General features: G+C 68.1%; 54 protein-coding genes (1 of these 54 only partly in view). 41 read left to right on the top strand and 13 right to left on the bottom strand.

What is annotated here, in order from left to right:
* The first annotated feature begins 7 nt into the window (after positions 1–7).
* From ACTJKK_RS14155 to ACTJKK_RS14145, 3 genes are all read left to right on the top strand, one after another.
* Positions 8–493, top strand: a complete 486-nt coding sequence (locus ACTJKK_RS14155) for an FHA domain-containing protein (protein ID WP_247622064.1) — start codon at positions 8–10, stop codon at positions 491–493.
* The gene (gene ftsR / locus ACTJKK_RS14150; RefSeq protein WP_440748455.1) at positions 493–1173 is read left to right on the top strand and encodes a transcriptional regulator FtsR; all 681 of its coding nucleotides are present in this window, start codon (positions 493–495) and stop codon (positions 1171–1173) included. Before ACTJKK_RS14155 ends, ftsR begins: the two co-directional genes overlap by 1 nt.
* A gap of 99 nt (positions 1174–1272) precedes the next feature.
* Positions 1273–1818 carry a MerR family transcriptional regulator gene (locus tag ACTJKK_RS14145; protein WP_247622066.1) on the top strand — a complete coding sequence of 182 codons (546 nt, stop codon included), beginning with the start codon at positions 1273–1275 and terminating at the stop codon, positions 1816–1818.
* 69 nt (positions 1819–1887) lie between these two features.
* Here the strand turns inward: ACTJKK_RS14145 and ACTJKK_RS14140 are convergent, their stop codons facing one another.
* Positions 1888–2700: a ParA family protein gene (locus ACTJKK_RS14140; protein WP_247622067.1), complete on the bottom strand. Its 813-nt coding sequence runs from the start codon at positions 2698–2700 to the stop codon at positions 1888–1890.
* A 93-nt stretch (positions 2701–2793) separates the two neighbouring features.
* Between ACTJKK_RS14140 and ACTJKK_RS14135 the strand changes: the two genes are divergently transcribed.
* From ACTJKK_RS14135 to def, 3 genes are all read left to right on the top strand, one after another.
* Entirely contained in the window at positions 2794–6201 is a 3408-nt protein-coding gene (locus ACTJKK_RS14135; protein ID WP_440748454.1) for a pyruvate carboxylase, read from the top strand.
* Positions 6202–6266: 65 nt separating this feature from the next.
* The gene (locus ACTJKK_RS14130) at positions 6267–7670 is read left to right on the top strand and encodes a MinD/ParA family ATP-binding protein (RefSeq protein WP_440748453.1); all 1404 of its coding nucleotides are present in this window, start codon (positions 6267–6269) and stop codon (positions 7668–7670) included.
* Positions 7667–8158 carry a peptide deformylase gene (gene def / locus ACTJKK_RS14125; RefSeq protein ID WP_247956422.1) on the top strand — a complete coding sequence of 164 codons (492 nt, stop codon included), beginning with the start codon at positions 7667–7669 and terminating at the stop codon, positions 8156–8158. Before ACTJKK_RS14130 ends, def begins: the two co-directional genes overlap by 4 nt.
* 90 nt (positions 8159–8248) lie before the next feature.
* Here def and ACTJKK_RS14120 read toward each other — a convergent pair whose 3' ends face one another.
* Entirely contained in the window at positions 8249–10081 is a 1833-nt protein-coding gene (locus tag ACTJKK_RS14120) for an AMP-dependent synthetase/ligase (RefSeq protein WP_440748452.1), read from the bottom strand.
* A gap of 150 nt (positions 10082–10231) precedes the next feature.
* Between ACTJKK_RS14120 and ACTJKK_RS14115 the strand changes: the two genes are divergently transcribed.
* Positions 10232–10930 (top strand): lysophospholipid acyltransferase family protein, encoded by a 699-nt coding sequence (locus ACTJKK_RS14115; protein ID WP_247622072.1) that lies wholly within the window; start codon positions 10232–10234, stop codon positions 10928–10930.
* Between the two features lie 37 nt (positions 10931–10967).
* Positions 10968–12308 (top strand): class II 3-deoxy-7-phosphoheptulonate synthase, encoded by a 1341-nt coding sequence (locus ACTJKK_RS14110; RefSeq protein ID WP_247622073.1) that lies wholly within the window; start codon positions 10968–10970, stop codon positions 12306–12308.
* A 104-nt stretch (positions 12309–12412) separates the two neighbouring features.
* Here ACTJKK_RS14110 and pknB read toward each other — a convergent pair whose 3' ends face one another.
* Entirely contained in the window at positions 12413–14356 is a 1944-nt protein-coding gene (gene pknB, locus ACTJKK_RS14105) for a Stk1 family PASTA domain-containing Ser/Thr kinase (RefSeq protein WP_440748451.1), read from the bottom strand.
* 79 nt (positions 14357–14435) lie between these two features.
* Positions 14436–15647, bottom strand: a complete 1212-nt coding sequence (locus tag ACTJKK_RS14100) for a LysM peptidoglycan-binding domain-containing protein (protein WP_440748450.1) — start codon at positions 15645–15647, stop codon at positions 14436–14438.
* A 133-nt stretch (positions 15648–15780) separates the two neighbouring features.
* Between ACTJKK_RS14100 and ACTJKK_RS14095 the strand changes: the two genes are divergently transcribed.
* A complete protein-coding gene (locus ACTJKK_RS14095) occupies positions 15781–16131 on the top strand; it encodes an Rv2175c family DNA-binding protein (RefSeq protein ID WP_247622076.1) in 351 nt (116 codons plus the stop codon).
* A 17-nt stretch (positions 16132–16148) separates the two neighbouring features.
* Here ACTJKK_RS14095 and ACTJKK_RS14090 read toward each other — a convergent pair whose 3' ends face one another.
* Positions 16149–17249 (bottom strand): polyprenyl synthetase family protein, encoded by a 1101-nt coding sequence (locus ACTJKK_RS14090; protein WP_440748449.1) that lies wholly within the window; start codon positions 17247–17249, stop codon positions 16149–16151.
* A gap of 85 nt (positions 17250–17334) precedes the next feature.
* On the opposite strand from ACTJKK_RS14090, the gene ACTJKK_RS14085 reads away from it, so the two are divergent.
* From ACTJKK_RS14085 to ACTJKK_RS13965, 25 genes are all read left to right on the top strand, one after another.
* On the top strand, positions 17335–17712 hold the full coding sequence (locus tag ACTJKK_RS14085) for a DUF3040 domain-containing protein (protein WP_247631943.1): 378 nt from the start codon (positions 17335–17337) through the stop codon (positions 17710–17712).
* Positions 17713–17971: 259 nt separating this feature from the next.
* Entirely contained in the window at positions 17972–18403 is a 432-nt protein-coding gene (gene mraZ, locus ACTJKK_RS14080; protein ID WP_247622079.1) for a division/cell wall cluster transcriptional repressor MraZ, read from the top strand.
* A 101-nt stretch (positions 18404–18504) separates the two neighbouring features.
* Positions 18505–19443 carry a 16S rRNA (cytosine(1402)-N(4))-methyltransferase RsmH gene (gene rsmH, locus ACTJKK_RS14075; RefSeq protein ID WP_440748448.1) on the top strand — a complete coding sequence of 313 codons (939 nt, stop codon included), beginning with the start codon at positions 18505–18507 and terminating at the stop codon, positions 19441–19443.
* Entirely contained in the window at positions 19440–20006 is a 567-nt protein-coding gene (locus ACTJKK_RS14070; RefSeq protein WP_247622081.1) for a hypothetical protein, read from the top strand. The genes rsmH and ACTJKK_RS14070 overlap by 4 nt, the downstream gene beginning before the upstream one ends.
* A 23-nt stretch (positions 20007–20029) precedes the next feature.
* A complete protein-coding gene (locus ACTJKK_RS14065; protein ID WP_247631945.1) occupies positions 20030–21796 on the top strand; it encodes a peptidoglycan D,D-transpeptidase FtsI family protein in 1767 nt (588 codons plus the stop codon).
* 27 nt (positions 21797–21823) lie between these two features.
* Positions 21824–23236 carry a UDP-N-acetylmuramoyl-tripeptide--D-alanyl-D-alanine ligase gene (locus tag ACTJKK_RS14060; protein ID WP_440748447.1) on the top strand — a complete coding sequence of 471 codons (1413 nt, stop codon included), beginning with the start codon at positions 21824–21826 and terminating at the stop codon, positions 23234–23236.
* Positions 23233–24345 carry a phospho-N-acetylmuramoyl-pentapeptide-transferase gene (mraY, locus tag ACTJKK_RS14055; protein WP_247956414.1) on the top strand — a complete coding sequence of 371 codons (1113 nt, stop codon included), beginning with the start codon at positions 23233–23235 and terminating at the stop codon, positions 24343–24345. Before ACTJKK_RS14060 ends, mraY begins: the two co-directional genes overlap by 4 nt.
* Positions 24335–25873 (top strand): UDP-N-acetylmuramoyl-L-alanine--D-glutamate ligase, encoded by a 1539-nt coding sequence (gene murD, locus ACTJKK_RS14050; protein ID WP_440748446.1) that lies wholly within the window; start codon positions 24335–24337, stop codon positions 25871–25873. The genes mraY and murD overlap by 11 nt, the downstream gene beginning before the upstream one ends.
* Positions 25842–27083 (top strand): putative lipid II flippase FtsW, encoded by a 1242-nt coding sequence (gene ftsW / locus ACTJKK_RS14045; RefSeq protein ID WP_247956412.1) that lies wholly within the window; start codon positions 25842–25844, stop codon positions 27081–27083. The genes murD and ftsW overlap by 32 nt, the downstream gene beginning before the upstream one ends.
* Entirely contained in the window at positions 27080–28159 is a 1080-nt protein-coding gene (locus ACTJKK_RS14040; protein ID WP_440748445.1) for a UDP-N-acetylglucosamine--N-acetylmuramyl-(pentapeptide) pyrophosphoryl-undecaprenol N-acetylglucosamine transferase, read from the top strand. Before ftsW ends, ACTJKK_RS14040 begins: the two co-directional genes overlap by 4 nt.
* A gap of 12 nt (positions 28160–28171) precedes the next feature.
* Positions 28172–29572: a UDP-N-acetylmuramate--L-alanine ligase gene (gene murC, locus ACTJKK_RS14035; protein WP_440748444.1), complete on the top strand. Its 1401-nt coding sequence runs from the start codon at positions 28172–28174 to the stop codon at positions 29570–29572.
* A 105-nt stretch (positions 29573–29677) separates the two neighbouring features.
* On the top strand, positions 29678–30529 hold the full coding sequence (locus ACTJKK_RS14030) for an FtsQ-type POTRA domain-containing protein (RefSeq protein WP_308209784.1): 852 nt from the start codon (positions 29678–29680) through the stop codon (positions 30527–30529).
* A gap of 164 nt (positions 30530–30693) precedes the next feature.
* On the top strand, positions 30694–31848 hold the full coding sequence (gene ftsZ, locus ACTJKK_RS14025; protein ID WP_247622089.1) for a cell division protein FtsZ: 1155 nt from the start codon (positions 30694–30696) through the stop codon (positions 31846–31848).
* Positions 31845–32525 carry a YggS family pyridoxal phosphate-dependent enzyme gene (locus ACTJKK_RS14020; protein ID WP_440748443.1) on the top strand — a complete coding sequence of 227 codons (681 nt, stop codon included), beginning with the start codon at positions 31845–31847 and terminating at the stop codon, positions 32523–32525. Before ftsZ ends, ACTJKK_RS14020 begins: the two co-directional genes overlap by 4 nt.
* A 43-nt stretch (positions 32526–32568) precedes the next feature.
* A complete protein-coding gene (locus tag ACTJKK_RS14015; protein ID WP_247956408.1) occupies positions 32569–33045 on the top strand; it encodes a cell division protein SepF in 477 nt (158 codons plus the stop codon).
* A 6-nt stretch (positions 33046–33051) separates the two neighbouring features.
* Positions 33052–33348: a YggT family protein gene (locus tag ACTJKK_RS14010; RefSeq protein WP_247622092.1), complete on the top strand. Its 297-nt coding sequence runs from the start codon at positions 33052–33054 to the stop codon at positions 33346–33348.
* Positions 33349–33500: 152 nt separating this feature from the next.
* Complete coding sequence (locus ACTJKK_RS14005; protein ID WP_247631954.1) at positions 33501–34112, top strand: DivIVA domain-containing protein; 612 nt, start codon at positions 33501–33503, stop codon at positions 34110–34112.
* A 97-nt stretch (positions 34113–34209) separates the two neighbouring features.
* Positions 34210–34746 (top strand): signal peptidase II, encoded by a 537-nt coding sequence (gene lspA, locus ACTJKK_RS14000; protein ID WP_247622094.1) that lies wholly within the window; start codon positions 34210–34212, stop codon positions 34744–34746.
* A 2-nt stretch (positions 34747–34748) separates the two neighbouring features.
* Positions 34749–35669 carry an RluA family pseudouridine synthase gene (locus ACTJKK_RS13995; protein ID WP_440748442.1) on the top strand — a complete coding sequence of 307 codons (921 nt, stop codon included), beginning with the start codon at positions 34749–34751 and terminating at the stop codon, positions 35667–35669.
* Positions 35670–35717: 48 nt separating this feature from the next.
* Positions 35718–36293, top strand: a complete 576-nt coding sequence (locus ACTJKK_RS13990; RefSeq protein WP_440748441.1) for a GNAT family N-acetyltransferase — start codon at positions 35718–35720, stop codon at positions 36291–36293.
* A gap of 56 nt (positions 36294–36349) precedes the next feature.
* Positions 36350–39868 (top strand): DNA polymerase III subunit alpha, encoded by a 3519-nt coding sequence (dnaE, locus tag ACTJKK_RS13985; protein ID WP_247622097.1) that lies wholly within the window; start codon positions 36350–36352, stop codon positions 39866–39868.
* A gap of 66 nt (positions 39869–39934) precedes the next feature.
* A complete protein-coding gene (locus tag ACTJKK_RS13980; protein ID WP_440748440.1) occupies positions 39935–41233 on the top strand; it encodes a hypothetical protein in 1299 nt (432 codons plus the stop codon).
* A 1-nt stretch (position 41234) separates the two neighbouring features.
* A complete protein-coding gene (gene hisD, locus ACTJKK_RS13975) occupies positions 41235–42539 on the top strand; it encodes a histidinol dehydrogenase (protein ID WP_440748439.1) in 1305 nt (434 codons plus the stop codon).
* A 9-nt stretch (positions 42540–42548) separates the two neighbouring features.
* The gene (nrdR, locus tag ACTJKK_RS13970; RefSeq protein WP_247622100.1) at positions 42549–43019 is read left to right on the top strand and encodes a transcriptional regulator NrdR; all 471 of its coding nucleotides are present in this window, start codon (positions 42549–42551) and stop codon (positions 43017–43019) included.
* A 10-nt stretch (positions 43020–43029) separates the two neighbouring features.
* Positions 43030–44070 carry a quinone-dependent dihydroorotate dehydrogenase gene (locus tag ACTJKK_RS13965; RefSeq protein WP_440748438.1) on the top strand — a complete coding sequence of 347 codons (1041 nt, stop codon included), beginning with the start codon at positions 43030–43032 and terminating at the stop codon, positions 44068–44070.
* Between the two features lie 65 nt (positions 44071–44135).
* Here the strand turns inward: ACTJKK_RS13965 and ACTJKK_RS13960 are convergent, their stop codons facing one another.
* Positions 44136–44708 (bottom strand): DUF3043 domain-containing protein, encoded by a 573-nt coding sequence (locus ACTJKK_RS13960; protein ID WP_247622102.1) that lies wholly within the window; start codon positions 44706–44708, stop codon positions 44136–44138.
* 46 nt (positions 44709–44754) lie between these two features.
* Between ACTJKK_RS13960 and ACTJKK_RS13955 the strand changes: the two genes are divergently transcribed.
* The 5 genes from ACTJKK_RS13955 to ACTJKK_RS13935 all read left to right on the top strand — a co-directional run bounded on the left by ACTJKK_RS13955 (position 44755) and on the right by ACTJKK_RS13935 (position 49800).
* Complete coding sequence (locus tag ACTJKK_RS13955) at positions 44755–46164, top strand: dipeptidase (RefSeq protein ID WP_440748437.1); 1410 nt, start codon at positions 44755–44757, stop codon at positions 46162–46164.
* A 102-nt stretch (positions 46165–46266) separates the two neighbouring features.
* Complete coding sequence (erpA, locus tag ACTJKK_RS13950) at positions 46267–46629, top strand: iron-sulfur cluster insertion protein ErpA (RefSeq protein ID WP_247622104.1); 363 nt, start codon at positions 46267–46269, stop codon at positions 46627–46629.
* Between the two features lie 96 nt (positions 46630–46725).
* On the top strand, positions 46726–47625 hold the full coding sequence (gene ctaC, locus ACTJKK_RS13945; protein ID WP_247622105.1) for an aa3-type cytochrome oxidase subunit II: 900 nt from the start codon (positions 46726–46728) through the stop codon (positions 47623–47625).
* A 3-nt stretch (positions 47626–47628) separates the two neighbouring features.
* Positions 47629–49362, top strand: coding sequence for an aa3-type cytochrome oxidase subunit I (gene ctaD / locus ACTJKK_RS13940; RefSeq protein WP_247622106.1), 1734 nt, complete (start codon positions 47629–47631; stop codon positions 49360–49362).
* Positions 49363–49365: 3 nt separating this feature from the next.
* A complete protein-coding gene (locus tag ACTJKK_RS13935) occupies positions 49366–49800 on the top strand; it encodes a cytochrome c oxidase subunit 4 (RefSeq protein ID WP_247622107.1) in 435 nt (144 codons plus the stop codon).
* A 51-nt stretch (positions 49801–49851) separates the two neighbouring features.
* Here the strand turns inward: ACTJKK_RS13935 and ACTJKK_RS13930 are convergent, their stop codons facing one another.
* The 7 genes from ACTJKK_RS13930 to ctaE form a co-directional block, all read right to left on the bottom strand.
* Positions 49852–50271, bottom strand: a complete 420-nt coding sequence (locus tag ACTJKK_RS13930; RefSeq protein ID WP_440748436.1) for a rhodanese-like domain-containing protein — start codon at positions 50269–50271, stop codon at positions 49852–49854.
* Between the two features lie 40 nt (positions 50272–50311).
* Positions 50312–50860 (bottom strand): GNAT family N-acetyltransferase, encoded by a 549-nt coding sequence (locus tag ACTJKK_RS13925; protein WP_440748435.1) that lies wholly within the window; start codon positions 50858–50860, stop codon positions 50312–50314.
* Positions 50861–50862: 2 nt separating this feature from the next.
* Positions 50863–51270, bottom strand: a complete 408-nt coding sequence (locus tag ACTJKK_RS13920) for a RidA family protein (protein ID WP_440748434.1) — start codon at positions 51268–51270, stop codon at positions 50863–50865.
* Positions 51271–51347: 77 nt separating this feature from the next.
* On the bottom strand, positions 51348–53162 hold the full coding sequence (qcrB, locus tag ACTJKK_RS13915) for a cytochrome bc1 complex cytochrome b subunit (protein ID WP_440748433.1): 1815 nt from the start codon (positions 53160–53162) through the stop codon (positions 51348–51350).
* Positions 53159–54235, bottom strand: a complete 1077-nt coding sequence (qcrA, locus tag ACTJKK_RS13910) for a cytochrome bc1 complex Rieske iron-sulfur subunit (RefSeq protein ID WP_247631967.1) — start codon at positions 54233–54235, stop codon at positions 53159–53161. The genes qcrB and qcrA overlap by 4 nt, the downstream gene beginning before the upstream one ends.
* Positions 54236–54271: 36 nt before the next feature.
* Positions 54272–55072 (bottom strand): cytochrome bc1 complex diheme cytochrome c subunit, encoded by an 801-nt coding sequence (gene qcrC, locus ACTJKK_RS13905; RefSeq protein ID WP_247622113.1) that lies wholly within the window; start codon positions 55070–55072, stop codon positions 54272–54274.
* Positions 55073–55092: 20 nt separating this feature from the next.
* Positions 55093–55746 (bottom strand): aa3-type cytochrome oxidase subunit III, encoded by a 654-nt coding sequence (ctaE, locus tag ACTJKK_RS13900; protein WP_440748432.1) that lies wholly within the window; start codon positions 55744–55746, stop codon positions 55093–55095.
* Between the two features lie 192 nt (positions 55747–55938).
* Between ctaE and trpD the strand changes: the two genes are divergently transcribed.
* Entirely contained in the window at positions 55939–57003 is a 1065-nt protein-coding gene (gene trpD, locus ACTJKK_RS13895; protein ID WP_440748431.1) for an anthranilate phosphoribosyltransferase, read from the top strand.
* 8 nt (positions 57004–57011) lie between these two features.
* Positions 57012–57671 carry the 5' portion of a PHP domain-containing protein gene (locus ACTJKK_RS13890; RefSeq protein WP_440748430.1) on the top strand. The gene runs 327 nt beyond the window's last position, so 660 of the gene's 987 nt are visible here — the first part of the coding sequence; its start codon is at positions 57012–57014; the stop codon falls past the right edge of the window.

Raw genomic sequence — 57671 nt, 5'->3', positions numbered from 1 at the left:
GGGCAAAGTGACAGACAGCGAGAGCCGACCGGCCGCAGAAGCGGCGATTCACCGATCCGGCGAGCAGAAGCACGACGTGACGCAGACGTTCGGGCACGATTCCGACCTGTCGTTCGTTCCCTTCGGCGTGGAACTGACCGAGGTCGAGCAGTCGGCGATCGCCGCGCTTCCCTCCGGATCCGCGTTGCTGCTGGTGCGCTCCGGAGCGCTGGCGGGTGCACGCTACCTCCTCGACACCGACGTGACCACGATCGGGCGGCACCCCGAGGCCGACATCTTCTTCGACGACGTGACGGTCTCACGTCGGCACGCCGAGGTCACTCGGAACGGCGCGGCGTTCGAGATCATCGATCAGCGGTCGCTGAACGGCACGTACGTCAACGGCGAGCGGTTCGACCGCAGCCCCCTGGTCGACGGAGCAGAGGTGCGCGTCGGCAAGTTCCGGCTGAACTTCTTCGCCTCCCCGGTCGACCGCGCAGCGGCCAACGCCTGATGGCGGCTTCCCCGGCCCGCGAACGATCTGCGTCCGCGGGTCTTCTGAGCATCGGTCAGGTGCTCGCACGTCTGACGCCCGACTTCCCCGATCTCACCTCCAGCAAGCTGCGGTTCCTCGAGGTGCAGGGGATCGTCACCCCCTCGCGCACGGAGTCGGGATACCGCAAGTTCTCGCAGGCCGACATCGAGCGCCTGCGTCTCGGTCTCACGCTCCAGCGCGATCACTACCTTCCGCTGAGCGTGATCCGCGAGCAGCTGGACGAGGCGAGCACGGAGTCTGCAGCCCTCACGCCTCCGCTGTCGATCACCCCGACGCCGCGCCGCTACCGCCGTACCGAACTGCTCTCCGCGGCGGGCGCGGGCCCTCAGCTGCTCAACGACGCGATCAGCACCGGCGTCATCACCGCGCAGGAGACGTACCCCGAAGCCACGGTCGCTCTGCTGCGCGGATTGGTCGCCCTCGACCGCCATGGCATCGAGCCGCGGCATCTGCGCGCACTGCGTCAGGGAGCGGATCGCGAGGTCGCCCTCATCGAATCCGCGCTCTCCGCGCTGCTGCGGCGCACCGACGCCGCATCGCGCGCCAAGGCGAGCGAATTGGCGCCGGAACTGGCGTCGAAGATCGACGAGGTCCGCGGGCTCTTCGTCAAGGAAGCGCTCACGCGCGTCCTTTCGTAACGAACTGATTGCGACACACCTTCGCGGTGTCGCGGATGTCGTTGCCGCCCCGGGGGTGCTGCTCTAGCGTGGAGGTAACCGTTCCAGGGAGGATTTGAAATGAATGCGGATGAGCTCACAGGCGACCCGCGGTTCGTGCCCGAACTCCTCTTCACCGACGGTCTCCCGGCGATGGACGACGAGGTCGGATACCGCGGAGCGGTCGCCGCTCGTGCCGCCGGCATCACCTACCGCCAGCTCGACTACTGGGCGCGCACGGAACTGGTCGTTCCGACCGTCCGCGGCGCCAGCGGCTCGGGCTCGCAGCGTCTCTACGGTTTCCGCGACATCCTCGTGCTCAAGCTCGTGAAGAGCCTTCTCGACACCGGTATCTCGCTGCAGCAGATCCGCACCGCGGTCGAAGAGCTGCGTCGCGCCGGCATCCGCGATCTCGCCGGCACCACGCTCATGAGCGACGGTGCCTCGGTGTACCTCTGCACGTCGAACGACGAGGTCATCGACCTCGTCAGCCGCGGCCAGGGAGTTTTCGGCATCGCCGTGGGCAAGGTGCTCCGCGAGGTCGAGTCCACCCTGGTCGAGTTCGACCCCACGGCTCCGGACCCCGTCGACGAGCTGGCCAGCCGCCGCTCGAAGCGCTCCGCCTGACCACCGTCCGACCGGACACAAGAACGGCCACCCTCGTCGAGGATGGCCGTTTCTCATGTCTGCGAGGCGTTACGCCTGCTGTCCGGTCTCGGGGACCGGGATGCGCCCCGTGCGGATGATGCGATCGAGGAGCTGATCGAAGTCGGCGGCGAGTTCCTGCGCCGAGTCGCCCGGCCAGATGTGCAGCGGCTTGGCGGCGCCCTGCGCCTGCTGGAGCGACGTGCGCTCGGGGAGCTGGGGGGAGAGGACGAGCGGTCCGAACATGTCCCGCAGTTCCTTGATGCGGAACTGGTGCTCGATCGACTGCGGGCGCACGCGGTTCACGACGATGCCCAGCGGCTGCAGGCGGGGGGAGAGTCCGCGGCGGATCTCCTCGATCGCGCGCAGGGCGCGGTCGGCCGCGGCCACCGAGAACAGGCCGGGCTCGGTGACGACCATCACGCGGTCGCTCGCGGCCCAGGCCGTGCGCGTGAGGGCGTTGAGCGACGGCGCGCAGTCGATGAGAACGAGGTCGTAGTCGGCTTCGACCGCCGCGAGGGCCTCTTCGAGCTTCCACACGTCGCGCACGCTGGGGTGCGGGCCGTCGAAGTTGATCGCGGACGGGCTGCCGATGAGCACGTCGATCGTGCCGGGGTGCACCTTGGCCCAGCCGCTGGAGGTGATCGCCTGGCGGACGACCTTCTCCTTCGGGTTCGCCAGGACATCGGCGATGTTGAGTCGTCCTGCCACCTGGATGTCCATGCCGGTGGACACATCGGACTGCGGGTCGAGGTCGACGACGAGAGTACGGACGCCCCGGGCGAAGGCCGCTGAGGCCAGGCCGAGGGTCACGGTCGTCTTGCCGACGCCTCCCTTGAGAGAGCTGACGCTGAGTACGTGCACGGACTCCACGTTACCTTGCCCTAGTCTGGGGGGACACTCAGCCCCGCCCCATGTGCGCGCATCCACGCGCACATCGAGCTCCCAGAGGTGTGCATGTTCCAGAAGATCCTTGTGGCCAACCGCGGCGAGATCGCGATCCGCGCCTTCCGCGCGGCCTACGAAGTCGGAGCCAGGACCGTCGCGGTCTTCCCGCATGAGGATCGGGGCTCCGTGCACCGCCTCAAGGCGGACGAGGCCTACGAGATCGGCGAGCGCGGGCATCCGGTGCGCGCGTACCTGAACGTCGACGAGATCATCCGCGTCGCGCTCGAGTCCGGCGCCGACGCGATCTACCCCGGCTACGGCTTCCTGTCCGAGAACCCGGAGCTGGCCGAGAAAGCCGCCGCCAACGGCATCGTGTTCATCGGTCCGCCCGCCGCCGTGCTCGAGATGGCGGGCAATAAGGTCGAGGCCAAGCGGCACGCCGTCGAGGCCGGCGTGCCCGTGCTGCGCTCGACCGAGGCATCCGCCGACGTCGAGGCGCTGGTGTCGCAGGCCGCCGACATCGGTTTCCCCCTCTTCGCGAAGGCCGTGGCCGGCGGTGGTGGGCGCGGAATGCGACGCGTCGAGACCGCCGCCGAGCTCGCCCCCGCACTCGCCGAGGCGATGCGCGAAGCGGACAGCGCCTTCGGTGACCCGCGGATGTTCCTCGAGCAGGCCGTGGTGCGTCCCCGTCACATCGAGGTGCAGATCCTCGCCGACAAGACCGGTGAGACGGTGCACCTCTTCGAGCGCGACTGCTCGGTGCAGCGCCGTCATCAGAAGGTCGTCGAGATCGCCCCGGCGCCGAACCTCGACGACGGCATCCGCACCGCCCTGCACGGATACGCCGTCGCCTTCGCACGGTCGATCGGGTACGAGAACGCCGGCACGGTCGAGTTCCTGCTCGAGACCGCGGGGGAGCGGGCGGGTGAGGTCGTCTTCATCGAGATGAACCCGCGGATCCAGGTCGAGCACACGGTCACCGAAGAGGTCACCGATGTCGACCTCGTCCAGAGCCAGATGCGCATCGCCGCCGGTCAGACGCTGGCGGAGCTCGGCCTGCAGCAGCGGAACCTGCAGCTGCGGGGTGCGGCCCTCCAGTGCCGGATCACGACCGAGGATCCCACGCAGGGCTTCCGCCCGGACACGGGGAAGATCACGACGTACCGGTCGCCCGGCGGCGCCGGCATCCGTCTCGACGGCGGAACCGTGCACCAGGGGGCGCAGATCAGCCCCCACTTCGATTCGATGCTGACGAAGCTGACCTGCCGCGGACGCGATTTCCCCGCGGCGGTCGCCCGTGCGCGTCGTGCGCTGGCGGAGTTCCGCATCCGCGGCGTCTCGACGAACATCCCGTTCCTGCAGGCGCTGCTCGACGACGACGCCTTCGTGGCCGGAGACCTCAGCACCTCGTTCATCGACGAGCGTCCCGAACTGCTGCGCGGACGGGTGTCGAAGGACCGCGGCACCAAGATCCTCAACTGGCTGGTCGACGTCACCGTCAACAAGCCGAACGGTGCGCACCCGGGGGCCGTCGATCCCCGCACGAAGCTGCCGGCGGTCGACCTCGCCGCCGAGCCGGTGCCCGGCTCGCGTCAGCGCCTTCTCGAACTCGGACCGGAAGGGTTCGCGGCCGAACTGCGCGCGCAGAGCGCGCTGGCGATCACCGAGACCACCTTCCGCGATGCGCATCAGTCCCTGCTCGCCACGCGCGTGCGCACGAAGGACCTCGTCGCGGCCGCTCCCTACGTCGCTCGACTGACGCCGGGCCTGCTCTCGGTCGAGGCATGGGGCGGGGCGACCTACGACGTCGCGCTCCGGTTCCTGGGCGAGGACCCCTGGGAGCGCCTCGACAAGCTGCGGGCGGAGCTCCCGAACGTGGCGATCCAGATGCTTCTCCGCGGGCGGAACACGGTCGGCTACACGCCGTACCCGACGGCCGTCACAGATGCCTTCGTGGCCGAGGCCGCCGCGAGCGGTGTCGACATCTTCCGCATCTTCGACGCCCTCAACGATGTCGAGCAGATGCGTCCGGCGATCGCGGCGGTCCGGCGCACCGGGACGGCGGTCGCGGAGGTCGCGCTCTGCTACACCGGCGACCTGTTGAATCCGGCCGAGGACCTCTACACGCTCGACTACTACCTCGGCCTCGCCGAGAAGATCGTCGATGCCGGGGCGCACATCATCGCCATCAAGGACATGGCGGGCCTGCTGCGTCCGGCGGCCGCCGCGAAACTCGTCTCCGCGCTGCGCGAGCGCTTCGATCTCCCGGTGCACCTGCACACGCACGACACCCCGGGCGGGCAACTCGCCACGCTCCTGGCCGCCAGCGCCGCCGGTGTCGACGCGGTGGATGCCGCATCCGCGCCGCTGTCGGGCACGACGAGCCAGCCCTCGCTGTCGGCGCTGGTCGCCGCGCTCGCGCACACCGACCGCGACAGCGGCATCGATCTCGCGGGCGTCTCGGATCTCGAGCCGTACTGGGAAGCCGTACGGCACCAGTACGCGCCGTTCGAGTCGGGTCTCCCGGGGCCCACGGGGCGCGTGTACCACCACGAGATCCCGGGTGGCCAGCTCTCGAATCTGCGTCAACAGGCCAAAGCGCTCGGCCTCGCCGACGACTTCGAGCTGATCGAGGACATGTACGCCGCCGCTGACCGGATCCTCGGTCGCGTGCCGAAGGTCACGCCCTCGTCGAAGGTGGTCGGCGATCTCGCCCTGCACCTCGCCGCGGTGAAGGCCGACCCGGCCGATTTCGAGGCGAACCCCGAGAAGTACCACGTGCCGGACTCGGTGGTCGGCTTCATGGCCGGAGAGCTCGGCGACCTGCCGGGCGGATGGCCGGAGCCGTTCCGCTCGAAGGTGCTCGCGGGGCGCACGGTCCGCGTCGGGTTGACCGATCTCACGGCCGACGACGAGTCGGCTCTCGCGGGCGACAGCGCGACACGACGTGCGCGTCTGAACACCCTGTTGTTCCCGGCGCCGATGCAGGAGTTCAGCCAGATGCGCGAGCTCTTCGGCGATCTGTCGGTGCTCGACACCGGCGATTACCTGTACGGCCTCGTGGCGGGACAGGAGCATCTGGTCGAGATCGACCGCGGCGTGCAACTGTACGTCGGGCTCGAGGCGATCGGCGACGCCGATGACCGCGGCATCCGCACCGTGATGACGACCCTCAACGGCCAGCTCCGACCGGTGTTCGTGCGAGATCGCGCGATCACCGTCGACGCCCACGATGTCGAGAAGGCCGACACCTCCGTTCCCGGTCAGGTCGCCGCTCCGTTCTCGGGGGTCGTCACCCTGAAAGCCGAGATCGGGGCCACTGTCCGAGCCGGTGAGCCCGTCGCGTCGATCGAGGCGATGAAGATGGAGGCCGCGATCACGGCGCCCGTCGACGGTGTCGTCGAGCGCCACGCGATCTCGTCGACGCAGCAGGTCGACGCCGGCGATCTTTTGGTCGTCATCCGTCCCGCGCACTAACCTTGTCCGGCGGGGGCAGCGCACGATGCGGCGCGCCCTCGCCTGCGCATGCTTGGAGCGAGACAGTGACCCCGAAGAATACCCCTGATCACCGCGAGGACGACGCGATGGGGGTGCTCGACGACGCCGCGTCCGTCGCGACGACCGGCATCGGCATCCTCGGTGGAACCGCCCAGGTGAGCGTCGTCATGCCGCAGGAGCACGATGACGGTCTCGCCGACGAAGAGGTCATCGACGGCGAGGTCGACGAGGCCGTCATCGCCGACATCGTGCTGGAAGATGCCGTCATCGCGGTGTCCTCCGCACCGATCGCCGCCGCCGTCGAGGAGGTCGTCGCCGAGCCCGAGCCCGCCCGCGTTCCCGAGCCCGCTCCCGAGCCCGAGCCCGTCGTGGTGCCTGCGCCCACCCCCGTGAAGGAGACCGCTCCCGTGGAGAGCCCGAAGAAGTCCGTCGCACCGCGCACCGCTCCACCGGAGGTGACGCTGACGTCCAAGCGTCTCGGCGATCTGAGCGGCGCCAATCGCGAATCCGCCGATCTGCTCACGACCGACCGGTTGCTCGATCCGCATCGCGTGGCGAAGCCCGAACCCGAAGGCGCCTGGAGCCACCTGCTGTACTCGATCTCCGGCCGACGGATCAACATCGGCGACGGGCGTCGCGCGCGCGAGCGCAAGGCGCTCTCCGCTCGGATCGCCGCTCCGCTGCCCGGCGGAGCCCGGTTCGTCCCGGTGCTCTCCCGCAAGGGCGGGGTGGGGAAGACCGCGATCACGGCTCTGCTGGGCATGGCGCTGGCGGATGCTCGTGACGACCGTGTCATCGCGATCGACGCGAATCCCGACCGGGGAACGCTCGCCGATCGGATCGTGCGTCCGCAGCACACGAAGTCGGTGCGCGATCTCGTGCGCATCCACGATCAGGTGACCGGGTACCACGACATCTCGGCGGTCGTCGCACGCGATGCGACGCGGCTCGACGTGCTCGCCTCGGACACCGATCCGCGCATCGCCGAAGCGTTCAGCGACACCGACTACCGCGACGTGGCGGATCTGGCCGCGCACTACTATTCGTTGGTTCTCACCGATACCGGTACGGGCATCGTGCACTCGGTGATGGCGGCCACGCTCGATCTCGCCGACCGCATCGTCATCGTCTCGGGCCTCAGCGTCGACGAGGCGCGTTTGGCGTCCGAGACCCTGACCTGGTTGGAGACGAACGGGTTCGAGGATCGCGCGCACGAGGCGATCGTCGTGCTCAACCACTCCACGCCCGGCACGCCGCTCGTGCGGGTGAACGAGCTGGAGGCGCACTTCGCCTCCCGCGTCCGCAGCGTTGTGCAGATGCCCTACGACGCGCAGCTCGCCGCCGGCGGCGCCATCGTGTTCGCGAACCTGCAGCCCGAGACGCGTCTCGCAGCGCGTCAGCTCGCCGCGCTGCTGGTCGAAGGACTGCGGACGGAGGCATCCGCATGACCGTCCGTGAGATCCGGATCTTCGGCGATCCCGTGCTGCGCACCGTGTGCGCACCGATCGACGAGATCGACGACGGTGTCCGCGCTCTCGTGACCGACCTCGTCGAGACCGTGGAACTGCCCGGGCGCGCGGGCGTCGCCGCGCCGCAGATCGGTGTCGCGTTGCGGGCGTTCAGCTACAACATCGACGGCGACATCGGCTACGTGATCAACCCCGTCCTCACCGAGGTGCGCGGAGAGCCCGTGCCCACGGGGGAGGGGTGCCTGTCGGTGCCGGGCCTCTGGCACGACGCGCTGCGGTACCCCTGGGCTCGCGTCGAGGGCATCGATCTCGACGGCGCGCCGGTCGTGCTCGAAGGAGAGGGGCTGCTCGCGCAGGCTCTGCAGCACGAGACCGACCACCTCGACGGCAAGCTCTACCTCTCGCGTCTGGATCCCGAGACGCGGCGCACGGCGATGCGCCAGGTGCGCGAGAGCGACTGGTTCTGACGCCGGTACCTCCTTCTCCGAACGAGAGAGCCCTCTGCGCGACGTGCGCAGAGGGCTCTCCTGTTCCGGAGGGGCGATCTCGGGGAGAGCTCAGCCGCCGATCGCGACGTTCGTCGTCGACACCGGCTCGTCGTAGATCGCCGAGATCTCGTCCGCGAAGTCGTTCATGATCACGTTCCGCTTGATCGAGAGCTTCGGGGTGAGGTGGCCGGATGCCTCGGTCCACTCCGACTCCAGCACGGTGAACTTGCGGATCGACTCCGCGCGGGAGACACGGGCGTTGGCGGCATCGACCGCTCGCTGGATCTCGGCACGCACGGCATCGTTCTTCGCGGCATCCGCGAGCGTCATGTCGGCGGCGAGGCCGTTGTTGGCGAGCCACGCCGGCAGCATCTCGGAGTCGAGTGTGACGAGCGCCGAGATGAACGGCTTCTGGTCGCCGACGACGACGACCTGACCGATGATCGGGTTCGCGCGGATCGGGTCCTCGAGGGCCGCCGGGGCGACGTTCTTGCCGCCGGCGGTGACGATGATCTCCTTCTTGCGACCGGTGATGGTGAGGAAGCCCTCGGAGTCGAAGCTGCCGATGTCGCCGGTACGGAACCAGCCGCCCTCGCTGAACGCCTCGGCCGTCGCCTCCGGGTTGTTCCAGTACTCCTTGAACACGTTGATCCCGCGGACCTCGATCTCGCCGTCGTCGGCCAGGCGCACGCCCACCCCGGGGAGCGCCGGGCCGACCGTGCCGATCTTCGACTTGTCCGCGAGGTTCACGGTCGCGGGGGCGGTCGTCTCGGTGAGGCCGTAGCCCTCGAGGATGACGACGCCGAGGCTGTGGAAGAAGTGCCCGAGGCGCGGCCCGAGCGGGGCGGAGCCCGAGACGGCGTAGGCGACGTTGCCACCCATCGCCTCGCGCAGCTTGCTGTAGACGAGCTTGTTGAACAGGGCGAACTTGAGCTTCGTGCCGAAGGGGATCTTCTTGCCCTCTTCGACGAGCTTGGAGTGCTCGATCGCCACATCGGCGGCCGCGCGGAAGATCTTGCCCTTGCCGCCGGCCTCAGCCTTCTGCTCGGCAGAGTTGTAGACCTTCTCGAACACGCGGGGGACCGCGAGCAGGAAGGTCGGCTTGAACGACCCGAGCGCCGGAAGGAGCTGGCGGGTGTCGGGCTGGTGACCGGTGCGGACGCCGGCGTGGATGTCGAGGATCGAGATGAATCGCGCGAACACGTGAGCGGTGGTGATGAAGAGGAGGGTCGAGGCGCCCGGCACCTGCACGACCTCGTCCAGCGCCTTGGCGGAGTTGCGCGAGAGCTCGACGAAGTTGGAGTGGGTGAGGACGCAACCCTTGGGGCGACCCGTCGAGCCCGAGGTGTAGATGAGGGTCGCGATGTCCGAACCCACGGCGAGCGACCGGCGACGTTCGATCTCGGCATCCTCGACCGACGCGCCCTGGGCGGTGAGGGTGTCGATGGCGCCGAGGTGCAGCTGCCAGATCTCGCGGATGAGCGGGAGGTCGCCGCGCACCTCGTCGACGCGGGCGAAGTGCTCGGGCGACTCGACGATCAGGGCGATCGCTCCGGAGTCCTCGAGGATCCACTGGATCTGCGACGGCGAGCTCGTCTCGTAGATCGGCACCATCACGGCGCCGGCGTAGAAGAGGGCGAAGTCGACGAGCGTCCACTCGTACGTGGTGCGGGCGAGGAAGCCGACCTTCTCGCCGGGCTGGATGCCGGCGGCGGCGAAGCCCTTCGCCAGCGCGATCACGGCGGTCTGGAAATCGGCGGCGGAGATGTCGCGCCATCCGTCCCGGTCGGGGACGGCGAACAGAGCGCGGTCGGGAGTGGCGCGGACGCGTTCGACCAGGAGGTCGGCGACGTTCGCGTCGGGGTCGGCGGGGACGACGGCGGGAACTTCAAACTGGACCACGGCAGCTCCTTCGGTACCGGTCGGGTACGGGTTCCTCCCGAGTCTAGGGCATGACACCGGGTCGCACACCTGGTGGAACTGGGTCGCTTCCCGAGGCTTGTTCGTGTGAAGTTTCCGGCGGAGAGCGATCACGGCGCTAGACTCACGACGGTGTTCTACTGGCTGATGAAGTACGTCGTGATCGGCCCCGTGGTCAAGGCGATCTTCCGTCCCTGGATCGTGGGCCGCAAGAACGTGCCCGCGAGCGGTGCGGCGATCCTCGCCAGCAACCACCTCTCCTTCGCCGACTCGATCTTTTTGCCCCTGGTCATCGACCGGAAGATGTCGTTCCTCGCGAAGAGCGACTACTTCACCGGGCGCGGTCTCAAGGGATGGGCAACCAAGTTCTTCATGAGCGCCACCGGACAGATCCCGATCGACCGGTCGGGTGGCAAGGCGTCCGAGGCGTCGCTGAACACGGGGCTGCAGGTGCTCGGCGGGGGAGACCTGCTCGGCATCTATCCCGAGGGCACGCGCAGCCCCGACGGAACGCTCTACCGCGGACGCACCGGCATCGCGCGGATGGCGCTGGAGGCGAAGGTTCCCGTCGTGCCCGTGATCATGGTCGACACCGATACCGCGATGCCGATCGGGCAGAGGCTGCCACGGATCGTGCGCGTCGGAATCGTGATCGGCGAGCCGCTCGATTTCTCGCGCTACGCGGGTATGGAGAACGACCGGTACATCCTGCGTTCCGTCACCGACGAGATCATGGTCGCGCTGCAGCGGCTCGGGGAGCAGAAGTACGAGGACGTCTACGCGTCGACCGTGAAGGACCGTCTTCCGGTCCGCGTCACACGACGTTCCTGACGCCGACGACGCGCCGCGCGACCACTAGGCTGGGAGGATGCTCCCGCACGATATCGACGCCCTGGACGCGTGGCGCTCGCTCCCGATCAAGCAGCAGCCGCAGTGGCCCGACGCCGAGCGCGTCGCCGAGGTCTCTCGACAGATCGCGGCCCTGCCGCCGCTGGTTTTCGCCGGCGAGGTCGACAACCTCCGCGACCGTCTCGCCCGCGCGGCTTCCGGCCGCGCCTTCCTGCTCCAGGGCGGTGACTGCGCCGAGACGTTCGCCGGTGCGACCGCCGAGCAGATCCGCAACCGCATCAAGACGGTGCTGCAGATGGCCGTCGTGCTCACGTATGGCGCCTCGATGCCCATCGTCAAGATGGGCCGTATGGCCGGGCAGTTCGCCAAGCCCCGCTCGAGCGACTCCGAGACCCGGGGCGACGTCACGCTGCCGGCGTACCGGGGCGACATCGTCAACGGCTACGACTTCACCGAGGGCTCGCGCCAGGCCGACCCGGGACGCCTGTTGCAGGGGTACCACACGGCGGCATCGACGCTGAACCTCATCCGCGCGTTCACGCAGGGCGGGTTCGCCGACCTGCGTGAGGTGCACTCGTGGAACAAGGGCTTCGCGCAGAACCCGGCGAACCAGCGTTACGAGCGCATGGCGGCCGAGATCGATCGCGCGATCAAGTTCATGGAGGCGGCCGGCGCCGACTTCGACGAGCTCAAGCGCGTGGAGTTCTTCACGGGCCACGAGGGTCTGCTCATGGACTACGAGCGCCCGATGACGCGCATCGACTCGCGAACCGACACGCCGTACAACACGTCGGCGCACTTCCTCTGGATCGGGGAGCGCACGCGTGACCTCGACGGTGCGCACGTCGATTACTTCTCGAAGATCCGCAACCCCATCGGGGTGAAGCTGGGGCCGACGACGACGCCCGAGACGGCTCTCGAGCTCATCGACAAGCTCGACCCGAACCGCGAGCCGGGACGCCTCACCTTCATCACGCGCATGGGTGCCGGAAAGATCCGTGACGCGCTTCCGCCTCTCCTCGAGGCCGTGCGCGACTCGGGCGCGACCCCGCTGTGGGTCACGGACCCGATGCACGGAAACGGCATCACGACGCCGACCGGATACAAGACGCGTCGTTTCGACGACGTGGTCGACGAGGTGCGCGGGTTCTTCGAGGCGCACCGCGCCGTCGGCACGTTCCCGGGCGGCATCCACGTCGAGCTCACGGGCGACGACGTGACCGAGTGCCTCGGCGGATCCGAGCACATCGACGAGGCCGCACTGGCGACCCGGTACGAGAGCCTCTGCGACCCGCGCCTGAACCACATGCAGTCCCTCGAGCTGGCGTTCCTCGTCGCCGAGGAGCTCGAGAAGCGCTGACGCCGCATCTTCGACCGACGAAGGCCGCACCCCGGATTCCGGTGGTGCGGCCTTCGTCGTCGTGTGCCTTCGTCCAGGGAACGGCGGATGCCGAGGCCGGGGATCTAGAAACCGCTGCTCTTGATCTGCAGAGTGACCTGAGCGCCCTTCCGGCGTTCGGACTCGGGTGCGGGGTCCGTCCCCGACACCTCCGTGAAGTCATTCGGGAACGCATTCCAGATGACGTTCCATGTGGGTTCGAACCCAGCATTCCGAAGGGTCTGCGCGGCCTCATCACGGGTCATCCCCGTCACATCGGGAACCGGGAACAGCTCCGGCCCCTTCGAGACGATCAGCTGGACGGTGTCACCGGGGCGCCAGTTGCCCTCTTCGGCGCGGTCGGAGACGCCGATCACGATGTCCTTGTCGACGTCCGAGCTGAAAACGTACGACGACTCGCCCACGATCAGGCCGCGGGCGGTGAGGGTCGAACTCGCTTCGCTGACGGACATCCCCGAGACATCGGGGAAGGCGCCCGCCGAGATGTAGAGCTCGATCGTGTCGGCCTCGAAGAGGTCGCAGCCCTCAGCGCAGGCGTAGGCCTCGCCGCCGGCACGCGGGGTTGCGAAGGCGTTGATGACGATGCCCTCGGCGGCATCGGAGAAGAGCACGACGGTCGTCTCCGCGACGTTCACGTTGATGCTCGCGAGATAATCGCGCGCATCCTCCTCCGCCCGCCCGTTGAGAGTCTCGACCGTGTGCGGAGTCGGTCCGGCGGACACGATCACCGACACGACTGCTCCCTTGTCGAGGCGCTGGCCCTCACCGGGATCTGTCTCGATCACCGTGCCCGGCTCGACGTCGAGCGAGAAGCGGTCCTCCTGTCGAGGGGAGAAGCCGTCGGCGGTGAGTGCGTCCGCCGCCTCGTCGTAGGTCATGCCCGCGACCCCGGGAACCGCTACGAGCGAGCCGGGTCCGGAGCCGAACCACCAGCCGACGCCGCCGGCGAGCACCGCGAGCAGCAGGACGAGAGTGAGGAGGAACGCGCCGCGTGCGCGCCGTCGCGACGCGCGCCGCCGCAGGAGCGTGGCGTTGTCGACGGTCTGCGGCACGGGGGCGACGGGATCGGTGACGGCCACCGTCGCGGGCATGACCTTGGTGAGATCCCCGGAGTCGCTCGCTGTTCGCACCGGTGGCGAGGTGGTCGCCGCGGCGGGGGAGACGCCGAGCTCGCGCTCGATCTCGCGCAGGCGGTCGAGCATCTGCTTCGCGTCGTCGGGGCGTTCGTCGGGGGACTTCTCGGTCGCCCACAGCACCAGTTCGTCGAGTTGCTCGGGCACGCCGGGGTTGCGGGCGCTGGGGCGCGGAACCGACTCGGTCGCATGCTGGAAGGCGATCTGCATCGGCTGCTCGCCCTTGTACGGCTGCTCGCCGACCAGCATCTCGTACAGCATGATGCCGAGGGCGTAGATGTCGCTGCGCGCGTCGGCGGTGCCCCGGGTGACGAGTTCGGGAGCGAGATACGCGATCGTGCCCAGCAGTTGCTGACCCGTCGCCGTGTTGGCAGTGGTCGCACGGGCGAGCCCGAAGTCGCCGATCTTGATTCGACCGTCCTCGGCGAGGAGCACGTTCTCGGGCTTCACGTCGCGGTGAACGATGTTCGCCCGGTGCGCGGCGGACAGCCCGGACAGCACGGCATCCATGATCGTGATCGTCTGCGTGATCGTCAGACGCTTCTGCTCGCGGAGGAGTTCGCGCAGGGTGATGCCCGGAAGGTACTCCATCACCAGGTAGGCGAGTTCGCCGTCCTGCCCCTGATCGAACACGTTCACGACGTGCGGATCGGCCAGCCGAGCGGCGGACCGGGCTTCCTGGATGAACCGGCTCTGGAACGCCGAGTCGTCGCTGAGGTGCGCGTGCATCACCTTGAGAGCGATGCGGCGCTCGAGGCGCAGATCGGTCGCGACGTAGACGGTGGCCATGCCGCCGCGGGCGATGCGCGCACGCACGCGGTATCGGCCGTCGACAAGCCGCCCGATGAGGGGGTCGGCTTGCTGGTTGGACGTCACGTCAGAATTCTATGGAGAACTGCCTGAAAGGCCGGGGAGCGCCTCACCCCTGAGGGCAACCCGATTTCAGAACGCGCGTTCACTGATACAGGGCGAGCCAACGGTGGGCCGCTGTCTCCCACTGTCCGTAGCGGAGGGGGAACGCCGAGATCTGCACGGCCTGGGCGGCGTCCGTGAACGCCATCGACTCCCAGCCGGGAACGTCGAGAAGCCCTCGGGTCGTCCGACCGTTCGGATCGTTCGGGCCGCCGTAGAAGACGCGCGTGCTGCGCTCCGCATCCCGGATCTGCTCGGGCGTGCCCCAGCCGGTGCTCGGTCGCTGTTGGAAGATCCCGAGCGAATCGCGGTCGCCCCAGTCGAGGTTGCGCAGGTCGGACTCGACCATCGCCGTCGCCAGTGCGATCGCGATGCCGTGATCGGAGACGCCGAGTTCGCGTCCGATGCGGATGATCAGTGCGGCGTTCGCCGCCTGCTCGGGGGAGAGGTCGGCGGACCTCTGCGCGGGCGCGGCGTCGACGGTCGCGGGAGCCGCAGCAGGTGCGGGCGCCGCTGCCGGGGCCGCGGCGCTCACGGAGAGGCTCTGGCCGGGGTAGATGATCGAGGATCTGTCGAGCCCGTTCGCGGAGAGGAGGGCGTCGAGCGAGGTGCCGTGGCGCTGGGCGATGGCGAAGAGGGTGTCTCCGGCGGCGACGGTATAGGTGGCGGGCGCGGCGGCGGGAGCCGGCGCGGGGGCCGGTGCCGGCGCGGCAGCGGGTGCGGCCGGGGCGGATGCGGAGACGGTGAGGCTCTGGCCGGGGTAGATGATCGAGGATCTGTCGAGCCCGTTCGCGGAGAGAAGAGCGTCGAGCGGGATGCCGTGGCGCTGGGCGATGGCGAAGAGGGTGTCTCCGGCGGCGACCGTGTACGTCGCGGGAGCGGATGCGGGAGGAGCAGCGGGCGCGGGTGTGCTCGCAGCTGCCTGTGGGGCATCGAGCCGCAACTCCTGTCCGGGGAGGATCACGGAGCTCGCGTCGAGCCCGTTCCACGCGAGCACGTCCGCGGTGCGCAGGCCGAAGCGCTGAGCGATGGCGAAGATCGTATCGCCGGGGGCGACGACGTAGTCGGTCGGCGGGGCTTCCGCCGGTGCGATGCGGTGCGGAACACCGTTGAGGCGAGCGGTGGACGAGGCGTCGGCGGCCACATCGGCTCCGGCGGGAGCGGCGACCAGCACGCCGGCGAGTGCACCCAGGACGGCGGCCGGGAGGCCGAGCGTCGCGTACCGCTGGCGACGGGAAGAGGTGTTCGGTGTCACGAGGGGCCCCCTTTTCGAACCCTGCCACGCTGACACGGAAGTAAACGGAAGTCAACAGGAGTGAAAGAAGTGATGCCTGTGAAAGAAGGCATCTCGGAATGCACGTGCGGCTTCGAGATGAGATAGTTGCTGGGTGTCTGAGAACGTTGATGGAACCCCCGCCCTGGAGTGGCTGACGCTGCCCGATCTCGTCGAGGTGCTCGACGAGCCGCTCGGCAAGGTGCGTCGCCTCATCGACGAACACCACCTGGTCGGTTCGCGTCGCACGGGCGTGTTCGCCGTTCCGTCGCTCTTCATCGTCGACGGGCGTCCGCTCAGTTCACTGCGTGGAACGATCATCGTGCTGCAGGATGCCGGGTTCACCGATGACGAGCTGATCGACTGGCTCCTCGCCGAGGAGGAATCGATGGGGCGCTCGCCGATCGCGGCGCTGCTCGCCGGCCACAAGAGCGAGGTCCGCCGAATCGCCCGCACCCTCGCCTGAGGGCGCTGCGCAACCGCTCAGGCGGTACGAACGGTGGCTGCCCGAGCGAGATCGCGGAGGCCGCTGACGGCGGCGTTGTCGAGGCGCGCCCCGACCAGGGCGCGGTCGGCCTCGCGGGCGTAGTCCGCGATCATGGCTTCGACACGAGCGAGCGCGCCGGTGTCTCGGATAGTCGCCTGGAGGTACTCGACCTGCCGAGGCTCGAGCTCCGGGTCGCCGAGCATCTCGTCGACGACCCCGCGAGCGGGGCGGTCGAGGGCTTCGCGAGTGAGGGCGATCAGCACGGTGCGCTTGCCCTCGCGCAGATCGTCTCCTGCGGGCTTGCCGGTGACCGATTCGTCGCCGAAGACGCCGAGCACGTCGTCGCGCAGCTGGAAGGCCATGCCGACGGGGTGGCCGAAGCTCCGCAGGGCCGTCAGCTGTGATGCATCCGCTCCGGCGAGCGATGCGCCCAGGACGAGCGGCTGCTCGATGCTGTATCTGGCCGATTTCAGCGAGGCCACGCGGAGTGCGCGGTGCGCGTGCTCCGCGTCGTCGTTCACCCTCCACGCGGATTCCTCGGCGATGTCGAGATACTGCCCGACCGTCACGTCCCTGCGCATGCGGGCGTACTCGCGCCGCACGTCTGCGGCGTGAGCGTGATCGGTGATGGCGGACTCGACGAGATCGTCGCTCCACGCCACGAGCAGGTCGCCGAGCAGCACCGCGCTCGCGCGCCCGAACGCCGCGGCGTCTCCGCTCCACCCGGCCGAGCGATGCGCGCTCTCCAGGGCGCGATGCGCGGCCGGTCGGCCCCGACGCGTGTCGGAGTTGTCGATGATGTCGTCGTGCACGAGCGCTGCAGACTGGAAGATCTCGAGCGCCGCGCACGTGTTCCAGAGGGCTTCGCCTTCGGTCGCCTGACGATCGGCCGCACGCGCGACCGCCTGCCATCCCGCATAGCAGAACCGCGCGCGCAACCGCTTTCCGCCCACGAGCGTGTCGGCCGCAGCGTCGATGAGAGCGACGGCGTCGGGGCCGTACTCGGTCGACTCAGTGCGCATCCTCTCGACGAACTGCTCCAGGCGGGAGGCGACGGCTTCGACGATCGGGGCGGGGGAGGACACGACTCCCAGCATACGTAAAGCAATGAGGGGGCGAACGGCTAGCCTCCGAGCGTCGGGCGCGCGTAGAATGGAACGCACGATACCCGAGGGGGACGAAATGCCACTCTCCGAACAGGAGCAGCGTCTGCTCGACGAGATGGAACGCCATCTCCTCCACAACGACGCCGACGTCGTGAGCGCGCCTTCGGGCGATCGCGCACTGAGCTATCGGAACCTCGTCTACGGGGCTCTTCTGGTGCTCGCGGGCGTCGGCGGTCTGGTCGCCGGCGTGATCGTGGGCGACGTCTGGGGAATCGTCATCGGTGTGGTCGGATTCGCCGCCATGCTCGCCGGCGTCATGCTGGCCGTCACCCCCGTGCGTCGCTCCGCACCCGCCGCGACTCCCTCCGAGAAGCCGGCCGCCAAGCGGCAGGACTCCGCGTCCTTCATGGACCGCATGAACGATCGATGGGATCGCCGCCACGAGGGGAACTGACCCCACTCACTTCTGAAGGCCCGGATGCTCTGAGCATCCGGGCCTTTTTCGTGCTCTGCGCGTTTCTCGGCGTCCCCTCTTCCCTCCACCTGCCCTCCACTGGCCCTCCACCCTCCTCCACCGCGGAATCATGCGGAACTTCGGCCCTCCGCGCCGACTTCGGTGGGAGAATGCTCGGAATAATCGTAGGAATGTGGAGGGAAGTGGAGTAAAGTGGGGCGCACCTCGAGTTGGCCGGACGGAGAGGGGGTGATGGCTGATGTTGTTGGGGACGCATTCTCCGAAGCTGGACGACAAGGGAAGGGTCATCCTTCCCGCGAAGTTCCGCGAAGATCTGGGTGGCGGCATCGTCGTCACCCGTGGTCAGGAGCGCTGCCTCTACGTCTTCAGCACGGCCGAGTTCGAGGCGATGCACGAGCGGATCCGCCAGGCGCCACTCGCGAACAAGCAGGCGCGTGACTTCATGCGCCTGTTCCTCTCCGGTGCCAGTGCGGAGATGCCCGACAGCCAGAACCGCATCACCATCCCGCCCCACCTGCGTCAGTACGCGGGCCTGCAGAAGGAGCTCATCGTCACCGGAGTCGGCGCACACGCCGAGATCTGGGATGCCGAGAGCTGGAACGCCTACCTCGCCGCCGGCGAGGAGACCTACGCCGATCTGGAGCAGGAGGTGATTCCGGGCCTGTTCTGACCACGGCTGTGATGCCCCGCCGCTCCCGCCCCGACACACTTCCCCGGTGCCGGGTCGCGAAGCGGAGGGGGATCAGAGCCGAAGGTCACCCGAGAGAGATCATGAACCTCCGAGACATCCACACCCCTGTCCTGCTCGAGCGCTGCGTCGAGCTGCTGGCTCCCGCCCTCCAGGCCGACGGAGCCGTGCTCGTCGACGCCACGCTGGGAATGGGAGGGCACGCCGAGGCGTTCCTCGAGCGCTTCGACAACATCCGTCTCATCGGCCTGGACCGCGACACCGATGCGCTGCGGATCGCCGGCCAGCGGCTGGAGCGCTTCGCCGACCGCATCTCCCTCGTCCACACGGTCTACGACGAGATCGGTCTGCACGCGCAGGGCGCCTCGGGCATCCTGTTCGACCTGGGGGTGTCGTCGTTGCAGCTCGACGAGGCCGACCGCGGCTTCGCGTACTCCAAGGACGCGCCGCTCGACATGCGCATGGACCAGACCAAGGGCGTCACGGCCGCCGACGTCATCGCGACCTACAGCGAGGGCAACCTCCGCCGCATCTTCGAGCGCTACGGCGAGGAGAAGCTCGCCGGCCGCTACGCCCGGTTCATCATCGACGCACGGCAGAGGAAGCCGATCACGCGTTCGGCCGAACTCGTCGACATCCTGCAGGCGGCGACGCCGGCGGCTGCCCAGCGAGCCGGTCACCCCGCCAAGCGGGTCTTCCAGGCGCTGCGCATCGAGGTCAACGCCGAGCTGACGGTGCTCGCGGACGCCATTCCGCCGGCCATGGACGCACTCGGCGTCGGTGGGCGCATCGTCGTCATGTCGTACCAGTCGCTCGAGGATCGTCTGGTCAAGCAGGCGTTCGCCGCGGCATCCGCATCGACGGCTCCGCAGGGGCTCCCCGTGGAACTGCCCGAGCACGCCCCGCGATTCCGCGTGCTCACCAAGGGCGCTGAACTCGCCGACGAGGCGGAACGCGCCCGCAATCCGAGAGCCATCCCGGTGCGTCTGCGGGCCGCCGAGAAACTTCGGGAGACCGCATGAGCGCGCCCGCCGTCGTCCGTCGTCCGGCGCAGCCGGTCGCTCCCAAGACCGCGTCCCCGCGCCGGCTCCAGCCCGTCACCGCTCCCGCGACCCGCCGCAAGCCGAAGCTCGCCTACGCCCTCGTCGCGTTCGCCGGTGCGCTGCTCATCGGCGGTGTGCAGATCGCGCTCTCCCTGGCGATCACGCAGGACTCCTTCACGCTCGCCGGGCTCAGCTCGCAGCAGCGGGAACTCGACCTCCAGGCGAGCGCCCTCCAGGAGGAGCTCCTCGGTCTCAGCTCTCCGCAGGAACTGGCGACCGACGCCGCGGCGCTCGGGATGGTCGTCGCGGGCTCCCCGTCGTACCTCCGTCTGAGCGACGGCGCGGTGTTCGGCACGGGAGCCGGAGCCGACTGGACCTCGACCGTCGATCCGAACGGGGCAGGTGCCGTGAGCAACGCACTGATCACACCGCCGCCCGCCGCGGAGGAGGCGGCTGCGGATGGAGATGCGGACGCCCCCACCTCGGGCCAGGATCTCCCGCCCGCCATCACCGACGGCCTCCCCAGCCCCACGACGCACTGACCACGAACTGACGGAGAGATCCCATGACGACACGCGCCACACGCGGACCGCGGCGACGCACTGTCGTCGCCCTTGCGGTGATCCTCTCGGTGCTGGCGGCGTTCGTCGTGCGGCTCGTCGACATCCAGGTGGTCAGCGCCGACGCGCACGTCGCCGACTCGCAGAGCTACATCGGCGGCAGCAACACGATCACCGGTCAGCGAGGCACGATCGTCGACTCCGCGGGCATCCCGCTCGCCGAGAGCGTGCTGGTCTACGACACCGAGCTCAGCCCACTCGTGATCACGCAGCTCGAGGAGAAGGATCCCGAGCTGCCGTGGGCCGAGGCATCCGAGAAGATCGCCGCGATCACCGGCCAGACCGGCGATGAGGTGCGAAAGCTCGTCGCCGACGCACTGGCCGTGAATCCCAAGAGCCAGTACGTCGAGCTCAAGAAGTCCCTCACCACCGAGCAGCACATCGAGCTGCGCGATCTCAAGCTCGCGTACCTCCACCAGACCGCGCGCGAGACGCGCGTGTATCCGAACGGCGCGGTGGCGGGAAACATCGTCGGCTTCCTCAACGGCAGCGGCGAGGCGCAGGCGGGTATCGAGAAGATGGACCAGTCGTGCCTCGCGCCGACCGACGGCGCGAAGACCTACCGCCAGGGCAAGGACGGCGTCGTCATCCCCGGCAGCGAGAAGATCACGGATGCCGTCGACGGCGGGACGGTGCAGCTCACGATCAACAGCGACCTCAACTGGTACCTGCAGCAGATGATCGCCGAGGAGGCGCAGGCGCAGGGCGCGAAGGGCGGCACCGTCACGGTCGTCGAGGTCAAGACGGGCAAGATCCGCGCCGCAGCGGAGTGGCCCTCGCTCGACCCCAACGACCTCGACGGCGCGAGCCCGTCGTCGTGGGGGAGCCAGATCTTCCACCGCGACTTCGAGCCCGGCTCGACGTTCAAGGCCATCACCGCCGCAGCCGTGATGGAGGGCGCGGGCGTCACGCCGCTGAGCACCGTCAGCGCCGCATCGAAGGAGACCTTCCCGAACGGCGCCGTGATCAACGACGCCTTCACCCACCCCGCGTACAACTACACGCTCGCCGGTGGCCTCATCGACTCCTCCAACGTCGCGCTGTCGAAGTTCGGAACCATGGTCAGCCCCGAGGTGCGCTACGACTACCTGCAGCGCTTCGGCGTCGGGGAGGACACCGTCGGATTCCCCACCGAGGTCTCCGGCATCCTCCATCCCGTCAGCGAGTGGGACAGCCAGTCGCTGTACACGACGACCTTCGGTCAGTACTTCACGGTCACGGCTGCGCAGGTGGCGGGCGCCTACCAGGCGATCGCGAACGGAGGCGAGAAGATCGACCTCTCGCTGGTGGAGTCGTGCACCCAGCCCGACGGCACGGTCGTCGCGGCCGACGAGCCGCAGCACGACCGGATCATCACCGAGCAGACCGCATCCGACCTCACCCGGATGCTCGAGAACGTGGCGGTGCAGGGCGGCAACGCCGATCGCATCCAGGTTCCGGGGTATCGCGTGACGAGCAAGACCGGCACCGCGCAGGTTCCCGACGGCAACGGCGGCTACAAGGCCGGCGTCTACTTCACCAGCATGGTCGGGTTCGCCCCGGTCGACGACCCGCAGTACGTCGTCGTGGTCACCCTCGACGAGCCGACTAAGGTTGTATCGTCCGCGGCAACCGCATCCGCCTTCCAAAAGGCGATGACGCAGGTGATGAAGACCTATCGCGTGATGCCGTCCTCGACTCCCATGGACGAGTTGCTGCCCAAGTTCGAATAGCCGGCGAGAGCCGCGCCTGGAGATGTCATGATCGCCCTGTCGCTCGCTGAGATCGCCGAAGCCATCGGCGGTGAGCTGCGCATTGCCGGAACCGATACGGCCGGCACCGTCGTCGACGGCACCGTCGACACCGATTCCCGCACCATGGGTCCGCGTTCGATCTTCGTCGCGAAGCCCGGTGCCGAGACCGACGGCCATCGCTTCGTCGGTGCCGCCGTCGACGCGGGGGCCGCGCTCGCGATCGTCGAGCACGCGGTCGACGTCGAGGTGAGCCAGATCGTGGTGGCGGATGCCGTCGTCGCGCTCGGCGCGCTCGCACGGGAGGTCGTGCGCCGTGTGCGCGAGAAGGGCGACCTCAAGATCATCGGGATCACGGGCTCGAACGGCAAGACGACCACCAAGAACTTCCTCGCGCGCATCCTGTCGGACGAGGGCGAGACCGTCGCCCCCGTCAAGTCGTTCAACAACGAGGTGGGTGCCCCCGTCACGATGCTGCGCGTGACCGAGACCACGCGTTTCCTCGTCAGCGAGTTCGGCGCAGCCGCGCCCGGCAGCATCGCGCATCTGGCAGGCCTCGTCGAGCCGGACGTCGCGGTCGTGCTGATGGTCGGGATGGCGCATGCCGGCGGCTTCGGCGGCATCGAGGAGACGGCGAAGGCCAAGTCCGAGCTCGTCGCCGCCGCCAGGACGAGCGGCACCGCCGTCCTCAACGTCGACGATGCGCGCGTCGCGGCGATGCGCGACCTCGCCGAATCCCGCGGCATGCGCGTGGTCGGCTTCGGACAGAGCCCGGTGGCCGAGGTGCGTGCGCACGACATCGAGGTGTCCGCCTCGGGAACCCGGTGCGTCATCGAGAGCGCGGGACGGAGCATCCCTCTCGATCTCCGGGTGCTCGGCGCGCACCACATCACCAACGCCCTCGCTGCGATCGCCGCCGCGGGGGTCCTCGGCGTGTCCGCAGAGGACGCCGTCGCTCGCCTCGAGACCGTCGAGATCGCGGAGCGCTGGCGCATGCAGCCCCTCGGCAGCGAGCGCGTGCGCATCATCAACGACGCCTACAACGCGAGCCCCGACTCGATGGCGGCCGCCCTGCGCACCCTCGCGCAGATCACCGGTCCCGACGAGCGCACCGTCGCCGTCCTCGGAGCCATGAGCGAGCTCGGTGAGAGCGCAGGGGAGGAGCACGACCGTATCGGTCTGCTCGCCGTGCGCCTCAACATCCGCCGCATCGTGGTCGTCGGCCCCGAGGCTCGCCGCCTCTACCTCTCCGCCGTGGGCGAGGGGTCGTGGGACAGCGAAGCCGTGCACCTGCCCGATCAGGATGCCGCCTTCGAATACCTGCGTTCCGAGCTGCGCGACGGCGATCGCGTGCTCGTCAAGTCATCAAACTCCGTGGGCCTCCGGCATCTCGGCGATCGTCTGGGAGAATTGTTCTCGTGAGGTCACTCATCATGGCGGCGGCGATCTCGCTCGCCTTCACCCTTTTCCTGACTCCCGTCTTCCTGCGGCTCTTCCGCAAGTGGGGCTGGGGGCAGGTCATCCGCACCCCGGAAGCGCTCGAGAACCCGAGCCACGAGGCGAAACGCGGCACACCGACGATGGGCGGTGTGATCTTCATCATCGGCACCATCGTCGGTTATTTCACCGGCGTGTACGTCGGCGGCGCGGTGCCCGCGCTCTCGGCCCTCCTCGTGATCTGGCTCATGATCGGCTTCGGAGCGGTCGGCTTCATCGACGACTACATGAAGGTGCGCAGCCAGCGCAGCCTGGGTCTCTCGGGCTGGCGCAAGGTGATCGGCCAGCTCCTCGTGATCATCCCCTTCGGGATCGTGGCGCTGAACTTCCCCAATAAGTTCGGGCAGACGCCCGCGAGCGAGTCGATCTCGCTGTTCCGCGACATCACCTGGCTCAACCTCTTCGCCTTCGGCGTGATCGTCGGCTGGGCCCTCTACCTCATCTGGATCGCCGTGATCGGGGTCGCGACCTCGAACAGCGTGAACCTCACGGACGGGCTCGACGGCCTCGCGGCAGGCGCCGGAGTCATCGTCGTCGGTGCGTACAGCCTCATGGCGTTCTGGCAGTACAAGCAGCCCTGCGTCGGCGAAGGCGTCGACATGGGGGCTCTCGCCGGCTGCTACGAGGTGCGCGACCCGTTCAATCTCGCCATCATCGCCGCATCCTTCGCCGGTGCCCTCATCGGGTTCCTCTGGTGGAACGCGCCCAAGGCCAAGGTGTTCATGGGCGACGTGGGTTCCATGGCGATCGGTGGTGTGATCACCGCCCTCGCGATCCTGACCCGCACCGAGCTGCTGCTCTTCGTGATCGCGGGTGTGTTCGTGCTCTCCTCCGGATCGGTGATCCTGCAGCGCGCGTACTTCAAGCTCACGCGCGGCAAGCGTCTGTTCCTCATGAGTCCCTTCCATCACCACCTCGAGATGCGCGGCTGGGCCGAGGTGACCATCGTCGTCCGACTCTGGATCATCGCGGGTCTCCTGGCGGTCTCGGCCGTGGGGCTCTTCTACGTCGAATGGCTCACCCGTGTCGGTTGACGAGCGCCTGCGCACCCTCACCAGCTGGAACGCCGACTGGAAGGGTCTGAGGGTCGCGGTCCTCGGACTCTCGATGACCGGGTTCTCGGTCGCCGATACCCTCACCGAGCTCGGTGCCGACGTCCTCGTGCTCAGCGAGTCCGCCGACGAGGAGTACGAGCGCCTGGTCCCCGTGATCGGTGCGCGTCTTGAGATCGGATCGCTCGCGACGGTGCCGGCGGCCCTCACCGACTTCGACCCCGAGGTGGTGATCGCGTCGCCCGGCTTCGCGCCCGCGCATCCGATCATCCGGTGGACGCAGGATGCCGGGATCGCGCTGTGGGGCGACATTGAACTCGCCTGGCGAGTGCGCGACAAGGTCGTGCGCGACGACGGCACTCCGGCCGAGTGGGTGCTCATCACAGGAACCAACGGCAAGACGACCACGACCCAGCTCACCGCAGCACTCCTCGTCGAGGGGGGGCTGCGCGCCGCGCCCTGCGGCAACATCGGCGTGCCGGTGCTCGATGCCGTGCGTGACCCCGCCGGATTCGATGTCTTCGTGGTCGAGCTCTCCAGCCATCAGCTCTGGTACCTCGGGCTCTCGCAGCCGGAGGGGGAACTCTTCCCGCACGCCTCCGTCTGCCTCAACCTCGCCGATGACCACCTCGTGTGGCACGGCAGCGCCGAGGCGTACCGCGACGCGAAGGCCCTGGTCTATCGCAACACCCGCGTCGCGTGCGTTTACAACAAGGCCGATGAGGCCACCCGGCGCATGGTCGAGGAAGCAGAGGTCGTCGAGGGTGCCCGCGCGATCGGGTTCGACCTGGGAACGCCCGGACCCAGCGATCTGGGAGTCGTCGAGGGTCTGCTCGTCGACCGCGCCTTCCTCGACGACCGGGCCCGCAGCGCACTCGAGATCACCACGGTCGCCGACCTGCAGCGGGTCGGCCTCGCGGCTCCGCACATCGTGCAGAACATCCTCGCCGCCAGCGCGCTCGCGCGCTCGCTCGGCGTCGAACCCGAAGCGATCCACTCGGCACTCGAATCGTTCCGGCTCGACGCCCACCGCATCCAGGTCATCGCCACGCACGCGGGCATCACCTGGATCGACGACTCGAAGGCGACGAACCCGCACGCCGCGGCATCCTCGCTGCGCGCGTACCCCGGTTCGGTGTGGGTCGTGGGGGGAGATCTGAAGGGCGTCGACATCGCCGATCTCGTCGCGAGCTCCGGCGGGACGGCACGCGCCGCGGTCGTGATCGGAGTCGAGCGAGCCTCCGTCGTCGCGGCATTCGAACGACACGCGCCGACGGTGCCGGTGTTCGAGGTGGATGCTGGCGACACTGGAGATGTCATGAATCGTGTCGTGGAGATCGCGGCGGGGATCGTCGACGACGAGGGCACGGTTCTGCTGGCCCCGGCGGCGGCATCCTTCGACCAGTTCACCAGTTACGCGGATCGTGGCCATCGCTTCGCCGAGGCGGTGCGCACGTGGATCGACCGGGGGAGTGCCGATGACGCAGGTGGCTCGCCCTCCGCGTTCTGAGTCCGGCGGTCTCGCCGCTCGGGTCTCGCTCGGGCGCCGGTTCACGCCGGTGTCGACCGAGTTCCTGCTGATCGCCTCGACCGCGCTGCTCCTCACCCTCTTCGGGCTCGTCATGGTGCTCTCGGCGACGAGCGCGACCGCCGTCGCGAACGGCTCCAACCCGATGAGCGGCGCACTGCGCCAGGGGATCTTCGCGATCCTCGGCATCCCGCTCATGTTCCTGATCAGTCGATTGCCGGTGCGCTTCCTCAAGAAGCTGGCCTGGCCGGCTCTGTTCGGAGCGGTCGCGCTCCAGCTCTTGGTCTTCACCCCGCTCGGCGTCGCCGACGGCGGAAACCGCAACTGGATCCAGGTCGCCGGCTTCCAGATGCAGCCCTCCGAGTTCCTCAAGCTCGCGCTGTCGCTCTGGATCGCGTACGTGCTGCTGCGCAAGCACGCGATGCTCGGAACCTGGCACCACGTCTTCATCCCGGTGGTGCCGGTCGGCGCGCTCGCGATCGGCACGGTGCTCGCGGGTAAGGACCTCGGCACCGCGATGGTGCTGGTCCTCATCCTCCTGGGGTGCCTGTTCTTCTCCGGGGTCAAGCTGCGACTGTTCATCATCCCGGTGCTCCTGGGCGTCGCCGCAGTGCTCGCGTACGCGCTCTCGAGCACCGACCGCATGCGGCGCATCACCGCCAACTGCGATGACATGGCCCTCTACAACACGGACTGCTATCAGTCGATCCACGGCATCTGGGGGATGGCCAACGGCGGCATCTTCGGCCTCGGGCTCGGCAACTCCCAGGAGAAGTACGGGTGGCTCCCCGCTCCCGGCAACGACTTCATCTTCGCGATCGTCGGGGAGGAGCTCGGCCTGATCGGATGCATCGTCGTGCTCGCCCTCTTCACGTTCTTCACCGTCGGCGCGTTCCACATCATCCGCAAGACCGACGATCCGTTCATCCGCGTCGCCGCGGGCGGGATCACGGTCTGGATCGCCGGACAGGCCGTCCTCAACGTCGGCGTCGTCGTCGGGCTGTTCCCCGTGATGGGCGTTCCGCTCCCGTTCATGTCGCAGGGTGGCACCGCTCTCCTCGCCGTGCTCCTGGCATGCGGGGTGCTCCTCGCCTTCGCCCGCACGCTCCCGAGCGGCGAGAAGCAGGAGACCGCGTCACGCACCCGAGCTCGCGGGGTGCGCGCAGCGCGGCGGGGTAGGGTCTCGGAGTGACCTCGTACCTTCTCGCTGGCGGTGGTACCGCCGGCCATGTGAACCCCCTGCTCGCCGTCGCCGATGGACTGGTCGCGCGTGACGCCGACGCCACCGTCCTCGTTCTCGGAACGGCCGAAGGGCTCGAGGCGCGTCTGGTGCCCGAACGCGGCTACGAGCTGCTCATCGTCGACAAGGTGCCCTTCCCGCGCCGCCCGAACCGCCAGGCGCTGGGGTTCCCGCAGCGCTTCCGCCGCGCGATCGCGCAGGTGCGGCAGCACATCCGCACGCACGCCGTCGACGTGGTCGTCGGCTTCGGCGGGTACGCCTCGGCGCCGGCCTATGTGGCCGCGCGCCGCGAGGGCATCCCGTTCGTGGTTCACGAGGCGAACGCCAAGCCGGGCCTCGCGAACGTGCTCGGAGCGCGCGGGGCGGCCGCGGTCGGCGTCGTTTTCACGGGAACACCGCTTCGCCGGAGCGAGGTCGTCGGCATGCCGCTGCGCCGCGAGATCATCGAACTCGACCGTGCGGCGACCCGTGCCGAGGCGGCACGGCACTTCGCCCTCGATTCCGATGCGCCCGTGCTGCTCGTGTTCGGCGGCTCGCTCGGAGCCCAGCGTCTCAACGAGGCGTTCGCGGACTCGTGGGGTGACGTGCTCGCGGCCGGGTGGCAGCTGCTCCACGTCACGGGCGAGCGCAGCGACCTCGCCGATCCGGGGGTTCCCGGCTACGCGATGCGACGCTACGTCGATCGCATGGACCTCGCCTTCGCCCTCGCCGATCTCATCGTCTCGCGCTCGGGAGCCGCGACGGTCAGCGAGATCAGTGCGCTGGGGATCCCGGCACTGTACGTCCCCTACTCCGTCGGCAACGGCGAGCAGCGGTTGAATGCGGCGTCCGCCGTCGCCGCGGGGGCCGCCCGGCTGCTCGACGATGGGACCTTCGACGGTGACGCCGTGCGCCGGGAGGTCGTGCCCCTGCTGACGGATCGCGCGCGCCTGGCGCAGATGGCCGATGCCGCCGAGAAGGCGGGAACCCGCAGCGGTACCGAGAACGTCATCGCACTGGTCGATCGCTCGCTGAGCGCCCGGAAGTAGACTGAGAACGACATGATCAGACCTGACCTCTCCCTGCCGATTCCCGACTCGATCACCGCCGCGCACTTCATCGGCATCGGCGGTTCGGGGATGAGCGGCCTCGCTCGGATGTTCCTCGACGCGGGTATCCGCGTCTCGGGATCCGACCGGGCCGACAGCGACAACCTGCGGGCCCTGGCTGCGGCCGGTGCGACGGTGCACGTCGGGCACGACGCGGCTCACCTCGGAGACGCCGACACCGTCGTGCACACCGGAGCGATCTGGCCCGAGAACCCCGAGTTCGTCACCGCGAAGGAGCGGGGACTCCACGTGATCCATCGATCCCAGGCGTTGCACTGGCTGATCGGCGACCGTCGACTGGTCTCGGTCGCGGGGGCCCACGGCAAGACGAGCTCCACCGGGATGATCGTCACGGCGCTGCGCGATCTCGGCGCGGACCCGCACTTCGTCAACGGCGGAGTGATCGAGCAGCTCGGCGCGTCGAGCGCCACCGGATCCGGCGACCTCTTCGTGATCGAGGCAGACGAGTCCGACGGCACGTTCCTGCTCTATGACACGGCGGTCGCGCTCATCACGAACGTCGACCCCGACCACCTCGACCACTTCGGCTCGGAGGAGGCGTTCCACGAGGCGTTCGTCCGGTTCGCGGACGGCGCGTCCGAGGCGGTCGTGATCTCCAGCGACGACGCGGGAGCGCTCCGCGTCGGTGCGGACCTCTCGCACCCCCGGGTGATCACCTTCGGCCAGGCCGAGGATGCCGACCTGCGTGTGACCGAGATCGAGACCGCCGGCGGGGTCGCCGCCACGCTGACGCGCGATGGTGAGAGCGTGCGCATGCAGCTCGCCGTCCCCGGCGTGCACAACGCGATCAACGCGGCCGGCGCGGTCGCCGTGCTCGGCGCGCTCGGCTACCCGCTCGCGGACGCGGTGCGTGCGGTGGAGGGTTTCGCCGGTACCGTTCGGCGCCTCGAGCTGCACGGCATCGCCCGGGGCGTGAGCGTCTACGACGACTACGCGCATCACCCGACGGAGGTCCGAGCGGCGCTCGAGGCGATGCGCGGCATCGCCGGATCCGGCCGCCTGATCGCGATCCAGCAGCCCCACACGTACTCGCGCACCCAGCACATGTACCAGGAGTTCGCCGACGTCCTCGAGACGTACGCCGACCACACGGTGATGCTCGATGTCTACGGCGCGCGGGAGGATCCGGTTCCCGGAGTCACGGGCGAACTCGTGAGCGGCGCGTTCCGTGATCCCTCGCACGTGCACTTCGTCGCCGATTGGCAGCAGGCCTCGGATTACACCGCGACGGTCGCGCGCGACGGCGACGTCGTGGTGACCCTCGGCTGCGGGAACGTCTACCAGATGATCCCGCAGGTGCTGGAGGCGCTGAGCCGGACCGACGGGGCGTAACAGGTGCGACGTCCAGCTCCGCTTCCGACCGATCGGCCGAAGGAACCGCGCGCGGGTCCGTCGACGTCCCGGTCACGGCCCCGCGCGCCGCGCGAGGTCGAACCGGTGGGTGCGGAGACGACGCCGGAGAGCGCCGACCTCGGTATCGAAGCGGGAGCGGATGCGCCGATCGATGCGCCCACCGACGCGTCGGGCGATGCGCCGACGTCCACGCGCGACGTCTGGCGCGCGGCCCGCGCTCGTCGCAAGGCGCTGCGGGCGGAGATCCGCCGCTTCACTCAGCGCTCCCGTCGGCGACGCATCGTCGGCTGGAGCATCGTCGGAGCCCTCCTCCTGCTGGTGGGGGGCAGTGTCGCCGCCGCATACAGCCCGCTCTTCGCCGTCGAGAAGATCACGATCGTCGGTGCCACCACCCTGGACCCCGCCGCCATCGAGGCGGCGCTCGGCGATCAGATCGGCACGCCGCTCGCGCTCGTCGACAGCAGTGAGATCAAAGCGGCGCTCATCGGCTTCCCCCTCATCGAGACCTACGCGCTCGAGGCTCGCCCGCCGCACGACCTGACGGTGCGCATCGTCGAGCGCACCCCTGTGGGCGTGCTCCGCTCCGATGCCGGGTACACGCTCGTCGACGCGGCGGGCGTGGCACTCGCGACCACGACGGACCAGCCGGCAGGGCAGCCCCTCCTCGACATCGCAGGCGGTACCGACTCGAGCGCTTTCGAGAGTGCCGGCCTCGTCGTGCGCTCGCTCCCGGCGGACGTCCGCGCGCAGTTGACGGGTGTGCGTGCGACCACCGCCGATGACGTGACGTTGACGCTGAGCAGCGGCCTGACCGTGGTGTGGGGAAGCGAAGACGAGTCGGCGACCAAGGGCATCGTGCTCGCGCGGGCCCTCGCCGCGAACCCCGGCGCCGGGACGATCGACGTCTCGTCCCCGAACGCGGCCGTCGTCGGCTGACGACTTTCGCGAGGAAACGCGCGACACGCCCATCCCGTTGCGCGCGCATGCCGGTGCGGCGCATACCTTCGATCAAGAGAACGCAATACCGGGAAATACTTTACACCTCTACTTGAGGTTTAAGGTTTGGCCCGATCCAGGCTCGAAAAACTCGGAGGCCGGCCATGAGCCAGAACCAGAACTACCTCGCCGTGATCAAGGTCGTCGGCGTCGGCGGTGGCGGCGTCAACGCCGTCAACCGCATGATCGACCTCGGTCTCCGCGGAGTCGAGTTCATCGCGGTGAACACCGACGCGCAGGCGCTGCTCATGAGCGACGCCGACGTCAAGCTCGACGTCGGACGCGAGCTCACCCGCGGGCTCGGCGCCGGAGCCGACCCGGAGGTCGGCCGTCGTGCCGCCGAGGATCACGCGGAGGAGATCGAGCAGGCCCTCACCGGCGCCGACATGGTCTTCGTCACCGCGGGCGAGGGAGGCGGTACCGGAACGGGTGGTGCCCCTGTCGTCGCACGCATCGCCAAGTCGATCGGCGCTCTCACCATCGGTGTCGTCACCAAGCCGTTCTCGTTCGAGGGCCGCCGCCGCCAGAGCCAGGCCGAGGCCGGTGTCGCGAAGCTCAAGGAAGAGGTCGACACCCTCATCGTGGTGCCGAACGACCGTCTCCTCGAGATCAGCGACCGCGGGATCTCGATGATCGAGGCGTTCGCGACGGCCGATCAGGTGCTCCTCGCCGGTGTGCAGGGCATCACCGACCTCATCACCACGCCGGGTCTGATCAACCTCGATTTCGCCGACGTGAAGTCCGTCATGCAGGGCGCGGGCTCCGCGCTCATGGGCATCGGCTCCGCTCGAGGCGCCGATCGCGCGATCAAGGCTGCCGAACTCGCCGTCGAGTCGCCGCTGCTGGAGGCATCCATCGAGGGCGCCCACGGTGTGCTGCTGTCGATCCAGGGTGGCTCCAACCTGGGCATCTTCGAGATCCACGATGCCGCGGATCTCGTCAAGGAAGCGGCGCACCCCGAGGCGAACATCATCTTCGGTACCGTCATCGACGACACCCTCGGCGACGAGGTGCGTGTGACGGTCATCGCCGCCGGCTTCGACGGCGGCGAACCGTCCCTGCGCCTCGACCCGATGGTCGTGTCGCGTCCGGCGACCGCGACGTTGCCGGAGGTCGCGCTCTCGGACGAGAAGGATGCCGTGGCGGAGGACGAGACCACCGAGACCGAGCCCTCCGCGGCTCCTCAGCGCACGCACACGACCAGCATCGAGCCGGCGTTCGCCGACGACGACATCGACATCCCCGAATTCCTGAAGTGACCGACCTGGGAGCGCGGCTGTCGGCGATCGACGAGCAGATCGCCGACGCCGCGCGCCGGGCCGGACGAGATGCGACCGAGATCACTCGCATCGTCGTGACGAAGTTCCATCCCGCAGAGCTCGTGCGCGAGCTCGCTTCTCTCGGGGTGCGGGAGGTCGGGGAGAACCGGCAGCAGGAGCTGTCCGCGAAGCGCAACGAGCTCGAGGCGCTGGACCTCACCTGGCATTTCATCGGTCAGGCGCAGACGAACAAGGCGGCGGCGATCCGTCGCAGCGCTGACATCGTCCACTCCGTGGATCGGGTGCGCCTCGCCGACGCGCTGCATCGTGCTGGCGAGGACGACAGCGTCCTCGACGTGCTCGTCCAGATCAATCTCACGCCCGACGCCGGGCGGGGCGGCGTCCAGCCCGCCGAGGCCGCAGCTCTCGCCGAGCACGTCCTCGCGCTCCCGTCGCTTCGACTGCGCGGGGTCATGGCCGTCGCCCCTCTCGACGAGGAACCGGCATCCGCTTTCGCGCGTCTGCACCGCGTCGCCGAGGAGGTGCGCGGCGTCGCTCCCGATGCCATGTGGATCTCCGCGGGGATGACCGGCGACTTCGCCGAAGCCATCGCCGCAGGCGCGACACACCTTCGGATCGGGTCGGCAATCACCGGCCCCCGCCCCGACCGGGGTTAACCTCTACAAAGACCAACCCGTATCGTTCGAACCGGAGGACACGATGGGTAACCCGCTGAAGAAGACCATGGTGTACCTGGGCCTCGCCGATGAGGAAGAAGCCTATGAAGAAGAGCAGCAGGCACCCGCTCGCGCTCACCGCGAGCGCGACCGCGACCGTGACCGTGAAGAGCCGGCACCGGCTCCCGTCACCCCGTTGCGCCGCCCCGTCGCCGTCCGTCAGCCTTCGGTGGGTGCCGTGAACGAGATCCTGACGGTCCACCCCAAGCAGTACCGTGACGCTCAGCTGATCGCCGAGAGCTTCCGCGAGGGCGTTCCGGTCATCATCAACCTGTCCCAGATGAGCGATGCAGACGCCCGCCGTCTCATCGACTTCGCCAGCGGTCTCTCCCTCGGCCTCTACGGTCGTATCGAGCGCGTGACCTCGAAGGTCTTCCTGCTCTCGCCGGAGAACATCGCTGTCTCGGGCCAGGGGGGTATCGCGCACGCGGACGCGGAGTCCGCGGGCTTCGATCAGTAGTAAGCCGTGCAGCTGGTCTCGATCGCCGCGAGCATCATCCATCTGGTGCTGCTGCTGTACATCTTCGTCCTCTTCGCGAGGCTGATCCTCGACTACATCCCGCTGTTCAACAGGGAGTGGCGACCGAAGGGCTTCGGCCTGGTCGTCGCCGAAGCCGCTTACACGGTGACCGATCCGCCCATCCGGTTCTTCCGGCGGATCATCCCGCCCCTGCGGATCGGCACGCTGTCGTTGGACTTCGGTTTCGCCCTGACGATGCTCATCGTGCTGATCCTGATGAACATCGTCCGGCTCTTCATCTGACCCCTGCCAGTTCTCACTCCTGGGTGTCGTGACATCGCGGCGCCAAGGTGCGGGGGCTATGCTGGCTCCCAGGTGCGCGCCCCGGGTTCGCGCCACATCACGACCACGCCATATCGACACTGGCAACCGAACTCACCGAAAGAGGAGCCATCATGGCACTTACCCCGGATGACGTCGTCACCAAGCAGTTCCAGCACGTTCGCTTCAAGGACGGCTTCGACCCGGACGAGGTGGACGACTTCCTCGACGAGATCGTCATCGAGTGGCGCAAGGCCCTCGAGGAGAACGTCGAGCTCAAGGCCAAGCTGGCCGCTTACGAGTCGGGCGCCACGCCCGCCGCAGAGTCGGCCGAGGCCGCTCCGGTCGCCGAGGCCCCCGCGCCTGCGGCTCCGGCACCCGTCGCCGAGGCTCCTGCGGAGTCCGCTCCCTCCGGCTCCGCCACGGCGACCGCCGGGATCATCGAGCTCGCGCAGCGTCTGCACGACGAGCACGTCGCCGAGGGTGAGGCGAAGCGCAACCAGCTCATCGCCGACGCCGAGACCGAGGTGGCCCGTATCCGCACCGAGGCGGAGGCGAAGCAGCGCGAGGAGTCGGCTCGACTCGAGCGCGAGCGCAACACGCTCGAGGCCCGGATCACCGAGCTCCGCAACTTCGAGCGCGACTACCGTTCGCAGCTGCGCGGCTACATCGAGGGTCAGCTCCGCGACCTCGACGAGAAGTCGGCTTCCACGGACTCGACGCCCGTCTCCGCGATCGGACTGTAGGTCGTAGGTCTTGAGCCCACGCCTTCCCCTTCGTCGGTCGGCGGCCGGTGCGATCGTTGCGATTCTCGCAGCGCTTGTGCTGGCCGCCGATCAGTTTGTGAAGTACCTCACCACCGAGAACCTTCCCTACCAGGAGCCGGTTCCCGTCCTCGGTGAGTTCCTTCAGCTGTACTACGTCCGCAATCCCGGAGCGGCGTTCTCGCTCGGGTCGGACGTCACCTGGATCTTCACGATCGCCCTCGCGGTCGTCGCCGGCGTCATCGTCTGGAAGGCGTTCGGTCTGCGCTCGCGGCTCTGGGCAGTCGTGCTCGGCGCGCTGCTCGGCGGTGTGCTCGGCAACCTCGGAGATCGCCTCTTCCGCGACCCCGGCTTCCCGGTGGGACACGTGGTCGACATGATCTCGATGCCCTGGATGATGCCCGCGATCTTCAACATCGCCGACATCTTCATCGTGTGCGGCATGATCTCGGTCGCACTGCTCGTCGTCTTCGGGCTGCGCTTCGATGGCTCCCGCGAGCGCGACCACGCGCCCGTCGAGACGGAGGAAGAGGCCGAGGCCGCGGCAGCGGAGCAGGAACTCGCGGCACGCGACGTCGTCGAACGACCGGCGGCGCCGGTCGAAGACGAGCGCTGATCGTGGAGTCGCGTTCACTGCCGGTGCCCGACGGCCTCGAGGGCGCGCGCGTCGACGCCGCTCTCGCGAAGATGCTCGGTTTCTCGCGAACCTTCGCTGCGGAGGTCGCGGCGTCGGGCGGCGTGCGCCTCGACGGCGTGACCCTCGACAAGTCCGACAGGCTGCGCGGTGGGGGATGGCTCGAGGTCGAATGGCAGCCCAAGGAAGGTCCGAAGATCGTTCCGATCGCGGTGCCCGAACTCGGGATCGTCTTCGACGATGACGACATCGTCGTGGTCGACAAGCCGACCGGTGTCGCGGCCCATCCCTCCCTCGGTTGGGAGGGGCCGACGGTGGTGGGTGCGCTGGCGGCCGCCGGCTTCCGGGTCGCGACCAGCGGTGCGCCCGAGCGTCAGGGCGTGGTGCACCGGCTCGACGTCGGCACGAGCGGCCTGATGGTCGTCGCCAAGACCGAGACCGCCTACACGCACCTCAAGCGCGCCTTCAAGGAGCGCACGGTCGAGAAGATCTATCACGCGGTGGTTCAGGGGCATCCCGACCCGCTCGCGGGCACGATCGATGCGCCGATCGGTCGGCACCCGAGCCACTCCTGGAAGTTCGCGGTCACCCCCGACGGCAAGCCCTCGGTCACCCACTACGAGACGCTCGAGGCGTTCCCCGGCGCGTCGCTGCTCGAGATCCATCTCGAGACCGGACGCACTCACCAGATCCGCGTGCACATGGCCGCGCACCGCCATCCGTGCGTCGGTGATCCTCTCTACGGGGCCGACCCCACGCTGTCCGCCCGCTTCGGTCTCACGCGGCAGTGGTTGCATGCGCATCAGCTCGCGTTCTCGCATCCGGCTACCGGCGACTGGGTGCAGTTCGAGTCACCGTATCCGGCCGATTTCCAGCACGCCCTGGCGGTCCTCCGAGACGAGTGATCACTCGTGGCTCCGGCGGATGTCGGATGCCGGGGGGATACTGAGGTCATGGACATCGAGGTTCGGCCCGCCACGGTCTTCGCCGACGTCGCGACCCTGGTCGGCCCGAAGAAACCGACGTCGAACGTCTGCTTCTGCCTGAGCTATCGGATCGGCAACGCCGAGAACCAGGAGCTCCGCGGCGAGAGACGCGCCGAGCGTGTGCGCGGTCTCTGCGCGGAAGACCCGCCTCCCGGGGTGATCGCGTATCTCGACGACGAGCCGGTCGGCTGGGCGGCGGTGCATCCTCGACGCGACACGAGTTTCGCCACCAATCGCAGGATCCCGTACATCGACGACGTCGACGTCTGGTCGTTGTGGTGCATCCGGGTGCGTCCGGGGCATCGCAAGCAGGGCATCTCGCACGCCCTGGTCGACGGGGCGGTCGCTTTCGCACGCGCACAGGGGGCGCCCGCGATCGAGGCGTATCCGGTCGACAACGCGGGGGAGCGGGTCGACCTGACGATGGCCTACGTCGGCACGCGCGCGCTGTTCGAGCGGGCGGGCTTCGAGAAGTCGGCCGAGACGACTTCGCGCCTGAACGGATTCCCGCGCGTGCTGATGCGGCTCGACCTGTCGGACTGACACCTGCGGACCCCGATCGGCGACCCGATGTCGGACGCCGAAAGTAGACTCGAACCATGGCATCCGACTCCTTCGTCCACCTGCACGTGCACAGCGAGTACTCGATGCTCGACGGGGCGGCGAAGATCAACGCGATGACCCAGGCGGCCGCGGAATACGGCATGCCGGCGATCGCCGTCACCGATCACGGCAACACCTTCGCGGCTTTCGAGTTCTACAACGCGGCGCGCAACGCGGGGGTCAAGCCCATCATCGGGCTCGAGGCGTACATGACGCCGGGCACCCACCGCAGCGACAAGACGCGCGTGCAGTGGGGATCGCCTGACCAGAAGAGCGATGACGTATCGGGTTCGGGCGCCTACACCCATATGACGATGTGGAGCCAGAGCACCGAGGGCATGCACAACCTCTTCCGCATCAGCTCGCGGTCGAGCATGGAGGGGTACTACTTCAAGCCCCGCATGGACCGAGAACTGCTGCAGACGTACGGCAAGGGGCTGATCGCGACGACCGGATGCCCGTCGGGCGAGGTGCAGACGCGACTGCGCCTCGGGCAGTACGACGCGGCGCGCGCGGCGGCCGCCGAGTTCCAGGACATCTTCGGCAAGGAGAACTACTTCGCCGAGATCATGGATCACGGGCTCTCGATCGAGCGCCGGGTGATGACCGACCTGCTGCGTCTGGCGAAAGACCTCCACATCCCGCTGGTCGCGACGAACGACTCGCACTACACCCACCAGCACGAGGCCGACGCCCACGAGGCCCTACTGTGCGTGCAGTCGGGATCGACGCTCGACGATCCCAATCGCTTCAAGTTCGACGGCGACGGCTACTACATCAAGACCGCGGCCGAGATGCGTCAGCTGTTCCGCGATCACCCCGAGGCGTGCGACAACACGCTCCTGATCGCCGAGCGCTGCGAGGTGGAGTTCAACACCGCGGCGAACTACATGCCGCGCTTCCCCGTGCCCGACGGCGAGACCGAGGACAGCTGGCTCGTCAAAGAGGTCGAGGCCGGTCTCCACTACCGCTACCCGGGCGGTATCCCCGACAAGGTGCGCAAGCAGGCCGAGTACGAGACCGGCATCATCCTCCAGATGGGCTTCCCCGGATACTTCCTCGTCGTCGCCGACTTCATCAACTGGGCGAAGGACAACGGCATCCGGGTCGGTCCGGGTCGTGGTTCCGGTGCGGGATCGATGGTCGCGTACGCGATGAGGATCACGGATCTCGACCCTCTCGAGCACGGCCTCATCTTCGAGCGCTTCCTCAACCCGGATCGTGTCTCGATGCCCGACTTCGACGTCGACTTCGATGACCGTCGCCGCGGCGAGGTCATCGAGTACGTGACCAAGAAGTACGGCTCGGAGCGCGTCGCGCAGATCGTCACCTACGGCACGATCAAGTCCAAGCAGGCTCTCAAGGACGCGGGACGCGTGCTCGGGTTCCCGTTCAGCATGGGCGAGCGTCTGACCAAGGCGATGCCGCCCCCCGTGATGGGCAAGGACATGCCCCTCGACGGAATGTTCGACTCGGCCCACCCCCGCTATAAAGAGGCGAGCGAGTTCCGTGCGCTGATCGACACGGATCCCGAGGCGAAGACGGTCTTCGACCGTGCGCTCGGTCTCGAGGGCCTCAAGCGCCAGTGGGGCGTGCACGCGGCCGGTGTCATCATGTCGTCCGACCCGCTGCTCGACATCATTCCGATCATGCGCCGTGAGCAGGACGGGCAGATCGTCACGCAGTTCGACTACCCGTCGTGCGAGTCGCTCGGCCTGATCAAGATGGACTTCCTGGGGCTGCGCAACCTCACGATCATCTCCGACGCGCTCGACAACATCCGTATGAACAGGGGAGAGGAGCTCGACCTCGAGCACCTCGCTCTCGATGATCAGGGCGCGTACGACCTGCTCGCGCGAGGAGAGTCGCTCGGCGTGTTCCAGCTCGACGGCGGCCCGATGCGGTCGCTCATGCGACTGATGAAGCCCGACAACTTCGGTGACATCTCGGCGCTCATCGCGCTCTACCGCCCGGGTCCCATGGGGGCGAACTCCCACACGAACTACGCGCTGCGCAAGAACGGCCAGCAGCCCATCACGCCGATCCACCCGGAGTTCACCGAATCACTCGCAGACATCCTCGAGGAGTCCTACGGTCTGATCATCTACCAGGAGCAGGTGATGGCGATCGCCCAGCGCGTCGCCGGGTTCTCGCTCGGTCAGGCAGACATCCTCCGGCGTGCGATGGGTAAGAAGAAGAAGTCCGAGCTCGACAAGCAGTTCGCGGGCTTCCAGGCGGGAATGCACGCGAACGGATACTCCGACGGGGCGGTCAATGCGCTCTGGGAGATCCTGCTTCCGTTCTCCGACTACGCCTTCAACAAAGCGCACTCCGCCGCCTATGGAGTCGTCTCGTACTGGACCGCCTACCTGAAGGCGCATTACCCGGCCGAGTACATGGCTGCGCTGCTCACCAGCGTCGGCGACTCCAAGGACAAGATGGCTCTCTATCTCAACGAGTGCCGCCGCATGGGTATCAAGGTGCTGCCGCCCGATGTGTCGGAGTCGATCAACTACTTCGCGGCCGTCGGTGACGACATCCGCTTCGGGCTCGGCGCGGTGCGCAACGTCGGAAGCAACGTCGTCGAGGGCATCGTGCAGGCGCGGAAGGACGAGCGCTTCACCTCCTTCCACCACTTCCTCGACAAGGTTCCGCTGCACGTCGCGAACAAGCGCACAGTCGAGTCCCTCATCAAGGCCGGTGCCTTCGACACGATGGGCGACTCCCGTCGCGCGCTCGTCGAGATCCACGAGGACGCCGTCGAGGCCGCCGTCGACCGCAAGCGGAACGAAGCTCAGGGCGCGATCGGCTTCGACTTCGACAGCCTGTACGACGGTATGGAGGAGGCGGCGCCGGCGAAGGTCCCGGCGCGCCCGGAATGGATCAAGAAGGACAAACTCGCGTTCGAGCGGGAGATGCTGGGGCTCTACGTCTCCGATCACCCGCTGGCCGGACTCGAGGTTCCGCTCGCGAAGCACGCCTCCATCTCGATCCACGACCTCAACAACTCCGAGGACCTCCAGGACGGCGACCAGGTCACCGTCGCGGGTCTTGTGACGAGTGTCCAGCATCGCGTGGCGAAGGCGAGCGGGAACCCGTACGGCATGATCACGGTCGAGGACTTCAACGGCGAGGTCACCGTGATGTTCATGGGAAAAACGTACACCGAGTTCCAGCACGTCCTCCAGCAGGATTCGATCCTGGCCGTGCGCGGGCGTGTTTCGCGACGCGACGACGGGCTCAACCTGCACGCGCAGTCCGCATTCGCTCCGGACGTCGGGTCGTTCGACGCCGCGGGACCGCTCGCCCTGGTGCTCGCCGAGCAGCGAGCCACGGAGCGCGTGATGCACGAGCTCGCCGACGTGCTCCGGCGCCACTCGGGTGAGACCGAGGTCCTCCTGCGCGTGCATCGCGGCGGCACCGCGAAGGTGTTCGAAGTGCCCATGCCCGTGAAGGTCTCCGCCGATCTGTTCGGTGACCTCAAGTCGCTCCTCGGGCCGGGCTGCCTGGGCTGAGCGGGTAGTATCAGGACGCGTCGGAACGCGCCTCCCCCTCTGCGCGTCGTGACGAAAGGAAGACCCATGAGTACCGATATCCCCGACAACGCGGATGCCGAGAACGAGGCGTTCCTCGATGATGACGGTGTCCTGTACGACGAAGAGGTCACGCCGGAGTTCGGCATCCTCGGGTTCACCCTCCGGGAGCTCTCGATCGCCGGCGTCTGGCTCATCGCCTTCGTCATCTCCTTCTTCCCGCTGACCGGTGGCACCTCCATCTGGGGAGCGGGTATCCAGTGGATCCTGCCGATCGGCGTGCCGACGGCAGCCGTGTTCCTGCTCGTGCTGCGGCGGTTCTCGCCCGACGGCATCCGCCGAGTCGGCTCCCTCGGGATCGATCAGTTCGCATCGGTCGCCTTCACCGTCTCGGCGGTGACGTGGATCAGCGCGCTGTGGTCATCGATCGCCGCGGCGATCGAGTTCGGTGTCTGGACCCTCAACTGGGTCAGCATCGTGCAGCTCCTCGCTTCCCTCGCGCTGGTCGCGCTGACTGTCTTCGCTCCGATCATCCCGGGCCTGAAAGAGGACTTCCACGGCCGCCTCGTCACTCTCGCGCATCGCAACGCGAACCCGGTGCGCCCGGTGATCGCCCGCCCGCGGGCCGAGCGCGCCGCCCCCGCCGATGCGGAGGTCGCCGCCGCACCCGAGACATTCGCGCCCGAGGCATTCGCGCCCGAGGCATTCGCACCCGAGACGTTCGCGCCCGAGCCGGGCGCGAACGAGCAGGTCGCGCCCGATTCCGTTTCGGCCCACGACGGATCCTGGGACGGTGCAGAGCCGCCGACCACGCGACGTGCCGCTCTCGACGCCGACACCCCCGACGGCTACGCGACCGACGAGATCGCGCGCTTCGATCTGCCGCAGCAGGTGCCGCTGGCCGCGCACGCCTCGGGTGGAGGAACCGGTACCGAGGAAGCGGTCGCCGAGGAGGAGTACACCCCGTCGTACTCCCGTCGCTCCCGCACCCCCGAGATCATCTCCGACACCGGTGAGATCGAGTCCTTCCTCGAAGAGGTCGCCGAACCGGTGCCGGCTCCGGCCAGCGCGGCAGCGGAGCATCCGACCGACGTGTTCGGCGACGAGTCCGTCGTCACGGATCCCGAGGCGACCCGTCCCCGCGATTCCGCGCAGGCCGCGCAGCCTTTCTGGATCCTCGCTCCGTCCGAGCGCGACGTGCACGACGAGCGCGGCGAGGCGATCTTCCGCATCGGCCCGCAGGCCTGGGCGCTCGTGATCGAAGACCGCGGTGGCGCCTTCGTCGTCCGGCACGATGACGGCCGCATCGGATACCTCCACGACATCTCCGGCATCACGAAGGGCTGAAGTGCGAATCATCGATCTGCGGGGGCGCGAGCTCTCGCCGGCAGACATGCTCGCGGCCGTGCCGCGCGCGACCCAGGCACGCGCCGAGGCGCTCGACACGGCTGCGCGGCTCGTCGACGACGTGCGCACGCAGGGGGAGTCCGCACTGCGTGATCAGGCGGAGCGCTTCGACCGCGTCACCGAGCACGCGATCCGCGTTCCGGCCGAGCACATCTCGGAAGCGCTCGACGCGCTCGCACCCGAGGTGCGCGCCGCGCTCGAAGAGGCGATCCGCCGCGTGCGTCTCGCCTCCGCTGCCCAGGTGCCCGCGGATCAGACGACCCTTCTCGGTCCGGGTGCGCGCATCGTGCAGCGGTGGCAGCCCGTCAGCCGCGTGGGTGTGTACATCCCCGGGGGCAAGGCGGTGTATCCGTCGAGCGTCATCATGAACGTGGTTCCGGCGCAGGTCGCCGGCGTCACTCAGATCGCCCTCGCCTCGCCGCCTCAGGCCGACCAGGGCGGGCGCATCCACCCCACGATCCTCGGAGCGGCCGCACTGCTCGGCATCAGCGAGGTCTACGCGATGGGAGGCGCCGGTGCGATCGGCGCGTTCGCGTGGGGCGTCCCCGGCGTCGGGCTCGATCCCGTCGACGTGGTGTCCGGTCCGGGCAACAACTACGTGGCCTCCGCGAAGCGGGCGGTCGCGGGTGTGGTCGGGACGGATGCCGAGGCGGGAGCGACCGAGATCCTCGTCGTCGCCGATGCCTCCGCCGACGCCCGTCTCGTCGCCGCCGACCTCGTCAGCCAGGCCGAGCACGACGAGCAGGCCTCCGCGGTGCTCGTCACCGATTCCGAAGACCTCGCCGCTCGAGTGGCGCACGACGTCGCGGTTCAGGGAGCTGCCACCCGGCACAGCGACCGGGTGTCCGCCGCTCTCGACGGACCGCAGTCCGCGATCGTGCTCGTCGACGATCGTGCGATGGCGGCGGCCTTCAGCAACGCGTACGCACCCGAGCACCTCGAACTGCACCTCACCGACGCCGAGGCCGCGGCCCCCGCCTTCACCAGCGCGGGCGCCGTTTTCGTCGGCGACCAGACGCCGGTCAGCCTGGGCGACTACATGGCCGGCAGCAACCACGTGCTGCCGACGGGGGGACAGGCGCGGTACGCGCCGGGCCTCGGCGCTTACACGTTCCTGCGCCCGCAGCAGGTGATCTCCTACGACCGGACCGCTCTCGCCGAGGTGCGCGACGGCGTGGTCGCGCTGGCGAACAGCGAGATCCTCCCCGCCCACGGCGAGGCGATCGAAGCACGATTCACGGAGTAGGTTGTACGGATGCATTGCCCCTTCTGCCGTCATCCCGATTCCCGTGTGATCGACTCCCGCACGAGCGACGACGGCCTCTCGATCCGCCGACGCCGACAGTGCCCCGAGTGCGGTGGACGGTTCACGACCACTGAGACAGCCAGCCTGAACGTGATCAAGCGCTCGGGCGTGATGGAGCCGTTCAGCCGGGAGAAGGTCATCTCCGGTGTTCGCAAGGCCTGCCAGGGCCGACCTGTCACCGAAGCGGACCTCGCGATCCTGGCGCAGCGCGTCGAAGAGGCGGTTCGACAGACGGGTGTCTCGCAGCTCGACACGAACGAAATCGGACTCGCCATCCTCGGCCCGCTCCGCGATCTCGACGAGGTGGCGTTCCTCCGCTTCGCGAGCGTGTATCAGGCCTTCGACTCGCTCGAGGACTTCGAATCCGCGATCACCGATCTCCGAGCCGACCACGCGAAGGCGGAGTCCGCCGACCGGTAATCTGGCAGTGATGTATCCGCTGCTCTTCCGCGCTGTCCTCTCGCGCTTCGATCCCGAGTTCGCCCACCACGCCGGCATGGCGGTGATCCGTGTGCTCGGTGTGCCGCCGTTCTCGACCGTCACCCGCTCGCTCACGCGTCCCGATCCGTCGTTGCAGGTGAAGGCCCTCGGGCTGACATTCCCGTCGCCGTTCGGCATCGCTGCGGGCTTCGACAAGAACGCGGTCGGCGTGCGCGGATTCGCTGCACTCGGATTCGGTCACGTCGAGGTCGGGACGATCACGGCGATCCCGCAGGACGGGAACCCGAAGCCACGGCTGTTCCGGCTCGTGCCCGACCGTGCGGTGATCAACCGGATGGGCTTCAACAACAAGGGAGCGGATGCCGCCGCGCGGCGGCTCTCGAGGCTGCGGCGCGGCGCCCCGAACACCGTCATCGGCGTGAACATCGGCAAGAGCCGTGTCGTCGACGTCGAGGACGCGACCGCGGACTACGTCGCCTCGGCCACCCGGCTCGCGCCGCTCGCCGATTACCTCGCCGTGAACGTCTCGTCGCCGAACACGCCGGGACTCCGCGGTCTGCAGGCGGTCGAGACGCTGGCCCCGCTGCTGCGCGCCGTGCGCGACGCCTCGGGTGCGACGCCGCTGCTGGTGAAGATCGCCCCCGATCTCCCCGACGAGGAGATCACCGCGATCGCTCAGATGGCCGTCGCCGAGGGGCTCGCGGGGATCATCGCCCACAACACCACGATCAGTCGAGACGGATTGCGCACCGACCCCGCGGTCGTCGCGGCGGCCGGTGCAGGCGGACTGTCGGGGGCGCCGCTGAAGGAGCGATCGCTCCAGGTGCTGCGCGTCGTACGCGCCGCGGTGCCCGCGGACTTCTGCGTCATCGCGGTCGGGGGAGTGGAGACGGCCTCCGACGTCGAGGAGCGCCTCGCGGCCGGCGCGACGCTGGTGCAGGGATACACGGCGTTCCTCTACCGCGGTCCGCTGTGGGCCCGGCAGGTCAATCGCGGACTCCGGAACCGCCTACCTCTGTCGCAGGGCTGACGCCCCTACGAGGAACGCCTCGTCTCCGCAGGGAGACGAGGCGTTCCTTCGTGAACGGGACCGGATCAGTCGGGGTACTGGCCGCGCTTGACCTGCGGCTTCGGCAGGCGCATGAAGCGCATCTGCAGCGAACGCATCGCGGCGTACCAGCCGAGGCCGCGTTCCATGCGCTCCTGTCCGAACTTCGCGGCGACCTTGCGCTTGACGCGGATGCCGAGGAGGATCATGCCGCCGATCGCGATGACGAGGTACGCCATCATCACGAGGTAGGCGTAGTAGGAGACCAGAGTGCTGAACGGCACGAGCGTCGCGAGGATCACGAGCACCATCACGGCCATCACGAATTCGGCGGGGTGCCAGCCGGCATCCACGTAGTCGCGCACCCAGCGGCGCTGCGGGCCCTTGTCGCGGGCCGGGAGGTACTTCTCCTCACCCGCGGCCATACCGGCCTGTGCACGGGCTCGTCGCTCGTTGAGCTCGGCGCGGGCCGCGGCCTTGGCCTCTTTGGTGTTGGCCACGAGGGGGCGACGGCGGGCGGCCTCCTGCTCGGCGCGGCTCGGCGTCGCCCGGCCCTTTCCGACGGCGGGCGTCTCGGCGGCGTCGTCGTTCGTCGAAGGGGATGCAGGAGTAGTGGCCACGAGGTTCCTCGGTTCGCTGACGGGGGATCACCTTAAGATTACTCGCATGACCTCTGCTGAGATTCCCTCTGTCTCCGAAACGGACATCCTCGAGGCGGTGGCGACCGGGAACCCGGCCGCGCTGTCGGACCTCGGGCACCTCGTCCGCATCCCGGGAATGGCCTGGCCGGCGTTCGATCAGACCCAGCTCGAGCGCAGTGCCGAGGCCGTGGCGGCGCTCGCGACGGACACCGGCGTCTTCGACGAGGTGCGCATCCTCCGCGCCGACATCCCCGGAACGGACGAGCAAGGACAGCCCGCCGTCCTGGCGACCCGTGCGGCCCGGAACGGGCGTCCCACGATCCTGCTCTACGCGCACCACGACGTGCAGCCTCCCGGGGACGACGCGCTCTGGGAGACACCGCCGTTCGAGCCGACCGTGCGCGACGGTCGCCTGTATGGGCGGGGAGCGGCCGACGACAAGGCGGGGATCATGGCGCACATCGCCTCCATCCGCGCCGCGGCGGAGGTGATCGGCGACGACCTCGATCTCGGGATCGCGATGTTCATCGAAGGCGAGGAGGAGTACGGCTCGCGATCCTTCGCGCAGTTCCTCTCCGACAACAAGGAAGCTCTGCGCGCCGACGCGATCGTCGTCGCCGATTCGGGCAACTGGGATTCGACGACACCCGGACTCACCGTGTCGCTGCGGGGGAACGCGCGGTTCACGATGCGCGTACGCACCCTCGACCACGCCTCGCACTCGGGGATGTTCGGTGGGGCGGTGCCCGACGCGATGATGGCGACCGTCACGCTCCTCTCGACGCTGTGGAACGCCGACGGCTCGGTGGCCGTGGACGGGATGACGGAACGGGAAGCGGCGACACCGGAGTACACCGAGGAGACGTTGCGCGATGAGGCCGGGCTCCTGCCCGGCACGACGCCCATCGGCGGGGGCACGATCCTCAGCCGCATCTGGAACAAGCCGTCGGTCACCGTGATCGGCATCGACGCCACGAGCGTGGCCGCGGCCTCCAACACGCTCCTCCCCGAAGTGACGGTCGTCATCAGCGCCCGCGTCGCGCCGGGCCAGACCGGGCAGGAAGCGTATGAGGCACTGGAGCGTCACCTGCGTGCGCACGCCCCGTTCGGCGCGGAGCTGACGTTCTCCGACGTCGACCTGGGTAACGGTTTCCTCGTCGACACCTCCGGATGGGCGGTCGCGCTCACGCGCGACGCCATGCGAGACGGGTACGGCGTCGCTTCCGTCGATCTAGGCGTCGGCGGCTCCATCCCGTTCATCGCCGACCTGGTGCGGGAGTTCCCCGAGGCGCAGATCCTCGTCACCGGCGTGGAGGATCCGCACTCCCGCGCCCACAGCCCGAACGAGTCGCTGCATCTCGATACCTTCCGCAACGCGGTCGCGACCGAGGCGCTCCTGCTGGCTCGGATGAACGCTCTCACGCTCCCGCAGTGACCCTCAGTCGCACGGTTCTCCCCGGATCTCGCCGACTTCGCCGAGGGCGGCGGTAGAATTGCGGGGAAAGCCGTGCGACTGCGGCCCGTCACAAGGAGCGACATGAGCGACACCACCCTGACCTCAGAGACCACCAAGGCCCACGGCATCAGCCTCACCGACGCGGCCGCGACCAAGGTGAAGAACCTGCTCGAGCAGGAGGGTCGCGACGACCTTCGCCTGCGCGTCGCGGTCCAGCCCGGCGGATGCTCCGGCCTGATCTACCAGCTCTACTTCGACGAGCGCTACCTCGAGGGCGACGAGACCGTCGACTTCGACGGCGTCGAGGTCATCGTCGACAACATGAGCGTGCCGTACCTCGATGGTGCATCCATCGATTTCAAGGATTCGATCTCGGAGCAGGGCTTCACGATCGACAACCCCAACGCGGCCGGCAGCTGCGCCTGCGGCGACAGCTTCCACTGAGCGGAACCACCCCGTCAACCTGCGTGGTTGGCATGAATCGGGTGTGAGGTTGCTCTAGACTTGGGTGTGCCCTATCCGCAATCTGAAAGGTGCATCGTGCCCTCGAAACGCCGCCGCCTTCGTTGGGCCGCACTCCCTCTGGGAGTCGCGGCAGCTGTGGCCCTGGCGGGATGTACCACCGCCGAGCTGAACGGCTATCTCCCCGGCTTCGTCGATGATGGCCCCGCTGCCACCAACCAGACCGAGCGCGTGTCGTCGCTCTGGGTGAACTCCTGGATCGTCCTTCTCGCCGTCGGTGTCATCACCTGGGGCCTCATGGCCTGGGCCGCGATCGCATACCGCCGTCGCAAGGGCCAGACGGGTCTTCCCGTCCAGATGCGCTACAACATGCCGATCGAGATCTTCTACACGATCGTGCCGTTGATCCTCGTGCTCGGGATGTTCTTCTTCACCGCCCGCGACCAGGCCGCGATCGAGACGCAGTGGGACGACCCCGACGTCGAGATCACCGCGATCGCGAAGCAGTGGGCGTGGGACTTCCAGTACGACGCCGACTCCGAGGACGACACCGTCTGGACGATGGGTATTCAGGCCCAGCCCGACGCCGAGGGCAACATCGACCAGTCGCAGCTGCCGACCCTGGTGCTCCCGGTCGACCAGAAGGTCACGATCAAGCTGCAGTCCCGCGACGTCATCCACTCCTTCTGGATCATCGACTTCCTCTACAAGAAGGACATGTACATCGGCAAGGACAACTCCTGGTCGTTCATCCCCACCCGCGTGGGGGAGTACGCCGGGAAGTGCGCCGAGCTCTGCGGCGAGTACCACTCGATGATGCTCTTCAACGTGAAGGTCGTCGAGCAGGACGAATACGACGCGTACCTCGAGACCCTCAAGGACAAGGGCAACACGGGAGACATCACGGACGCTTACGACCGGTTGTCGAACTACCCCGGAACGACCCCGAAGAACGACTCCGAAGAAGGAGAGGAGTAAGCCATGTCGACGACTGAAGCACCCCGCACCGACGAGGCGAACCGCTCCCGTCCCACGACTCTGCCCCCGCGCCAGGCCTCGCTCATGAGCTCTTCGCGCGTCGAGCAGAAGGGCAACATCGTCGTCAAGTGGATCACCTCCACCGACCACAAGACGATCGGGTACATGTACCTCATCGCCTCGGTGCTGTTCTTCCTCCTCGGAGGCGTGATGGCCCTCGTCATCCGCGCCGAGCTCTTCGCTCCGGGTATGCAGATCATCCCGACGAAGGAGCAGTACAACCAGCTGTTCACGATGCACGGCACGATCATGCTGCTGATGTTCGCGACGCCGCTGTTCGCGGGCTTCGCCAACGCAATCCTGCCCCTGCAGATCGGCGCGCCCGACGTCGCGTTCCCGCGCCTGAACGCCTTCGCCTTCTGGCTCTTCCTGTTCGGATCGACGATCGCCGTCGCCGGCTTCCTCACCCCTCAGGGTGCGGCGTCCTTCGGATGGTTCGCCTACCAGCCCCTCGCGAGCGCCTCGTTCTCGCCGGGAGCGGGTGGAAACCTGTGGATGCTCGGACTCGGAATCTCCGGATTCGGCACCATCCTCGGTGCGGTGAACTTCATCACCACGATCATCACGATGCGCGCACCGGGCATGACGATGTGGCGCATGCCGATCTTCTCCTGGAACACGCTCGTCACGAGCCTCCTGATCCTGATGGCATTCCCGGTCCTCGCGGCCGCGATCTTCGCCGCCGGCGCCGACCGCGTGCTCGGTGCCCACATCTACGACCCGGCCAACGGCGGCGTCCTGCTCTGGCAGCACCTGTTCTGGTTCTTCGGGCACCCCGAGGTCTACATCATCGCGCTGCCGTTCTTCGGCATCGTCTCGGAGATCTTCCCGGTGTTCAGCCGTAAGCCGATCTTCGGTTACAAGACGCTCGTCTACGCGACGATCGCGATCGCCGCTCTCTCCGTGGCCGTGTGGGCTCACCACATGTACGTCACCGGATCCGTGCTTCTCCCGTTCTTCGCGCTGATGACGATGCTCATCGCCGTGCCGACGGGTGTGAAGATCTTCAACTGGATCGGCACGATGTGGCGAGGGTCCGTCACCTTCGAGACTCCGATGGTCTTCTCGCTCGGCTTCCTCGTCTCGTTCGTCTTCGGCGGTCTGACGGGTGTCATCCTGGCGGCCCCGCCGCTGGACTTCGCTCTGTCTGACTCCTACTTCGTCGTGGCGCACTTCCACTACGTCGTCTTCGGAACCGTCGTGTTCGCGATGTTCGCCGGCTTCTACTTCTGGTGGCCGAAGTGGACCGGACGCATGCTCAACGAGCGTCTCGGCTACGTCCACTTCTGGATGCTGTTCATCGGCTTCCACATGACCTTCCTCATCCAGCACTGGCTGGGCGTCGACGGCATGGTTCGTCGTTACGCGGACTACTCCGCGGCCGATGGCTGGACCTGGCAGAACCAGGTCTCGACGATCGGTGCGATGATCCTCGGCGCGTCCATGCTGCCGTTCTTCCTGAACGTCTGGATCACGGCCCGCAAGGCGCCGAAGGTCACCGTCAACGACCCGTGGGGCTACGGAGCATCGCTCGAGTGGGCGACCTCCTGCCCGCCGCCGCGTCACAACTTCACGTCGATCCCGCGCATTCGTAGCGAGCGCCCGGCCTTCGACCTGAATCACCCCGAAGCAGCGGAGTTCGCCACCACGGCTCCGGGCGAGCGAGAGGTCCACTGAGCCATGCGCGACAACGTCATTCTCTGGTGGATTCTCACCGCTTTCTTCGCCCTGGTCGGAGTGATCTACACCGGCTGGCACATCCTCGCGACGCCGGACGACAACTTCGCCATGCGGATCGAGTGGGTCGGCACGACCGCACTGTTCTTCGCCGCCTTCATGGGCGCGATGATCGCGTTCTACCTCGACCGCACGCACAATGCGCAGGGTGGAGAGCTGCCGGAAGACATCCTGACGTCGGACATCGACGACGGCGACCCCGAGCTCGGCGAGTTCAGCCCGTGGTCGTGGTGGCCGCTGGTCCTGGCGGCCTCCGCCGGTGTCTTCGTGGTCGGTCTGGCCGTCGGACACTTCCTCCTGCCGATCGGCCTGGCGATCTTCGTCGTCGCGATCGTCGGCTGGGTGTATGAGTACTACCGCGGTAACTTCGCTCGCTGATCGGGCGAACGAACGAAGAGGCCCCCGGGATTCCCGGGGGCCTCTTCTGCGTCACGAACGGCTGCGTATCCGAGGGATTCCGGTGAGTGGGTCGACGGGCCGGTGGTGCACGCCATCCGCGTCCTCCACCGGATAACCTTCCCGCGCCCAGTACTCGAATCCGCCGATCATCTCGCGCACCGCGTAGCCGAGGCGGGCGAAGGCGAGCGCCGCCTTCGCGCCGGCGTTGCATCCGGGACTCCAGCAGTAGACGACGACCTCGCTGTCGGCAGGGATTTCTGCAGGCGCTCGGGCCTCGATCTCGCTGTAGTGCATGTGCGTCGCTCCGGCGACGCGTCCCTGGGTCCAGGCTTCGGCGGAGCGCACGTCGATCACGACCAGCGGCTTCCCCGCTCGAAGGTCGGCATGGACGTCACTGGCGTCGGTCTCGTAGGCGAGCTTGGCGGCGAAGTAGTCGGCGCGATCGATCATGTCTCTCAGAGTAGGAGAGGCACAGGTCGGTCCGCGCTCGTCAATCGGTCGCTCGTGGGTCTTTTCCGGCCAGGTGCGTCCGGTCGTCGAGCTCGGCCGTCATCTGCACCCGGCGACCGTAGCGATCGATCCCGAGCTCTGCCTCGGTGTCGATCAGAGCTCGCTGGAAAGCCGTCTCGGGGAGGCTCTCGAGGAATCCGCAGGTGGCGTAGAACGGTGCGTTCCAGGGCACCTCGGCGTACGTGCGCAGTGTGACACGGGAGTAGCCACGCTCGTGCGCCTCACGCAGGGCGGCGCGCACCAGAGCGCGCCCGTGCCCCTGCCGTCCCGCCGAGGGAATCACCGAAAGCTGTTCGAGGTGCGCGTGTCCGTCCGCGTCGAGCACATGCACGAATCCGACGGGGGAGCGCGTGTCCTCGTCTTCGAGGAGCAGGGTGAACCCGGGAGCCGCGAGGCGGGCCGCGCCGTCCTCTGCGTCGGGCCACTCCCAGGCTCCGAGAGCGTCGATGAGGAGGGCATCCGCTGCCGACTCGATCGCCTGCAGGTGTTCGGCGTCGGTCGAGAGCGCAGGGCGGATTGTGCCGCTCATCGTCAGTCTCCCTGCACCGCGGCGATCGCCTCGATCTCGACCAGCTGGTCGTCGTACCCGAGCACCGTGACACCGAGAAGGGTGCTCGGAACATCGTGGGATCCGAATGCCGATTCTACGACGTTCCAGGCGGTGATGAGGTCAGCTTGGCGTGTGGAGGCCACCAGCACGCGCGTGCTGATGACGTCTGTCAGTGCGGCGCCCGACGCGGCGAGAGCGCCTCGCAGGGTCTCGACGCAGCGCGCTGCCTGTGCAGCGTAGTCGCCCGGGGCGGTCGTGGAGCCATCGTCTTCGAGCGGGCAGGCGCCGGCCAGGAAGATGAGGCGGGAGCCGGCGGGAGCCGTCGCGGCATAGGCGTACGGGGTGTCGGCGAGGGAGTCGGAACGGATGAGTCGGACTACGGACGTCATGCTTCGATCCTCGCATGGGAACATCGAAGGGCCCTGTCCGCGTGGACAGGGCCCTTCGAGAGGGGAGCGGCGGGACGTTACTCGCCGTCCTCCGACTTCTTCTTGCGAGGCTTCTTCACGGGCTCGGTCGCGATGAACGTGCTCGGGGTGTTCGGCGTCTCGTCGACGTGGTCCTCGGTCGCCTCGATCGGGGCATCCGGGAATCCGGCGCGCTCGTGAGCTCCCTGGATCTCGGCGACCTCGGTCTCCTCGTTGTGAGCCGTGACGTGGTGCTGGTGTGCATCCGCGGCTGCGACCTCGGCCTGAGTGAGGGGCGCGAGACGGTCCTCGAAGAACCAGCGCGACATCGACGACCGGAGGTTCTCCGTCCACGGGATGCGGCCCTTGGCGTTGGGGCGTACGACGAGCGGCTCGTAGCCGTCGACGTCGATGAGCTTCCACCGGTCGTACTGATCGACCGGCTGGTGCACCTCGATGAACTCGCCACCGGGAAGGCGGACGATGCGTCCCGACTCGAAGCCGTGGAGAACGATCTCACGATCCTTCTTCTGCAGCGCGATGCAGATGCGCTTGGTCACGAAGTAACCGAGGATCGGCCCGAGGAACAGCAGAGCCTGGAGCGTGTGGATGACACCCTCCATCGTGAGCATGAAGTGCGTCGCGATGAGGTCCGAGGAGGCTGCAGCCCAGAGCACGGCGTAGAAGACGACGCCGGCCACGCCGATGGCGGTGCGGGTCGCCGCGTTGCGCGGACGCTGCGCGATGTGGTGCTCGCGCTTGTCACCGGTGATCCACGCTTCGATGAAGGGGTAGATCGCGACGGCGACGATGAAGAGTCCGAGCACGGCGACCGGAACGAGGATGCCGAACGACCAGGTGTGGTCGAGGAAGACGACGTCCCAGTTCGAGGGCGCCAGACGCAGCGCGCCGTCCGCGAAGCCGATGTACCAGTCGGGCTGGGTTCCGGCGGACACGGGGGAGGGGTCGTAGGGACCGTAGTTCCAGATCGGGTTGATCTGGAAGAAGGTCGCGATCAACACGATGGTGCCGAAGACGATGAACAGGTATCCGCCCATCTTCGACATGTACACCGGCATCATCGGGTAGCCCACGACGTTGTCGTTCGTGCGGCCGGGGCCGGCGAACTGCGTGTGCTTGTTGATGATCATGAGCATGAGGTGCACGACGATCAGGGCGATCACGAGCATCGGCAGCAGCAGGATGTGCAGCGAGTACAGGCGCCCGACGATGTCGGTACCGGGGAACTCGCCGCCGAAGAGGAGGAACGAGGTCCACGTGCCGATGAGCGGGAGGCCCTTGACCATGCCGTCGATGATGCGGAGACCGTTACCCGAGAGCAGGTCGTCGGGGAGGGAGTATCCCGTGAAGCCCTCGGCGAGAGCGAGGATGAACAGCACGAAGCCGATCACCCAGTTGAGCTCGCGCGGCTTGCGGAACGCGCCGGTGAAGAACACGCGGAGCATGTGCACGCCGATACCGGCCACGAAGACCAGGGCGGCCCAGTGGTGGATCTGACGGACGAGCAAACCGCCACGGAGGTCGAACGAGATGTGGAGCGACGACTCGAGCGCCGCGGACATCTCGATCCCGCGCATCGGAGCGTACGCACCGGTGTAGTGGGTCTCGACCATCGACGCCTGGAAGAAGAACGTCAGGAAGGTTCCGGACAGGAACACGACGACGAAGCTCCACAGGGCGATCTCACCCAGCATGAACGACCAGTGGTCGGGGAAGATCTTGCGCCCCAGCTCCTTGACGAAGCCGGAGAGGCTGGTGCGCTCATCGATGTAGTTCGACGCGGCGCCGACGAATCGGCCGCCGAGAGGCGCCTTGGTGTCCTTGTCCTCTTTGGACAGCGTTGCGGTGCTCAATGGCGCTCCCAGAAGCTCGGGCCGACGGGCTCGGTGAAGTCACTGCGCGCGACGAGGTAGCCCTCGTCGTCGACGGTGATGGGCAGCTGAGGCAGCGGGCGCGCGGCCGGTCCGAAGATGACCTTGGCGTGATCCGTCACATCGAACTGCGACTGGTGGCAGGGGCAGAGGAGGTGATGGGTCTGCTGCTCGTAGAGCGCGACCGGGCATCCGACGTGGGTGCACACCTTGGAGTAAGCGACGATGCCGTCGTACGACCAGTCCTTGCGGTCCTCGGCCTCGATCAGCTGCTCGGGGCGCAGACGCATCATCAGCACGATGGCCTTCGCCTTCTCCTCGAGGTAGCCGTCGTGGTGGCTCAGCTCGGCCAGGTCGGCCGGGATCACGTGGAAGGCGGAACCGAGCGTGACGTCGGCGGCGCGGATCGGCGTGCCGTCCGGGTCGCGGACGAGGCGCATTCCCTCCTCCCACATGGTGTGCTTGAGCAGGTGCACCGGGTCGCCCGCGTAGGGGTCCTCCGGGGTGGCATGCGGGGCCAGGCCGCGGAACAGCGTCACGCCGGGAATGATCGACGCGACGAGCGCTGCAAACAGCGAGTTGCGGATCATCGTGCGGCGTCCGAAGCCGGACTCCTCGTTGGCGTCGGAGAACGCCTTGATCGCGGCCTCGCGGGTCGAGTCCTTGCCGCGCGTGGGGTGGCGGTGCTCGATGTGCTCCTTGTCGGACATGAGCGCCTTCGACCAGTGGATCGCTCCGAGGCCGAGGGACAGCAGCGCCAGGGCGATGCCGAGTCCGATGAAGAGGTTGTTCTGACGGATGTCGATGAGAGCGCCGCTCTCGATCGGGAACAGCATGTAGGCGGCGACCGCCCAGATGCTGCCCGCGAGAGACAGGTAGAACAGCGTGTAGACAGTGCGGACCGCGGCCTTCTCCGCGCGCGGGTCCTTGTCGGTCATCCGCTCGCGGTGCGGCGGCAGGCCCGGGTTCTGCACAGGGTCGCTGACTGCGACGCCCAGCCCCGGAGAGGGCTGGTAGGCCCTGTCAAGAGCCTGCGAGTCGTCGTCGTGTGCCATGGTGCTCCTCGTACGTTCCTCTTCGATGATTAAGCGTCAGTTGGACTTCGCCGTGATCCACACGGTGATGGCGACGAGTGCGCCGATGCCGAAGATCCAGACGAACAGGCCCTCAGAGACCGGTCCGAGCGATCCGAGGGAGAACCCGCCGATCTGCACGGACTGCTGCTGGTACAGGAGAGCCGAGATGATGTCGCGCTTGTCTTCGTCCGACAGGTTCATGTCGCCGAAGACGGGCATGTTCTGGGGGCCCGTCACCATGGCCGCGTACATGTGCAGCGCGCTGGTCTCGGTCAGGGCCGGGGCGTACTTGCCCTCGGTGAGTGCTCCACCGGCGGCGGCCACGTTGTGGCACATCGCGCAGTTGACGCGGAAGAGCTCGGCTCCGTGAGCCACGTCGCCCTCACCGTCGAGGATGCGCTCCTCGGGGAAGGTCGGGCCGGGGGCCGTGGACTGCACGAACGACGAGATCGCGAGGATCTGGTCCTCGGTGAACTGCGGCTCCTTCTGGGGAGCCTGCGGTCCCTGCATCTGCAGGGGCATGCGGCCCGTGGAGAGCTGGAACTCGGTGGCGAGCTCGCCGACACCGTAGAGGCTCGGCCCGTTGGGCGTGCCCTGCAGGTCGAGGCCGTGGCAGGTGGCGCAGTTCGCCTGGAACAGCTTCTCGCCGTCCTCGACGGTCAGCGTGGTCGCCGCGGTCTGCGTGTCGGTCGCGGCGAAGGCCGCGGATGCGCCGGCGTACACGGCGCCGGTGATCATCAGGCCTGCTCCGATGAGGGCCGCGGCAGCCAGGGGGCTGCGGCGACCGCCAGAACGGCGCTTCTTCTCTCGTGCCATCTCGGGGATCAGCTCCGCTCTTATTTCAGGAAGTAAATTACGACGAACAGCACGATCCAGACGACGTCGACGAAGTGCCAGTAGTAGGACACCACGATCGAGGAGGTCGCCTCCTTGTGCCGGAAGTTCTTGACGGCGAACGCGCGTCCGATGACGAGCAGGAACGCGACGAGCCCGCCCGTCACGTGCAGTGCGTGGAAGCCGGTGGTCAGGTAGAACGCGGAAGCGTACGAGTCGGCGCTGATGGGCATTCCCTCGGCGACGAGCTGGGCGTACTCCCAGACCTGACCCGAGACGAAGACCGCGCCGAGGGCGAAGGTGAGGAAGAACCACTCGACCATGCCCCAGCCGAACAGGCGGCGACGGCCTGCACCGTTCTTCTGGCCCTTGCCGATCTTGTAGGCCTGGAGGTCCTCGGCTGCGAAGACGCCCATCTGGCAGGTGAACGACGAGAGCACGAGGATCGCGGTGTTCACGAATGCGAACGGCACGTTCAGCAGTTCGGTCCGGTCGGCCCAGAGTTCGGGGGAGGTGCTTCGGAGGGTGAAGTAGATCGCGAAGAGTCCCGCGAAGAACATCACTTCACTGCCGAGCCACACAATGGTGCCGACAGCTACCGGGTTGGGCCGCTTGATGGTTCTCGCCGCCGGGGCATACGTCGCTGAGGTCGTCACCGTTCCATTATGGCCGATTCCCGGGGGTGATTCTTGCACCCGGACACCTCGTTTCGCCAGCTTTTCACTTAGGTAACCCTAAGAAAACACTGCGAATCGTCGGTGAATCCGCGGGAAATCGCGGGTGCTCCGGCCGTCGGCATCCGTGACGGACGAGATGCACGTTTTCTCGGCGCCGATAGGATCGCACACATGGCTGAATCCCTGACCTGGTCCGATGTGCTCACCACTCTTCTGGAGCGTCGCGACCTCAGCGTCTGGGAGTCGACGTGGGCCATGCGTCAGATCATGCGGGGCGATGTCAGCGAGGCCCAACTGGCGGGATTCCTCATCGCATTGCGTGCGAAGGGCGAGACGATCGACGAGATCGTCGGTTTCCGCGATGCGATCCTCGAAGCGGCCGTCCCGCTCCCGGTGTCGCCGGACGTCCTCGACATCGTCGGCACGGGCGGGGACCGCGTCGGCACCGTGAACGTCTCGACGACCGCGGCCATCATCATCGGTGCGATGGGCATCCCGGTCGTGAAGCACGGCAACAGGGCGGCGAGTTCGGCGTCCGGCTCCTCCGATGTGCTCGGCGCTCTCGGGCTCGAGCTCACGCTCGATCCGGCCGCCGTGGCGTCCATCCTCGACCGCACGGGGATCACCTTCGCCTGGGCGGGTGCGTTCCACCCAGGGTTCAAGCACGCGGGAGCCGTGCGATCGCAGCTCGGCGTGCCCACCGTGTTCAACATGCTCGGCCCTCTTTGCAATCCGGCTCGCGCCGAGGCGAACGCCGTGGGCGTGGCGCAGCTCGAGCGCGTGCCCCTGATCACCGGAGTGTTCCGCACGCGCGGCGCCACCGCGCTGGTCTTCCGCGGCGATGACGGACTCGACGAACTCACCACCACCGGACACAGTCGGATCTGGGAGGTCACCCGAGGAGATGTGCACGAGCACGATCTGGATCCGCGTGACCTCGGCATCCCGCTCGCCGAACTCTCGGACCTTCTCGGAGGGGCGCCGGAGCACAACGCGACCATCCTGCGTCGCACTCTGGAGGGGGAGCGCGGAGCGGTGCGCGACATCGTGCTGCTGAACGCCGCCGCGGGCGTCGTCGCCTTCGAGCTCTCCCAGGACGCGGCACAGGTGCAGCGTCCGATCCTCGAACGCCTGCGCAGCGCGTACGAGCGTGCGGCCACCGCGATCGACGACGGGCGGGCGCTGTCGAAGCTCGACGAGTGGATCGGCGTGAGCCGGGAGCTCGCCGCCGGCTGAGGCGCATCATGGAACCGGTCGCCGCACTACTCGAGATCGCTTCGCTGCTCGAGCGCGAGCGGGCGTCGAGATATCGGGCCAAGGCCTTCCGGCAGGCGGCCGCGGTCTTCGAGTCATTGCCCGCGGACGTGCGCACCGATCCGAACCGTCTCCGTGCGGCCCCGGGGATCGGTGCGTCGACCTTCTCGGTGATCCGTCAGGCGCAGGAGGGCACGGTCCCCGACTATCTGGTCGAGCTCCGCGGCGACGTGGAGCCGGAGCGCATCTCCGACCTGCGGCGGAAGCTGCGCGGCGATCTCCACGCGCACACCGACTGGTCGGACGGGACGACGTCGATCGCGGTGATGGCGGCCGCAGCGCGCGCACAGGGACACGAGTATCAGGCGATCACCGATCATTCGCCGCGTCTGCGGGTGGCACGCGGGCTATCGAGCGAGCGATTGCGCGAGCAGATCCCTCTCGTCCGGGCCGAGTCCGGCGACGGCTTCACGCTCCTGGCCGGCATCGAGGTCGACATCCTCGACGACGGCGTGCTCGACCAGGAGGATGGGCTTCTCGGCGATCTGGACATCGTCGTCGCGTCCGTGCACTCGAAGTTGCGGATGGATGCCCGCTCCATGACCCGTCGGATGCTCTCGGCGGTGGCGCACCCGCGGGTGAATGTGCTC

Origin of the sequence: Microbacterium sp. 22179 (assembly GCF_052045715.1) — a bacterium.
In the GTDB taxonomy this organism is placed as follows: domain Bacteria; phylum Actinomycetota; class Actinomycetes; order Actinomycetales; family Microbacteriaceae; genus Microbacterium; species Microbacterium galbinum.
This window is presented reverse-complemented; position numbering and strand designations above follow the sequence as displayed.

Bases quoted from the DNA above. Each gene is read 5' to 3' on its own strand.
- ACTJKK_RS14090 (WP_440748449.1), bottom strand. From the start codon at position 17,249: ATGCTGGGAGTCGTGTCCTCCCCCGCCCCGATCGTCGAAGCCGTCGCC.
- ACTJKK_RS14015 (WP_247956408.1), top strand. From the start codon at position 32,569: ATGGGTAACCCGCTGAAGAAGACCATGGTGTACCTGGGCCTCGCCGAT.
- ACTJKK_RS13935 (WP_247622107.1), top strand. From the start codon at position 49,366: ATGCGCGACAACGTCATTCTCTGGTGGATTCTCACCGCTTTCTTCGCC.
- qcrC (WP_247622113.1), bottom strand. From the start codon at position 55,072: ATGGCACGAGAGAAGAAGCGCCGTTCTGGCGGTCGCCGCAGCCCCCTG.
- ACTJKK_RS14110 (WP_247622073.1), top strand. From the start codon at position 10,968: ATGCTCCCGCACGATATCGACGCCCTGGACGCGTGGCGCTCGCTCCCG.
- ACTJKK_RS14070 (WP_247622081.1), top strand. From the start codon at position 19,440: ATGAGCGCGCCCGCCGTCGTCCGTCGTCCGGCGCAGCCGGTCGCTCCC.
- ctaD (WP_247622106.1), top strand. From the start codon at position 47,629: ATGTCGACGACTGAAGCACCCCGCACCGACGAGGCGAACCGCTCCCGT.
- ftsW (WP_247956412.1), top strand. From the start codon at position 25,842: ATGACGCAGGTGGCTCGCCCTCCGCGTTCTGAGTCCGGCGGTCTCGCC.
- ACTJKK_RS14005 (WP_247631954.1), top strand. From the start codon at position 33,501: ATGGCACTTACCCCGGATGACGTCGTCACCAAGCAGTTCCAGCACGTT.
- ACTJKK_RS13965 (WP_440748438.1), top strand. From the start codon at position 43,030: ATGTATCCGCTGCTCTTCCGCGCTGTCCTCTCGCGCTTCGATCCCGAG.
- rsmH (WP_440748448.1), top strand. From the start codon at position 18,505: ATGAACCTCCGAGACATCCACACCCCTGTCCTGCTCGAGCGCTGCGTC.
- dnaE (WP_247622097.1), top strand. From the start codon at position 36,350: ATGGCATCCGACTCCTTCGTCCACCTGCACGTGCACAGCGAGTACTCG.
- nrdR (WP_247622100.1), top strand. From the start codon at position 42,549: ATGCATTGCCCCTTCTGCCGTCATCCCGATTCCCGTGTGATCGACTCC.
- ACTJKK_RS14060 (WP_440748447.1), top strand. From the start codon at position 21,824: ATGATCGCCCTGTCGCTCGCTGAGATCGCCGAAGCCATCGGCGGTGAG.
- qcrA (WP_247631967.1), bottom strand. From the start codon at position 54,235: ATGGCACACGACGACGACTCGCAGGCTCTTGACAGGGCCTACCAGCCC.
- trpD (WP_440748431.1), top strand. From the start codon at position 55,939: ATGGCTGAATCCCTGACCTGGTCCGATGTGCTCACCACTCTTCTGGAG.
- ACTJKK_RS14065 (WP_247631945.1), top strand. From the start codon at position 20,030: ATGACGACACGCGCCACACGCGGACCGCGGCGACGCACTGTCGTCGCC.
- ACTJKK_RS14145 (WP_247622066.1), top strand. From the start codon at position 1,273: ATGAATGCGGATGAGCTCACAGGCGACCCGCGGTTCGTGCCCGAACTC.
- erpA (WP_247622104.1), top strand. From the start codon at position 46,267: ATGAGCGACACCACCCTGACCTCAGAGACCACCAAGGCCCACGGCATC.
- ftsR (WP_440748455.1), top strand. From the start codon at position 493: ATGGCGGCTTCCCCGGCCCGCGAACGATCTGCGTCCGCGGGTCTTCTG.
- ACTJKK_RS13920 (WP_440748434.1), bottom strand. From the start codon at position 51,270: ATGACGTCCGTAGTCCGACTCATCCGTTCCGACTCCCTCGCCGACACC.
- mraZ (WP_247622079.1), top strand. From the start codon at position 17,972: ATGTTGTTGGGGACGCATTCTCCGAAGCTGGACGACAAGGGAAGGGTC.
- ACTJKK_RS13980 (WP_440748440.1), top strand. From the start codon at position 39,935: ATGAGTACCGATATCCCCGACAACGCGGATGCCGAGAACGAGGCGTTC.
- def (WP_247956422.1), top strand. From the start codon at position 7,667: ATGACCGTCCGTGAGATCCGGATCTTCGGCGATCCCGTGCTGCGCACC.
- ACTJKK_RS14085 (WP_247631943.1), top strand. From the start codon at position 17,335: ATGCCACTCTCCGAACAGGAGCAGCGTCTGCTCGACGAGATGGAACGC.
- ACTJKK_RS14135 (WP_440748454.1), top strand. From the start codon at position 2,794: ATGTTCCAGAAGATCCTTGTGGCCAACCGCGGCGAGATCGCGATCCGC.
- ACTJKK_RS13925 (WP_440748435.1), bottom strand. From the start codon at position 50,860: ATGAGCGGCACAATCCGCCCTGCGCTCTCGACCGACGCCGAACACCTG.
- ftsZ (WP_247622089.1), top strand. From the start codon at position 30,694: ATGAGCCAGAACCAGAACTACCTCGCCGTGATCAAGGTCGTCGGCGTC.
- murC (WP_440748444.1), top strand. From the start codon at position 28,172: ATGATCAGACCTGACCTCTCCCTGCCGATTCCCGACTCGATCACCGCC.
- ACTJKK_RS13955 (WP_440748437.1), top strand. From the start codon at position 44,755: ATGACCTCTGCTGAGATTCCCTCTGTCTCCGAAACGGACATCCTCGAG.
- ACTJKK_RS13930 (WP_440748436.1), bottom strand. From the start codon at position 50,271: ATGATCGATCGCGCCGACTACTTCGCCGCCAAGCTCGCCTACGAGACC.
- ACTJKK_RS13990 (WP_440748441.1), top strand. From the start codon at position 35,718: ATGGACATCGAGGTTCGGCCCGCCACGGTCTTCGCCGACGTCGCGACC.